Here is a 57671-nt window from a genome sequence, read left to right on the forward strand (position 1 = left end):
CGCCATGGCGGCGGACTTTGGTCCGTATCTCAGGCGCGCCTTGCGTACATCCGTCCGTGACTGCCGGGTCAGCCCCCATCGTCGGCTGCCGGCCTTTTGATGATGTGTGACAGATATGACCCAAGAGCCCCTGTGGCAGCCTAGCGACATACAGAGTGAGGAAGGTGCCGTGAAGGAAGCCGATGGCGACGCCCCGAAGCGCCGTGGCCGTATCCCGCAGTCCGCATGGCCGTCCATCCTGGAACGGTATCGGGCCGGTGCCACGCTGTCGGCCATCGCGCGTGAATTCGACTGCACGCCCAGCGCCATTTCCTACATCGTGCGCAAGGCCGAAACGGCGCAGCCCAGCGAGGGTGGCGACGCGCCGGCCGCCGAGGCCGCACCGGCCCCGAAGGCGGTGAAGGCTCCGAAGGCGGAGGCGCCCGCCGCCGACGTTGCGGACCAGTCCCCCGTCCTGCCGCTGGAACAGCCGACGTTGGCTGAGGCGCCCGTGGCCCCCACCGCCCCCGTGGCCCCCACCTCCCCCGTGGCGATGGCCCCCGCCCCGGAGCAGCCGCACCGCGCGCCGCGCGCCGGTGGCGACCGCCCCGCCCGTGGCGATCGTCATGGTCGCACGCAGGAGGGCCGCTCGCAGGAAGGCCGGTCCTACGAGGGCCGGGAACCCCGCACCGACCGCGAACCCCGCGGTGAGGGGGAGCAACCCCGGAGCGACCGCTTCGGCGACCGTCAGCAGCGCGGCGAGCGCCGCACCCTGACCGGCGCGGCCGTCGCGAACGCCGCGCAGGAACGCAGCCAGCCGCCGGCGGTCAGCCAGGGTCAGCGTCCGTACGGCGACCGTCAGCCGTCCCGCGCCCCGGTCGAGACGGACACCATGGATCAGTTGCTGGATCGCCCCTATGGCGGCGACCGCCCGGTGGGGTCGGAATACCCGTATCGCCAGCAGCAACGTAACGCCGCCCGTCTGGAAGCCGCCGACACGCCCACCGAGCCGGCCGACCAGCGCATGACCGCCGCCGCCCAGCGCAGCGCCGAGGCCTACACCGCCTGGAAGGCCAACCCCGAGGGCGGCATGCAAGGCCTGACCGACGCGCTGCACGAACTGCGCAAGGTGATCGCCCGCATGGAGATCGAGATGTCCGCCAGCCGCAAGGAAGAACATGCGGCCCGGCCCATTCCGATCCCCTACCACCGGGCCCAGCGCCGCTGAGGGATTGGACCTTGGCCCCGCCCCTCACCGCCGAATAAGCGCGAATGTAACAACACCCCGCCCAGGGAAACCCGGGCGGGGTGTTTCGATTAGGCCAACGCCGTTCTTTTAAGGAAGCCCATGCCGGCCGGCGGGTGGTGTCAGCCGCCCATGGCCGCGCCAAGGATCAACACCGCGCCGTAGAGGGTGGCGAACAGGCTGGCCAACGCCAGGAAATCCCGCACCAGCCGGCCGCCGTTGGCGCCGGCGCGCCCCAGCGCGCGGCGGCGCAGCAGGGCTGATTTCGGGGCAAAGCCGACACCGTGCATCGTGTCGTGGACCGCAATGTACGCCATTTACCCCTCCACCGTTTGTCTATCCGGGGCCGGCGCTTTTGCGCGCCCAGCCGTTCATGGGCATAGTGTTGCCAGAACGTTCTGGGAACGACAAGCGGAAATGTTCTTTTCTTGTTCCTTTTTTGGACTCATAAAGAGAACACGCCATCCCTGGGGGCGAGGCGGCATGGCAGCCCCCAGGAATGGAGTCCGCCGAGGTTAGCGCCCGGCGGCGGCGAATGCCTGCTCATACCGTTCCGGCTTGAACCCAGCCATCAACGTGCCGTCGAGGTCCAGAATCGGGCGCTTGATCATGGAGGGCTGGGCCTGCATCAGGGCCACGGCCTTGGCCGCGTCCAGGTCTTGGCGCGCCGCTTCCGGCAGTGCGCGGAAGGTGGTTCCGGCACGGTTCAGCACCGTCTCCCATCCCAGCGCGGCGCACCAGGCCTCCAGCCGGGCCTGGTCGATGCCCGTGGCCTTATAGTCATGGAAGGCAAAGTCGATGTCGCGCTGGGCCAGCCAGTCGCGGGCCTTTTTCATCGTGTCGCAGTTCTTGATGCCATACAGGGTGACGGGCACAGGCGGAGCCTCCTTGTTTCGCGTGATGATGACCTGCGCTTCCTTTAGCCCAACGGAGCCACCTCGCCCAACAGCGGCGTTCCCAGGGTGAACCAGGCGCGGCTGATGCGGCCCGCCACCACCTCATAGATGGCTATCACCTCCACCGTGCCCGGCCCCTCCGGAAACGTACGGGTCACCAGTTCATGGTCGACCACGGTGGCGCCCACCGCCATGCGATGCAGCAGGCGGCCATGCAGGTTGGCTTCCTGGAAGCGCAGGAGATGGCGGGCCCGGATCTCCGCCGCCCCACTGGCCAGCAGGGTGTCGGGATGCTGGTAGATCCGCGCGTCATCCGCCCAGAAGGCCATGAAGGCATCGATGTCCTTGGCATTGTAGGCACGGAGTTGCCCGTCCACCACTTGGGCCGGCGACAGGCTCGGGGAAGACGGGGACAGGGACATGATGGACGATCCTTCAAAGGGGGGCTGGTAACCCCGTTATCGGGCATGCCGCCGCCCATCCGTCGCCCCGATTCGGCATGCCGACTATTCCCAGCGGGGGTGAAAGGCGCGGGCGAAGAAAGGCCGCCCCGCGCATCTGTGAAAGCGAGGACGGCTTCGACCGCGCCGCCTTCCACCAGCGGTTCAACGGCGACGTGGTGGCCTTCTTCCAGAAAACGCTGTGACGGCGGTCAGGAGTGCCAGGGGCCGGTGCGCGCCCAGAACAGGACCGCAAGAAAGGCGGCCGCCGTCAGCAGCACCCACGCCGCACGGCCAAGCCCCCATCGCTTGCTGTTCCTGTCGCGCATTCCACCCTCTATCGTTGCAGTAATGTAGTGGCCAGCCCCCCGCCCAGGCAAGCGCCGCCTGGCCACCGCAAGTCCCGCATGGGCAGGGGCGTCAAGGCGTCTCGTTGAAGTCCAGCGCGCGGCTGAAGAACGGGATGACCTGTTCCTGGATGCGGAAGGCGACATGGCTGGTGTGGGTGCCGGGATAAATCTCGAAGCTGTTGGCGATGCGGTAGCTGTCCAGCGCCTCATGCAATTTACCGGCATCGACCTTCAGGCTGTCCTGGTCGCCGACGTCGATGGCGATGGCCCGGTATTGGCGCAAGGCCCCGACATACTGGTCCAGGAAGGCCAGCGGCGCGTTGGCCGCCCATTTGGCCAGGATGTCCGGACGCGGCTCCCCCTCCTTGACCGGCAGGTCGAGGTAAAGGGGCGGATTGTGGGGGTTGGGGGACCAGGCGGCGGCCGTGGCCAACTGCGCCCGCGCCATGAAAGGCAAGGTAGCGGAGTCGGCCGGGGCCTTCACGCCTTCCAGCAGCGTCCAGGTCTTGGGGTCGATCGGGCCCAGGGCGCGCGGCGACAGGCAGCAGGGGCTGAGCATGTAGAGCGCACCGAAAACGTCGGCATGTTTGATCCCGATGCGGGCGGTGCCATAGCCGCCCATGGAATGGCCGGCCAATCCGCGACTTTCCCGCTTGGGAATGCTGCGGTAATGGCCGTCGATATAGGCGACCAGATCGCGGGAAATGAAGGTCTCGAAATCGCCGGTGGTCACGGAGCTGGAGTACATGGAGCCGTTGTGCACCGTCTTGGCGTCCGGCAGCACCACGATCATCTCCCGCGCGCCTTGGGCGTAGGCCCCCTCCACCGTCTGCGGGACATGGATCTCGGCCATCCATTGAGCGGCGCCGATGGAATAGCCGTGCAGGGCGTAGACCACGGGATAGCGCTTGTGCGGATTGGCGGCGTAGCCGGGGGGCAGTAGAACATAGACGTCACGGTCCACGGCCTCGCCCTCCAGGTTCCCTTCCAAGGTCGGGGCATGCACCAGGATGTGCTCCACCGTCACCGGGCGCGCGCCCGGCACCGCCGCCGGCGCCTCCGTCGCCACCTGCGCCTGGGATGGGCCACCACCCGCCACCAACGCCGCCATCGCCACGACCAGGCCGTAAGCCGCCTTCCTCATTCGTCCCTCCCTGTTTGGAATTGTTCGTCGCCGTCCGCGCCGCCTCGACGGCGGCCGACGTTCATGACCCGAGGCGCCTGCCCCTGGTTCGGAATCCTCCCGTTCTTGCCCCATCACCACGCGAATGGGGGATGCTTGGCGCAATGTGAGCGCTAACAATGATTAATTGTCTGAGTATTGGGTTTGGTGTCAAGATGCGCCAAGGTGATGACGCGGGCGGATGGAACAGGCGCCCACGGCAGACCCACGGCTCCCCGACAGCCTCGTTTGGCCCTGGGCGGCCCTCATCGTCGACGCCATGGGAACAAGGAAGAAAACAAGGAATGGGAAGGAAACAATGCGTTATCGCCCCCTGACGCGCGCGCTGCTGCTCAGCGCCGCCTTCTTCGCCCTAACGCCGCAGGTGCGGGCCGACCAGCCCGCCTCATCGGCCGTCAGCGAGGCTTGGCAAAAGGCGCAAGGCCTGGTCGCCCGCATGACCCTGGATGAGAAGCTGGGCCAGTTGGTCAACGTGGCGCCCGCCATCCCCCGCCTGGACATCCCCGCCTACAATTGGTGGACGGAGTCGCTGCACGGCGCCATCGGTGCCGTCCCCACCACCAACTTCCCCGAGCCCATCGGCCTGGCCGCCACCTTCGACGCGCCCTTGGTGCACGATGTGGCCGGGACGGTCAGCGTGGAGGTGCGCGCCCTGCACACCCTGGGGCGCGCCACCGGCCACCTGGGCCGCATCGGCACCGGGCTGGACACCTGGTCGCCCAACATCAACATCTACCGCGATCCACGCTGGGGCCGGGGCCAGGAAACCTATGGCGAGGATCCCTATCTGACGGCGCGCCTGGCGGTCGCCTTCATCGGCGGCATGCAGGGCCCCAACCCCGACCTGCCCGACGTGGTGGCGACGCCCAAGCATTTCGCCGTGCACAGCGGCCCGGAATCGACCCGCCACGCCGCCAACGTCTACGTGTCACCGCACGACTTGGAGGACACCTACCTGCCCGCCTTCCGCGCCGCCATCGTGGAGGCGCGCGCCGGGTCCATCATGTGCGCCTACAACCGCATCGACGGACAGCCGGCCTGCGCCAGCGACCTTCTGCTGAAGGACCACCTGCGGGGCGCCTGGCACTTCACCGGCTATGTCGTGTCCGACTGCGACGCGGTGAAGGACATCGCCGACAATCACAAATACGCGCCCGACCAAGCCGCCGCGGTGGCCGCCGCCCTGAAGGCCGGGGTGGACAACGAGTGCAACGTCGCCACACTGTTCGGCGCCGGCGGCGGGCTGGCCGCCCGCTACAAGGAGGCGTACACACGCGGTCTGATCGGCACGGCGGACATCGACCTGGCGCTGGTGCGCCTGTTCTCCGCCCGCTACCGCAACGGCGACCTGCCCGGCCTGGACCGTCCCAAGCAGGACGTGCCCGTCCAGGCCATCGGCACGGCGGAGCATCAGCGGCTGGCGCGCAAGGTCGCGGGCGAAAGCATGGTGCTGCTGAAGAACGACGGCGTGCTGCCGCTGAAGCCCGGCGTCAAGGTCGCGGTCATCGGCCCGCACGGCAATTCAACCCGCGTGCTGCGCGGCAATTATTCCTCGGCCCTGTCGGCCCCGCCGGTGTCGGTGCTGGACGGCCTGCGCCAGGGGATGCCGGGCGCCCGCATCACCCACATCCCCTTCCACGAGACCGTCATGGACGGCGACCCGGTGCCCACGTCCGCCCTGGTGACGCCGGACGGCAAGCCCGGCGTAAAGGCGCAGTATTTCAACGCCACCGGCGCGGTGAAGGCGCCGCCGCCGGACGCGCCTTTCGGCTGGATGCCGCCGCTGGAGGTGGCGTCCAAGCCGACGGTGACGCGGGTGGAGGCGCAGGTGGGCGGCAGCGGCCATGACCAGAAGGCGGTGGCGGAGAATTACCGCGTGGTCTGGACGGGCTTCCTGGTGCCGCCGGAAACCGGCACCTACCGCCTGGGCCTGACCGGATACTCCGGCGGTGAATTCGACTTCGACGGCCGCCGCGTGGACCTGGGCACGCCGCTGTGGGGTGACCTGCCCAAGTTGGAAACTGTGACCCTGGAAAAGGGCAAGCGCTATCCCATCCGCGTCGCCACCGACGTGCACGGCATGGGTGGCGTGGAGTTCCTGTGGAAGCGGGTGGCGCCCGCCACCGCCGCTGCCACCCCCACCGCTGCCCCCCCACCGCTGATGGCGACCTGGCCGCGGCCGTGGCCGACGCCGACGTCATCGTCGCCGCCGTGGGCCTGAGCGCCGACCTGGAGGGCGAGGAGATGAAGCGCCAGATCGAGGGCTTCGCCGGCGGCGACAAGACCTCCCTCGACCTGCCGTCGGAGCAGCGCCGCCTGTTGCAGGCGGCCAAGGCCACGGGCAAGCCGGTGGTAGTCGTCCTGCTGAACGGCAGCCCGCTGGATCTGTCCTGGGCCAAGGACAACGCCGCCGCCATCGTGGAGGCCTGGTATCCCGGCCAGGCGGGCGGCCTGGCCGTCGCCGACGTGCTGTCGGGCAAGACCAACCCGGCCGGCCGCCTGCCGCTGACCTTCTACCGCAGCGTGGCCGACCTGCCGCCCTTCGACGATTACGCCATGACCGGCCGCACCTATCGCTATTTCACCGGCCAGGCCGTCTACCCCTTCGGCTTCGGCCTGTCCTACACCCGCTTCGATTACGGCCCGGTGACCGTGCAGCCGACGCACGGCGGCGCGGAGAACGGCGTACGGGTGACGGCCACGGTGACCAACACCGGCGATCGCGCGGGCGACGAGGTGGCGCAGTTGTACCTGACGCCGCCGGCGTTCGAGGGGGCGCCCCGCCTGGCGCTGCGCGGCTTCCAGCGTCTGACGTTGGCGCCAGGCGAAAGCCGCACGGTGTCGTTCGAGCTGTCGCCCCGCGACCTCAGCTTCGTCACCCGCGACGGTGAGCGCCAGGTCATGGCCGGCACCTACCAGGTCAGCGTCGGTTCAGGCCAGCCGGACAGCGGCGTGCCCAGCCAGCAGGGGCAGTTCGCCACCACGGCGGCGCTGGCCATCGAGCGGTGACAGTGCGGGACGCGGCCCGGTCTTTTATGCCTTAAACGATTGGGCCTTGAATGACTGGGCCGTGTCCCGCAGCGCCTCATCGATCAGCCGGCGCATGGCGTCGCGGGCCGCCTGCGCGTCGCGGGCGGCGACGGCCTCCAGGACATGGCGGTGCAGGGGAATGGGCTCGTGCGGCACCACCCCCTCGCGCAGCTTGTGGATGGTGCTCCACCGCACCGCCGCACCGATGCTGACGGCCAGCGACCCGATGAGCGGGTTGCCGCTGGCCTCAAGCAGCGTGTCGTGGAAGTCGGCATCGGCGGCCTGCCCTTCCTCCGTCGCCAGGGTGTGGCGGTCCATGGTGTCCAGGGCCGCCGTCATGCGGGCCAACTGCCTCTCCGTGCGCCGTTCCGCCGCCAGGGCGGCGATGCCCGGCTCCACGATCAGGCGCAGCTCGAACAGGCTATAGATGAAGTCCTTGCCGGGCTCCGCCGCGAAGTGCCAGGCCAGAACGTCGGGATCCAGCAGGTTCCAGCGCGACCGGGCGCAAACTTGGGTGCCGCTCTTGGGCCGGCTTTCCACCAGACCCTTGGCCGCCAGGATGCGCAGCGCCTCACGGTAGGCGGAGCGGGAGACCTTCATCCGCTCGGCATTGACGATCTCGTTGCCCAGCACATCGCCCGGCTGGTAGCGGCCGGTGACGATGTCGATGCCCAACTGCCGGGCCAACGCGCCGTGCAACCGGCCTATGGGGGACCCCCGGCCCAGGCGCGCCAGGCCGGCCATCATTTCATCCATGCGACAGGTTCCGCCCGGCTGGTTCAATCATCGCCCAGTTTTAAAGTATTCGTCTTGGTCGCGCGAGCCTTGGCGACCTTTCAAGGGATGTGTTAGCGCGCACCGCCCCTTCGGGCCCGGCGCCGGACATGTCCGACATGCCCGACACGGTCCTACGCATGTCGAGAGCCGGCCGGGCACGCCCGCAGCCACGGGAACGCAAGGGTAGCGGGTTGGCATGGCCCATGCTGTGTCCGGCGCCGCCCCTCCCAACCAAGCCGGAATCCAGCCCCCCATGAAAATGACGAACGCATTGTGTTTCCACGCCGTCAGCCTGATCGCCGTGGCCATGGCCGCGTCAGTGCCAGCAACGGCCAAGACCGCCACGGCGGCAGAGATCAAGCTGGCGACCGCCAAGGAAGGCTTGGCCATCTGTCGTGCCAACAAGATGGGGAACTGGGACCTGGCCTACATCGCCGGCAAGGACGGCCTGGTGCAATGGGGCCCCGGCTATGATTGCAAGCAGTCCCGGGTGCCAGGTGAGTTCAGCACCATCACCAGCGCCATGCAGGCCGATGGCACGCTGCTGCCCCTGGCCACCTTGGAGGAAGGCCTGCTCGCCTGCCGCGCCAGCAGGATGGGCCAATGGGACCTGGCCTATATCCTGGGCAAGAACGGCCTGGTCCAATGGGGCCCCGGCTACGCCTGCAAGCAGTCCGCGGTGCCGGGTGACTTCAGCGACGTCGACAACGCCCTGGTGAAGTGATCGGGCGCGCGGTGTGCGGCCTCAGGACACCGCATCCGGCGACGGGGTTGCCGGGTCCGCCGCCGCCGGCTTCGCCTTCACCTTCTTGGGCATCGGCATGGGCGGCGTGGTGTTGCCCTCGCCCAAGGGGCGGATCACCTGGACGGAATCCGTCCAGCGGCCGAACTTGTACCCGACGGAGGGCAGGTAGCCAGCGCGCGTGAAGCCGAAGCTTTCATGCATCTGCAGCGACCGCGTGTTCTCCGCGTCGATATAGCCGATCATCTGCCGGTATCCGGCCGCGGCACAGGCGTCGATCAGTACCTGCATCAACTGCCGGCCAATGCCCCGCGACAGATGGTCGGGATGCACGTAGATCGAGTGCTTCACCGTGTAGCGATAGGCCGGGCGCTTGCGGAAGGGCACGGCATAGGCGTAGCCAACCAACACGCCGTCCAGTTCGGCCGCCACATGGGGCAGCCGCTTGTTCAGCATGTTCTTGCGCCGGCGCTTGATGTCGTGCTCGTCCAGAGGCTCGGGCTCGTAATCGCCGATCCCCCGGTTGATGTAATGGGTGTAGATGGCCAACATCGCCTCCACATCCGCCTCGGTCGAGGTGCGGACGATCACGGTGGAGGCGGCGGCTGGGCCGGGGCCGCCGTCGGAAACCGTGGCGGGGTCGCGGTCGGGCATGAAGCTCATGGGCGGCGGCCTTATTCGCGGACGACGTAGGTATAAAAGCGGGTGCGGCCGTCGGGGTCCAGCTTGCGATACACGCCCTGGATCTCGTTATCGAAGCCGGGGAACAGGTTGGTCGCCTGCTCGAACACCTTCAAATATTCGATCATGGGCGCCGCCCGTTCCGTCAGCCGCTCACCCGGCAGCACGGTGGCGATCCCGGGCGGGTAGACCAGCATCAGGGTGGTGGCGATGCGGCCCGGCAACTGGTCCAGGGTGACGAAGTCCACCTTGTTGCGCACCAGCTGCTTGGCGGCGACATGGGGCAGCATGGCCATCTCGGGCAGATGCTCCGGCCGGAACTGGCGGCGCTGCAGGGCGCTGATGTTGTGATCGCGGTAGAAGCTGTGCATGTCGCGGCACAGGTCGCCCAGGCGCACACCGTTGTAGCGCGGCGCGCGGCGGCGGACGAAGTCGGGCATGATCTCATCCAGCAGCGCGTTGTCGTCATGCAGCCGCTTGAAGAAGATCAGCGCGCTCATCAAGCCGCCGGCCTTGCTGCTCTCCACGCCCGGGGTCAGCAGGAACAGCAGGGAGTTCAGGTCGTTCTTCTCCGGCACGATCTGGTTTTCGCGCAGGTATTCCGCCACCACGGGGGCCGGCACGCCCTGTTCCAGATAGGCGCCGGTGCGGCGGTCGAAGCCGGGGGTCAGGATGGTCAGCTTGTTGGGATCCGTCATGGCATAGTTCGGCCCCAGGTGCTTGTACCCATGCCAGGACCGCCCCGGTTCCAGCATCCAATGGCTGGGGTCGCGGGCCAGGTCATCGGTGGGCACGTCCTCCCACCGCACGTCGCGGCCGTCCAGGCGGGTGAGGTCGGGGACGAAGGGGTCGAAGAACCACTGCCGGGAGACGTCGCCCTCCTTCTCGATGAACTCCCGGGCGATGGCGCGCAGCTTTTTGCGGATTTCGATGCCCAGGCGGATGGTGTCGTCCCACAGCACCTCGCCCGACTTGCCCTTCATCATCTGCGCGCCGACATCCAGCGAGGCGAAGATGGGATAGAACGGGCTGGTGGAGGCGTGCTGCAGGAAGGATTCGTTGAAACGGCGGTGTTCCACCCGCCGCTCCTGGTCGCCGATATGCTTGTCCTTCACATGGATCTGCGAGGCCTGGCTGAAGCTGGCCAGCTGCTTATGCGTGGATTGGGTGGTGATGATGCCGGGGCTGTTCGGGCCCAGGTTCTTCACCCCCATGCCATAGCGGCCCTGGTACAGGGGATGGAACTTCATGAAGCCGGCCCAGGCCTCGTCGAACAGGATATAGTCGCAGAGCGGGCCCAGCTTCTCCACCAGCAGGTCGGCGTTGTTGATGGTGCCGTCATAGGAACATTGCTGGATCACCGCCACGCGGAAGGGGCGCGGCTTCTTCCACGCCTCGGGGTCCTTCACCATGGGATGGGTGCGGATCTTCTCGCGGATCGCCGCCTCGTCCAGCGCCTCATAGTCGATGGGACCGATCAGGCCGTGGGCGTTGCGGTCGGTCTCCAGGAAAATGGGCGTGCCCTGGCCCATGAGCAGGGCGCCATGGTGGGCGGCCTTGTGGTTGTTGCGGTCGAACAGGACCAGATCATCCTCCGCCACCAGGGCGCCCAGCACCACCTTGTTGGAGGCGGAGGTGCCGTTCAGCACGAAATAGGTGCGCTCCGCGCCGAAGATCTTGGCCGCTTCCTTCTGCGCGCGCAGCGCCGGCCCCTCGTGCACCAGCAGGTCACCCAGGTCGACCACCGAATTGTCCAGGTCGTCGCGGAAGATGGCCTCGCCCAAATGCTCCACGAAGATGCGGCCGATGGGGCTGCGGCTGTAGAAGATGCCGCCGTTGTGGCCGGGGCAGGTCCACAGCTGGTTGCCTTCCTCGGCATAGTCGACAAGGGCGCCGAAGAAGGGCGTCTTCAGCGTTTCAGCATATTGGCGCAGGCGGCTGATCAGGTTCTTGGCGATGAATTGCGGCGTTTCCTCCGCCAGGAAGACGTAGCCGTCGATCTCCCGCATCACTTCCATCGGGATGTCTTCCAGCCGCTTGCGGCGGACCAGCAGCACGATGGGCATTTCCAGGCCGCGGCTGCGCACCAGGGAGATCAGGGCCGCGGCCTTGCCTTCCGGCCCGCGCTTGCCCCAGTCCAACACCATGCAGCCGATGGCGGCGTCGGTGCGGATGGCCAGTTCCGCGTCCTCGATACGGCGGGCCTTGGTCACCTCGAAGCCCAGCCGCTCCACCTCCACGATGATGTCCTGCAGCCGCGTGCCCTCCAGCTCGTCGGCCTCGAAGGCCGGGGCGCAGACCAGGAAATTGAAGCGGCGGAAAAAGTCCATGGCGATGGCTCCGTAAGGACTGGCCAGGGTGGGGAAACAGGCGTGGGTGGAGAAAGGACCATGTCCCGCCATCCGTCACAAAAGAAATTTCAAAGAAAGTTCACACCGGGGCGCCGACGGCGACAACGTCGGCGGCCGGCACGCCCGCTTGACAGCCCCTGCCCCCCGGCTAATCATCGGATGTGAAACCAATTTCAGACGGCGTCGGGACAGCGCCAGTCTGTTCGACGCATCCGAGGTGCCGTGCCAGCGCCCACCCGCCCCCTGCATTCCATCCCACCTCCCCCACCCATCGACGGGCCCGAACACCGGCCCTTTCCCGCAGTGCTGAAACGGGTGCTGGAACGGCACGAGACGACATCCAGGCCCTGTCCCCCAAGACCGGAACGAACATCCCCATGAACGAACCGCCTGACGATCCCGTCGCCCACGCCCAGCGCCTGGTGGCGCATGACGAGATGGCCCACGCCTATGAGGCGGTGGTGCCGGCCATCGTCCAGACCTCGCTGTTCACCTTCGGCAGTTTCCAGGAGATGGCGGACACCTACGCCGGCCGTCACGCGCGCAATGTCTATTCCCGCACCACCAACCCCACGGTGACGGAGTTCGAGCGCAAGATGGCGGCGCTGGAGGGGACGGAGGACGCCATCGGCTTCCCCAGCGGCATGGCCGCCATCTCCGGCGCCGTGCTGGCCTTCGTGCAGCCGGGTGACCGCATCGTCTGCGTCCGGCATGTCTACCCGGACGCCTACCGCCTGTTCGAAACCCTGCTGAAGAAGTGGGGAATCACCACGACCTACGTCGATGGCGCCGACCTGGCGGCCGTCGACGCCGCTTTGCCCGGCGCCCGCCTGCTGTACCTGGAAAGCCCCAACAGTTGGATGATGGAGGCGCACGACGTGGCGGCCCTGGCGGCGCTGGCCAAGAAGCACGGCGCCGTCAGCCTGATCGACAACTCCTGGGCGACCCCCATCTTCCAGCGGCCGGCGGCGCTGGGGGTGGATTTGGTGCTGCACTCCGCCTCCAAATACATCGGCGGGCACAGCGATACGGTGGCGGGCGTGGTGGCCGGGCGGCTGGAGCTGACCGGCCACATCCGCCGTGCCATCTGCCCCTACATCGGCGCCAAGCTGGGCCCGTTCGAGGCCTGGCTGTTGCTGCGCGGCCTGCGCACCCTGCCCATCCGCATGAAGGCGCATGAGGCATCGGCCCTGACCCTGGCGCGGCGGCTGGCCGAGCATCCCAACGTCACCAAGGTTCACCATCCGGCGCTGATGGCCCCCCTGCCGCCGGGCCTCACCGGCACCTCGGGCCTGTTCTCCTTCACCGTGGATGATGGCATCGACATCCCCGCCCTGTGCGACGCGCTGGACCTGTTCCACCTGGGCGTCAGCTGGGGCGGGCATGAAAGCCTGGTGGTGCCGGCGCTGGTCACCCACGTCCAGGCGGCCGGCCCCAACTCCGCCCTCGACTTCGGCGTGCCAGCGACCATGGTGCGCCTGCATGTCGGGCTGGAGGGGACGGAGGCGCTGTGGGCCGACCTGGACCAGGCTTTGCGGGTGGCCAAACGCTGATGATGCTGAAATGGCTGCTTCTCACCCTGGTTCTCGCGCTGTCCGCGCTTCCGGCCCGCGCCGATGAGTTGCGGCTGGTGGAGGTGCTGAGCAGCCCGGAGCGGACGGAGACGCTGAAGCATCTGGTGGCGGGGTTCGAGGCCCGCCACCCCGGCACCCATGTGGAGATCACCTCCCTGGCCTGGGGATCGGCGTTTGAGAAGCTGGCCACCATGGTGGCGGCCGGCGATATCCCCGACGTGGTGGAGATGCCCGACCGCTGGCTGTCCCTGTATGCCGGCAACGGCCAGTTGGAGAGCCTGGAGCCTTATCTGGCGCGCTGGCCGGAGACCAGGGGCCTGAACGAGCGGGCCCTGACCGTGGCGCGGTCGGTGGCCGACACCGCCTACATGCTGCCTTACGGCTTCTATTTGCGCGCCCTGTACTACAACAAGGCGGTGTTCCGGCAGGCCGGCATCGCCGAACCGCCCAAGACGCTGGAGGAGTTGCGCGCCGACGCCGCCAGGATCGCCCAGTTGCCGGGCAAGTCCGGCTATTGCCTGCGCGGCGGGCCGGGTGGCCTGAACGGCTGGGTCATGTTCGGGGCCAGCATCGCCGGCGGCAACGCCTTCTTCCATGAGGATGGCACCAGCACCCTGAACGATCCCGGCTGGGTGGCCGGCACCAGTTGGCTGATCGACCTGTACCAGAAGGGCCTGGCGCCCAAGGACAGCGTCAACTGGGGCTTCAACGAGGTGGTGGCTGGCTTCTACACCGGCACCTGCGCCATGGTGGACCAGGACCCCGACGCCCTGATCGCGCTGAAGGCCCGCATGAGGGCGGAGGATTTCGGCGTGGCGCCCTGGCCCAAGGGCCCCAACGGCAAGGCCTATCCTACCCTGGGCTTCGCCGGGTGGTCCATCTTCAAGCGGTCCGCGCACAAGGATCTGGCCTGGGATCTGGTGGTGGCCCTGAACGATCCCGCCGGCAACCTGGCCTGGAACCAGCAGACCGGCGCCCTGCCCATCTACACCGCTGCCGCGCACGACCCGCTGTACGCCGGCGCCATCTATCAGGGCTGGTTCGCGGAATTGGCCGACCCGGACGTGGTGCCCACGCTGATGCCCACCTATCTGCCGGGCTTCGCCTATTTCGCCGACAGCCTGGTGGTGCGCAGCAGCCAGCAGGCGCTGCTGGGCCAGATCAGCCCCGCCACCATGAACAAGCAATGGGCCGCCTACCTGACCAAGGCCCGGCGCAAGCAGGCGGAGGGGGTGAAATGACCCGCCGCGCCCTGGCCCTGAAGCTGGAACCCTATTTCTACACCGCCCCGTCGCTGCTGCTGATCGCCGCCATCATGCTGGTGCCCTTGGTCACCGGCCTGTCCTACGCCTTCCATGACCTGATCCTGCTGGATCCCTTGAGCGGCGATTTCGTCGGCCTGGACCATTTCCGGGAGATGCTGGACGACGACGGCTTCTGGACGGCGCTGCGCAACACGGTGGTGTGGACGGCGGTGTCGGTGGCCCTGCAATTCACCTTCGGCCTTATCCTGGCGCTGCTGCTGAACCGGCCCTTCCCCGGGCGCGGGCTGGTGCAGGCCCTGGTCTTCCTGCCCTGGGCGGTGCCGGGCTTCCTCTCGGGCCTTACCTGGGCCTGGCTGTTCAACCCGGTGATCGGCCCCCTGCCCCATTGGCTGCAGGGCCTGGGCCTGCTGGCCACACCGGAGAACATCCTGTCCGACCCGCACCTGGCGCTGTGGGGGCCCATCGCCGCTAATGTGTGGTGGGGCATCCCCTTCTTTGCCATCACCCTGCTGGCGGCCCTGCAATCCATCCCCAAGGATATTTACGAGGCGGCGGCCATGGATGGCGCCGGGCCGCTGCTGCGCTTCCGTCGCGTCACCCTGCCCCTGCTGGCCCCCACCATCGCCATCACCGTGATGCTGCGCACCGTGTGGGTGGCCAATTTCGCCGAGCTGATCGTGGTCATGACCAAGGGCGGACCGGCCGACGCCACCCAGATCCTGTCCAGCTACATCTTCACCCTGGCCTTTCAGCGGCTGGACTTCGGCTACGCCTCCGCCGTGGCCGCCGTGCTGCTGCTGTTGCTGCTGGCCTATGCCGCCGCCGTCATGGTGCTGCGCCACGCGATGACGGAGCGAGCATGAGCAAGACCTTGTCCCGCACCCTCCTGCCCCGCCTGCTGCATGCCCTGGCGCTGGCGGCCTTCGTCGCCTTCGCCCTGTTCCCCCTGTTCTGGCTGCTGAAGGTGTCGCTGACGCCGGACGATTTGATGTATGGCGAGGGCGTGCGGCTGTGGCCCTCCCGCGTGACCCTCGACCATTACGGGGCCGTCCTGCGCCACAGCCAGTTTCCGCTGTTCTTCCGCAACAGCCTGATCGTCTCCACCGCGACCGGCCTGTTGGCCACCGCCGCCGCCTCGGCCGCCGGCTACGCCTTCTCGCGCTTCCGCTTCCCGGGCAAGGCCTGGGTGGTGGGGGTGATGCTGATCAGCCAGATGTTCCCCCTGGTCATCATCGTGGCGCCCATCTTCCGCCTGCTGGCACCCCTGGGCCTGACCAACAGCCTGACCGGCCTGGTGGTGGTCTACACCGCCTTCAACACGCCCTTCGCCGCCTTCCTCATGCAATCCTTCTTCGAGGCCATTCCGAAGGATTTGGAGGAGGCGGCGATGATGGACGGCGCCACCCGCTTCCAGGCCCTGCGGCGGGTCATCCTGCCGCTGACCCTGCCGGGGCTGGCGGCCACCGGTGGCTTCGTCTTCACCGCGGCGTGGAGCGAGCTGCTGTTCAGCCTGATGCTGAACTCGTCGGCCGCCGTCAGCACCTTCCCCGCCGGCCTCTTGGGCTTCGTCTCCAAATTCTCGGTCGATTTCGGGCAGATGATGGCGGCCGGCGTGCTGGCCCTGCTGCCGGTCGGCGCCTTCTTCCTGCTGATCCAACGCTATCTGGTGCAGGGCCTGACGGCCGGCGCCGTGAAAGGCTGACCCGCTGCCATGGCCACCATCACGCTTTCCAACGTCAGCAAGGATTACGGCGGCGGCCCGGTGCTGCGCGGCATTGACCTGGAGATCCGCGAGGGGGAGTTCGTTGCCCTGATGGGTCCATCGGGCTGCGGCAAGTCCACCCTGCTGCGCCTGATCGCCGGACTGGAGGAGCCGGGCGGCGGCCAGATCCGCATCGACGGCCGGCTGGTGAACGACGTGGCGCCCAAGGACCGGGACCTGGCCATGGTGTTCCAGTCCTACGCCCTCTACCCGCACATGACGGTGCGGGAGAACATGAGCTTCGCCCTGAAGCAGCGCCGCCTGCCGCAGGCCGAAATCACCCGGGCGGTGGAGGCCGCCGCCGCCAAGCTGGGCCTCACCACTCTGCTGGAGCGCAAGCCCAAGGCCCTGTCGGGCGGCCAGCGCCAGCGCGTGGCCATGGGCCGCGCCATCGTGCGCCAGCCCAAGGCCTTCCTGTTCGATGAACCGCTGTCCAACCTGGACGCCCGCCTGCGCGAGCAGATGCGCTATGAGATCCGCAAGCTGCACCGCGAGCTGGGCGCCACCAGCGTCTATGTCACCCACGATCAGGTTGAGGCCATGACCATGGCCGACCGCATCGTCGCCCTGAACGACGGCGCCATCCAGCAGGTGGGCGGCCCCCAGGACCTTTACGACACCCCCGCCAACCTGTTCGTGGCCGGCTTCCTGGGCTCCCCACCCATGAATTTCCTGGACGCGACGCTGGCGCCGGACGGCGCCCTGGTGGTGGAGGGCCAGACGCTGGCCCGCGTGCCTCCGCCCGCCGGCCCCCGACCCGCCGGTCTGGTCCCCGGCGCCGCCGTCACCCTGGGCCTGCGGCCGGAACGCCTGGCCCTGACCACACCCACCGACGGCGTGCCGGCCCGGGTGGACCTAGTGGAGCCCACCGGCACCGGCCAGGTAGTCCATCTGGCCCTGGGCGCTCAACGACTGAAGCTGTTCACCATGGGGGGCGCCGCCTGGCGCCGGGCGACGCCGTGGGCCTGACGGTGCCATCCGGCGCGCCACTGCTGTTCGACCCCGGCACCGGAACGCGCATCGGCTGAGCGACCCTGGCCCCCAAAGGAAACGCCGGCCGGGAACGGGTCCCGGCCGGCGCACTCTGTGGATCGATCAGACGGTCACTTCACCCAAGAGGCTCACTTCACGTCGTACATCGCCATCACGTCCTTGCGGAAGGAGGCGCCGCTGTCCGGGCGGGCGTAGAACATGTGGCCGCCCGGGTACATGCGCAGCTTCACCCGCTCCGCCACGCCGAAGGTCGGCATCTGGTCGATCAGCAGGCGGGAACCGAAGTAGGGGCAGGACAGGTCGTTCCAGCCGTGGACGATGGTCACCGCCATCTTGGGATCGTTGGCGATGGCCTTGCGCAGGTCGGTGACGGGGTTGTCGGTGTCGTCCCGGTCCCACAGCTTGTTGACCTCATACGACAGGGCGTTGTACCGCGCCTCCACCTTCCAGCCGACCTGGTTGGTGACGAAGTCCGCCATGGCGGAGGTGGTGGGGGCGATCAGGCCGTCCAGCAGCGGGTCGTTGTAGCGGGCGTCGGCGCTGGAGGGGAACGGGTCGTAGGCGGTGACGTTGCTGTCGTAGACCGAGCCCACCTTGCCGTCGGCGCGGTGGATTTCCCGCAGATAGGTGCCGATGTCCACCCGGCCGTTCATGCGGCGCACCAGCTTGGGGTCCAGGCCGGTCAGGTCAGCCACCTTGGCGGACAGGCGGTCCGTCGCGGCCTTGTCGCGCGGGCCGGCCATCAGGTCCTGCATGAACTCGGTGCGGTCGTACTTCTCGACCGGGCCCATGGTGGTTTCGTTCAGCGGCTTGCCCTGGCGCTCGAAATTGCCGGCGGCCATGGCGGTCAGGTTGATCATCCACGGCAAGGGCGACAGGGCGTCGGCCTCACCAATGGCGGGCGGGTCCAGGTAGGGCGACACCAGGGTCATGCCCGACACGCCGACGCCGATGCGGCTTTGCAGGTAGTACGCCAGGCGCGGCAGGCGATAGCCGCCGTAGCTTTCGCCCACCAGGTACTTCTTGCTGGTCAGGCGATTGTTGGTCAGCAGCCAGTCATAGATGATGCGGCTCAGGTAATGGATGTCGGAATCGGCGGTGTAAAACGCCTTCTTGGTCTGTTCCTCATCCACCCGGGTGCGGGAGAAGCCGGTGCCGATGGGGTCGATGAACACCAGGTCGGTGAAGTCCAGCCAGCTGTTGGCGTTGTCCTTCAGGATGGCCGGATCGGACGGGCTGTCGCCGGCCTTGCCGAAGGCCACCTGCTTCGGCCCGATGGCGCCCAGGTTCAGATAAACGGACGAGGCGCCGGGGCCACCGTTGAAGGCGAAGGTCACGGGGCGTGACGCGGCACCGGAACCGGCCACGGTGTAGGCGGTGTACACCACCTCGCCAATGGTCTTGCCCTTCTCATCCTTCACCGGCAGGGAGCCGACGGTGGCCGTGTATTCCACCCGCTTGCCGGCGATGGTGGCCGTCTGCTTGACCGACTTCGGCGCCGGGAACGGCGCCAGGTCGCCATCATCCTTGGACGCCGCCTGGGCTGGCTTGTCGGACGGTTTGTCGGCGGCGTAGGTGGGGGCGCCCATGGCCATGAGCAGGGCGAAGCACGAGACGAACGTGGTGATGCGCATGAAGGATGGTCCCCTGATCGGTCGGCATCTCTAGTGCCTGATGGCGACTTTTAGACCATGGGCGGCGGCGCCCCGCAAGGGTGGGACGCCAACCGCTGCACCAGGGGGCCATTTGGCCCGGACCCAAGGTTGATGAATGGCCCCAAGGGGCCCTCCAGCGCAACCGACGGGGGATATCGTATCCAAAAATCGCCCCTTGAGTCGCGGGGAAGGGATCAGAATCCGCGGGGGTAAGGCAGGGTGCGCAGCCAATCGCGGATGGTGGCCAGCTCATCCGGCCTGGCATAGCGCCGCGCGGTGGCGGGGCTGAGCGGCGGCATGACAGGGTCACTGCCGTCGGTGCCTGGCGACAGCTTGTTCACCAACGTGCACTTCTGGGTGATGTCAGCATCACTCATGGTGGCATAGGGCAGATCAGGGATCAGGGGGATGTCCCCTCTCCCGTAGGGATTGGCGATGGAGGCCAGCAGTTCCCGCTCGCTTTCCCAGCTGTAGCGGCCCTGGGCATCATGGCGGCCGTAGATTTCGATCCGCTCCTGGATGTCGTCCTGTGAAGCGGTGATGGTGAACAGGATGGTCTGCACATCGGCGAAGGTCGGTGGGTTGGCCATGGGGCTTTCCTTTAAAAGGGGCGGGGTGGGCGCGCCCACCCCGCCAGAAGAGAGCAGGAGGGGTCAGCCGGCGGCGAGGTCCAGCATGCGCCGGGCGGTCGCGCGCGCCGCTTGTTCCGCCGACGACTTGGCCGACAGCACGTCCAACAGGTGGACCAGGCGCGCCCGTTCGTCCGCCGGCAGTTTGCGGCCCTTGTCCACCACATAGGCGCCGATGGCGGCGATGGCCTGGGCCTTCAGATCGTCGGGGGTTCCTGGCTTCAAATCCAGGCCGCGCACTGTCGCCTCGAACAGACGTTCATCGAGGCGCCGCAAACTGTTGACCGCCGCCGCCCGGGCATCAACCCGGGCGTTGCTGTCCAGGGCCAGCGCCGCGACCGGGGCCGCATCCGCCGCCACCTTGCCGCCGCCCAGCACCGTGGCGGCCATGGCCTTGGTCTTCCACCAGTCGACGCCCACACTGGTCGGCGTCGCGGCACTGGTCTTCAGGATGCGGCGCATGGTGTCCAGCGTCGTCTCCTTGACGAAGGGCGTCTCGCAATTGTCGGCGTTCTCGCCATGCTCGTGCTGGCTGTTGGCTGCCTTCACCGCCTCCAACAGGTTGGTGGAGGCGATGAAAGCCGCCGCATCCTGCGGGAACATGCGCACGGCGTCGGTCGGCTTCGCCAGGAAATGCTGCAACTCCTCCGTCAGGCTGCCCACGACGCATTGATTGTTGGTGGGAACGTCGCTCCGGGCCTTGCTGTACAGGTTCTTGTCCAGCACCGACACCGTCTTGGGCACCGCCGGGACGGCCAGCGCCGGCGCTTCCACCGGCCGGTTGGCGAACATGCTCATGGCGCGCACCCGCTCCACCGTATGAGCCAGGGTGGGGCTCTTGGCGTCGCCCTCGACCTTGTAGGCGGTCTCCACCGCGGTCGCGGTGTCGACGCGGGCCAGAATATCCAGGGCCACCGCGCGCACCTCAGGATCCTCGCCCGTCGCCAGCGCGACGCCTGCGACGGCGGTCTCGGCGTCCAAGGCCGCGGCCAAGTCGACCTGGCCGCCCTGCTCCACCCGTTCCGCCGCCGGGCGGTCCTTGGCCAGGAAGACGGCCAGCGCGGCCGGCGCGGGGGCGACGTCGCCCTGGAAGGGCTGGGCCTGCTGTTTGGGCGACCAGGGCAGGTTGTCATAGCCGACGCCGCTGTCGGTATCGGGCGTGACATAACCGGCGTAGTCGATGAACACACCCGGCGTGGGCTTGGCCGAGGTCTGCGGCCACAGACCCGGCACGCCCGAGGCCGCGAACGGGCCCCCCACAGTCTGCGGCGGGCGGCGGGCGCTGAAGGGCTCTACCGGCGTGGGCTGTTTCTCCCCGTTCCACGGCCACATGGTGTCGCGCAGATGATGGCCCAGCGGATTGGTCTTGTTGCTGGGGTTGCCGTCGGCATAGGCGTCGTTAGGCCAATATTGGGCAGGATCGGCGCCATCGGACCGGAAACGGTCGTAATGCTGCTGCCAAGCGGCCCAAACCCAGTCGAAGTAGGTGTGGAACGGCCAGAACATGGGATCGCTGGGGGAGATCATGCAGTTCGACATCCACACACCGGACCAGCCATGGCCGACATTATGCGGATTGGCCTCCACCGATCCCGCCATGAAGGAATAGTTGGACTTCAGCCCCGCCTTGGATTTGTCCAGCAGCATGCCGGGCGTGTTGAACTGCTTGACGTTGTTGCGATCCTGGCGCCAGCGCATCAGCGGCCCCCGGCCCGGTATGGTCCACCCGTACAGGGGGTTGCCGGCGTCGAAGCGGATGAGATCCGTCGCCATGAAATCCGGGTCATTGGCCACGGTGTTGGCGCCGGTGAAGTCGGCGTGGAACACCGTCGCCCCGTCCTTCCCTGGGGAGTAGTACATGGGCCAGTAGGGCAGCGTCACCGCCGGGTCGACCTTCTGCAGCGCGCGCTCCATCTCCAGCAGGAAGGCGCGATGCCAGGCCACGAAGGCGGCCGCCTTATGTTCCTGGTCGGGATAGCCCTTGGCCGCCAGCTGCAACTCCGGCTCCATGATGCCCCGCGCGCCGATGTCGTGCATCTCGACCAGGAAGGTATAGGTGTCGTCCCACCGCGGGTCCGGCGACTTCTGGAAGCGCAACGCTACCAGCGCCCACAGGAAGCGGCTGCGCTCCTCCGCGCTCAGCGTTTCTTCATTACGGCGCACCCGCACCATCACCGTGGCGCCACCCACCTCCGGCCCGGCGGCGGTGCCCAGGTGCGCGACGATGGGCGTGTCCTTGTCGTTCCGGCTGAAATGCGGGAAATCACCCGCCACGATAATGGGCTGCGGGGTGCCGTCGGCCTTCAGTGTCAGGGTGATCTGGTCCTTGGCGCCGCCACCCTCCACCGCCTTCTTATACTCGTCCGCCGTCAGGGCGAAGTTGACATGGCCCTTGCCGTCGGCCGGGGCGGCGCCGTTGGTCAGCACGACGGTGACGGTGGCGTCCGGCGCCAAACCGGAACCGGGGCGCACCCGCACCAGGGTCGGGCTGGGTGCCCAGGTGACATAGTCGAAGTGCGTGCCCGTCCGCGCATCGCCATGGACCAGGATTTCCACCTGCGGGTCGGCGGCCGCCGCCCCCGCCGCGAGCCCACCCCCCAGCGCCACGGCCGCGCACATTCCCCACCGGCGCGCCATCGCCGTCATTGATCGCCGCATTCCATCCCCCATCAAGGCGTCAGACGCATCACCCGCCATGAACGCATTAATATAAACTAAAACAACTTGGAGTATGGACGCGCCCGCATCGTGCGCCAAGACGTATTAGGTTACGAGTTGTGACAAGATCAACGCACAACCAATAGGGATAATCTTCGAGATCAGCCTTCCCGGCCCTAAATTGATTCAGCGGGCGGCGACAGGTGATCTTGGGGCAGGATGCGATCATCCCTGACCGCATCCTGCCCCGGAACTCACATACCGACGATGCCCGGAACCGTAAGCGGCCTCTCCTTCTCATTGGCACACAGCCAGAAGGCTGTGGGACGCTTCAGGAACGGGTCCAGGGCGGAATTGACATAACCGGCGGGCGCCCCGGAACTGACGGTGCTGTCCCACTTCCCCTGGCCGTTTGAATAGAGCGTCACGGTCTTCCCCGAGGTGTCCTTGGCCGTCAACGTCACCGTGCCGGGGGTGTAGGCAGGCTGCGTCAGCTTGCTACCGGCATGCAGCGTCACCTCTGGACAGCCGGTGTCCATGGTGAAGGTGGTGTCCAGCGCAGGCGGGTTGGATTCGTTTTGAACAGACACCGTGCCGGCGATCTGCTGTTCGGTGGCAACGACGAAATTGGTCTGCGCCGCGGACGTCCCGGTCGGGGAATAGAAGGTGCCGCCGGGATTGGGCAGGATGGGGAAAATGTGCTGGAACCCCTCCATCAGGGTGGCAGAACCGCCGATGATCAGGCGCCCGACACCGGTGACGCTGTTGGCCGCATCGCCGGCGGGCGTGGGCGGATTTCCACCCCACACCGTATCGGCATCGGTGTTGGCCAGGTCGACAATGAAAAACGGGTTGGAGGTGTTGGGCTGGAACTGCGACAGCGCCCCCAAGATGGAATATTCGTTGTAGCCGTTAAGGCTGGGTACGGAACTTGGCAGTGGGTGATTGAGAACAACCGGCTGCTGTTTGGCGGGGACGATAGCCGTCGCCGCCAGCGATACACCGAAGTCCCCGTAAAAATAATCATAGATGGGGAACTGGCTCTCCGTTTCGAATTTCTGCTCTTCCTCTTGATTCAATTCCGTCAAGAGCACAGGCTTCAACTCATAAAGGTCACTGACCAACCCCACGACAACATCAGCGCTTTTGGCCGATGGGCCGCCAAGGCCGGGGGCCGCGTTCAACGTCACCGTCAGCGGGACCGCCTGGCCCAGATAAGTAATGCCGCTGGTATACTGGGTGACGATGGAGCCCAGGCTGTTCTCGGTGGCCGCGCCCAAGCCGTCACCCGACGCCCAGAAGCCCTTACCCCCGGTGTCAAATTCATAGAGCCTGGTGACCGAATGGGACGGGTCGGTGGGAACCGTCAAGGTGACCTCGATGCCGACTTTGCGCGTCCCGCTGCAATCCATCAGGTACAGCGGCACGATCAGGGCGCCAGCCTCAGCCGCCGTCTTGTTGCTGATGTAATTCCCCTTGGTGGCAACCGCCTTATCAATCGTCATAGCGCTTCCTCTTGGGTTTCACGGTTCGGGCATCCAGTCTTTCGGAGTGCGGCTGGAGCGACATCCACCCCTCCCGCCAAGTGGCGCTGACGCAGGGTCAGCCTATCGATCGGATTACCCTTTATTGGATAGGTGGAACAGCCATCCTTCTAGCATCACGCGCAACATGCCGCCTCCCTTTTTGCGCACAGAGAATGTGATCAATTTCACCCAGGAGTTATATTTGGTCAGAAATAAACATCTGTTGATACGCCCGTCATTTGTTGAATAAAATGGCGCCCATCTAGCCGTCACCAGCCCCCATGCGCCCTCAAGACAACAGCCCCAGCGACCAGGAACGTGCCGTCCTGGACTGCATCACCGCCAACCCCTTCGTCAGCCAGCAGGACATGGCGGACGCCCTGGGTTTGGCCCGCTCCACCATCGCCGCTCATGTGGCCAGCCTGACGCAGAAGGGCCTGCTGCTGGGCCGGGGCTATATCCTGCCGGCGGGCCGGCGGGTGGTGTGCCTGGGGGGCGCCGTGCTGGACCGCAAGTACCAGGCGCTGGCCCCCCTGGTCCCGGCCACCTCCAACCCCGTGACCGGGGTGCGCAGCCCGGGCGGTGTCGCCCGCAACGTGGCGGAGAACCTGGCCCGCCTGGCCGTGCCGACCGCCCTGGTCTCCATCGTGGGGGAGGATGAGGCCGGCCGCGAAATCCTGGGCCACCTGCGCGGCATCGGCGTGGACGTCAGCCAGGCGGTAGCCACTGGCGAGGCCCCCACCGCCGAATACGCCGCCATCCTGGGGCCGGACGGCGACCTGGCCCTGGCCGCCGCCGACATGCGCATCTTCGACCTGTTCACACCCGCCTTGCTGGACCGCGCCTGGCCGCACCTGGCGGCGGCCAACTGGGCCTTCGCCGATTGCAACCTGCCCGCCGAAACGCTGGCGGCCCTGGCGACGCGACGGCGGGGCGCCCGCTTCAACCTCGCCATCGACGCCGTCTCCATCCCCAAGCTGGCGCGTCTGCCCCGGGACCTGACGGGCATCGATCTGCTGTTCATGAACCTGGACGAGGCCAACGCCCTGCTGGGCGGCCATCATGCCGGCCCCGAGGGCGCGGCGGCGGCGGCCCTGGCGCTTAAGGCGCGGGGCGCGGGCGGGGCGGTGGTCACGTTGGGGGCGCGGGGCACGGCCATCGCCGGCGACGGTGTCGCCGGCCACATCCCCGCCGTTCCCGCCCAACCCCTGGACACCACCGGCGCCGGCGACGCCATGATCGCCGGCACCCTGTACCGCCTGGTGGCCGGTGACGACCTGGCGACCGCCGCCAGGATGGGCGCCCTGGTGGGGGCGCTGACCACCGAAAGCGAAGCCAGCGTCCACCCCGGCCTGTCGCCGCAGTTGCTGGCCGCCAATCTGCACCGCCTGACCTGATTAAGTTAAGGAACGCCCCCATGTCCCTGCTGAAACCCGTCCTCAGCCCCGAGGTCGCCGACGCGCTGGCCGCCGGCCGGCCGGTGGTGGCGCTGGAATCCACCATCATCACCCATGGCATGCCCTACCCCGCCAACCTGGAGACGGCGCTGGCGGTGGAGGACGTGGTGCGGGCCAACGGCGCCGTGCCCGCGACCATCGCCGTGGTGCGGGGGGTGGCGCGCGCCGGCCTGACCGGGGCGGAGCTTGAGGACCTGGCCCAGGCCAAGGGTGTCGTGAAGGCCTCCAGCCGAGATCTCGCCGCCGTCATGGTGCGACGGGGCAGCGCCGGCACCACCGTGTCCGCCACCATGCGCCTCGCCGACCTGGCCGGCATCCCCCTGTTCGCCACCGGCGGCGTGGGCGGCGTGCACCGGGGGGCGGAGACCACCTTCGACATCTCCGCCGACCTGACGGAGTTGGGCCGCACGCCCACCACCGTGGTCTGCGCCGGGGTGAAGTCCATCCTGGACATCCCCAAGACGCTGGAGTTCCTGGAGACGCAGCGCGTGCCCGTCATCGCCTACGGCACTGACGACTTCCCCGCCTTCTTCACCCGCAGCAGCGGCCACAAGGCCGACCATCGCCTGGACAGTGCCGAGGAGATCGCCGCCGCCATGCGCCTGCACCGGGATCTGGGCTGCGGCACCGGCATCATGATCGCCAACCCCATCCCCGAGGCCGACGCCCTGGACGCCGCCTTCATCGACGGCACCATCGCCGACGCCGTGGCGGAAGCGGACTCCCGGGGTATCGGCCGCAAGGACCTGACCCCCTTCCTGCTGGCCCGCATCAACGAGCTGTCGGGCGGCCGCAGCCTGACGGCCAACATCGCCCTGGTGAAGAACAACGCCGCCCTGGCCGCCCACATCGCCGTGGCCTACGCGGCCGGCTGAGGCCGGCTTGACAGCGGGACGGTCGCCGGCTGACCCTCATGGCGATAGGTCTGATCAGCCAGAAGGAAAGCCATGCTCCGTCCCCTGTTGCCGCAGCGCATACGGACGGCGTTCCTGCGCCGGGCGGACTGGCTGCCGGCCGTGCGGCGGGTGGCGCTCTATGGTCTGGCGCTGGCCGCCGGCACCATGGCGCTGCAATGGCTGGACTATCAGCGTCTGGCCCGCGCCCATTCAGACGACATCACCCTGTTCCTGATCGCGGCCGGCTTCCTCGCCCTGGGGGTCGCGGTGGGCATGCGGCTCATGCGACCCGCCCCGCCGCTGACGGAGGAGGGGAATGTCCAGGCCCAGGCCGGCCTGGGCATCAGCGCCCGCGAACTGACCGTGCTGCGCGAACTGGCGGCCGGCCGGTCCAACAAGGAAATCGCCCTGGTGTTGGACATCTCCCCCAACACGGTCAAGACGCACCTGGCCCGGGTGTTCGAGAAGCTGGGCGCCCAGCGCCGCACCGACGCCGTCAACCGCGCCCGCGAGCTGGGCCTGGTGCCCTGAAGGGCACGTGGGGCCGAGCGCCCTGAATTTCGGGTGATTCCGTCGAAATCACCCGTTCGGGCGATTGCCCGTGATCGGATTTGCAGGCCAGTGAGGGGGCGTAATCACACCGAGACAAGGGGGCGTTCGCATGCTGCGCAAAATCCTGACCTACGGCCTGGCCGCCGGCCTCATCTCCGGCCTGGCCATGGCGGTGCTGACCACGGTCCCGCACGGCCACCTGCCCATGGCCGTCGAAATGGCCCTGGGCTACGCCACCATGCTGGTGGGGCTCAGCACCATTTTCCTGGCGGTGAAGCGGCACCGCGACACCACCTTGGGCGGCGTCATCCGCTTCTGGCCCGCCCTGTTCCTGGGCCTGGGCATCAGCGTCGTCGGCGGGGTGATCTACGCCCTGGCGTGGGAGGCGACGCAGGCCCTGCATCACATGGACTATGTCAACGACTACGCCCAGGCCATGATCAGCCAGGAGAAGGCCAAGGGCGCCTCGGAGGAGGCCCTGGCCGCCCTGACGGCGGAGATGGACAAGATGAAGGCCAAGTACGCCAACCCCTTCTATCGCCTGTCCATGACCTTCAACGAGATCTTCCCCGTCGGCGTGCTGGTGTCGCTGGTCTCCGCCGGCCTGCTGCGCGACAGCCGCTTCTGGCCCGCCCGGCGCGCGCCGGTCCCGGCCTGATCAAAAGGCGCAGACGTCCGGGTGCAGCAGCGGCCCGGCCTTCAGCCAGATGCGGGCCCCCTGCCCGCCGGTGTGGGCCACCAGGTCCTGGCCGGCGGGCAGGCGCAGCCAGGATTGGGGGCTGAACGTCTCGCCACCTTCGGAGAAGCCGCCGGAGAGCACCAGCAGCTCCAGGCCCTGCGGGTTGGCCACGCGCACCTCGGCATCCGGCCGCCAGTCTTCCAGCCGCACGTCTTCATGCCCATCACCGAACAGGCGCAGGGCCCGCCCGACACCGGGGCGGAGAGGCAGCGCCTCCCCCTCCCCCGGCTGGCGCACGACGCGCTCGGCATCCGCCGCCCGGAACTGCCACAGCTTCACGAAGATGACGCAGCCGGGTGCGGAGCCCGGGGCGTGGCCGCTGCCGGGCGGATTGCGGACATAGGTGCCGGCGGGGAAATCACCCGTCTCATCCTGGAACACGCCGTCCAGCACCAGGAACTCCTCCCCACCCGGATGGCCGTGGGTGGGGAAGCGGCTGCCGGCGGCATAGCGGACGATGGAGGTGGCGCGCGCCTTCTCATCGCCGATGCGCGACAGCATGCGGCGATCCACGCCCGCCGACGGGCTGGGCACCCACTCCATGCCACCGGCGTGCACCACCGTGCGCACCGTCAGGTCATCGTTCAGCCGCATCATGGCATTTCCCCTTCGTCAACAGGCGGACCCGCGCAGGCCCGCCCGTCATATGGGTGGGCGGAGCTTTTGCGGAAAGCCTGGCCGCTCAGGGCAGATCCATCCAGTCGCTTTCCCCACCGATGGGATCGCCGGGCGGTACGTCCACCGACCGGGAGCGGTCGGCCAGCAGCCGGTCCGCCTGCTGCGGGTCCAGCAGTTGGCGGGCCAGGCTGAGGCCCCAGGCGCGTTCCTCGGCGTCACCCCGGCCGCGGGCCAGCGCCTCCGCCACCTCATGCACCCTCTGGTCCAGCAGGGCCGCCACCTCCGGTGTCGTGCCGGGGCGGCGGGCCACCTGGGCCATGGTGACGATGGCGCGATAGGCGACGCGGCGGCTGACGGCGTCGGTCTTGTCGGGCAGGACCGTGGACACCAGCCGCTCCAGCACCTCATTCACCCCCAGGGCCTGGGGGTCGGCGGCATGCTGCACCGCCAGCCGCGCCAGCCGGCTGGGCGCCAACAGCGTGTTGAGGGTGACGGAGGCCGCGACATCCGCCGCCACCAGCGGGTCGAACACCGGGCCGCCCGCGGTAGCGAACAGCTCGATATCGAACTGGCGGTTGTCGCTGCCGTTGCGCGCGGCGGACAGCAGGGGCAGCAGGGCGGCAGGCACGCGCAACTGGTCGGCCGACAGGGTGGAGAGCAGGGCGGACAGGGCGGCGCGCTGGGTGTCGGCCGCCACGGGCACCGACGCTTCCCGCCCATCGCCCTTCACCGCATAGGCGAAGGTGACGCCGCCCACCGACTTGGCGGCCGCGTTCACCTGATAGCGGTGCAGCAGCCAGATGGGCACGAAGCGGCGGCGCAGTTCGGCCACCGCCTCCCCCGGCGCCAGGGCCTTCAGGCCGAACTGGTCGATGGCGGCGCGGCGCACGGCCATCAGGCGGGTCAACTCCGCCACCGGGTCGGCGCCATCATCCCACAGGCCGCCCCAGGGCTGGGCCGTGTCCGGCCGGCGGGCGTTGTCGTCCTGGACATAGCGCAGGCCGGCCGCCACCGCCGCCGCGGCTTTGGCGTCGGCCGCCGCCTGGTCGTCCTGGCCGGCATTCCCGATTCCGGCCGGCGCGGTCCCGTACAGCCAATCCACCGTCGCCCTGTCCCAGGCGCCCACGCCGGTGCCGTAGGCGTCCGACAGGTCGGGATGGCCATCGATCAGGCCGATGCGCGGGGCGGGATAATCCATGACGGAGGCGCGGCCCTGGGTGCTGGCGGCGAAGTTGTGGGCGAAGCCCAGGGCGTGCCCCACCTCGTGCGCGCCCAGTTGGCGCAAACGGGCCAGCGCCACCTGGACCGGGTCGTTGGGCCCGCCGGTACCCACCTTGTCCGCCCCCACCAGGCCTTCGAAGATCAGGATGTCCTGCCGCACCCGTTCGGATCCCAGGACCACCATGCCCTTCACGATCTCCCCCGTGCGCGGGTCCACGATCTCCTGCCCGTAGGACCAGCCACGGGTGGCGCGATCGACCCAGTTGACGATGTTGTAGCGCACGTCCATGGGGTCCACGCCCTCGGGCAGCGGCTCCGCCTTGAAGGCGTCGATGTAGCCGGCGGCGTCGAATGCCTGGGCCCACCAGTTGATGCCCTCCAGCAGGGCGGTGCGCATCGGCTCCGGCACCGTGCGGTCGAGGTAGAAGATGATGGGCTTCTTCACGCGGGAGCGCGCGGCGGCCGGGTCCACCTTTTCCAGGCGGAAGCGGTTGGCCACGTCGTGCACCACGTCCTGGCCCAGGGGCCGGCCGTAATCCACCGCCTGGGTGGAGAAACCGCCCATGCGGGGGTCGAAGGCGCGCGGGGTGAAGCCGGGGCCCGGCAGGCGCACGAAGCTGTGATGAACGGTAAAGCTGACCTGCCGGGCGTCGGGGGCGATGTTCTCCACCTCCGCCCCCGGATGGTCGGAGGTGTAGGTCTGGATGGCGTCGACCTCCAGGTTGTCGGGGAACAGCTTGAGCGAGGCGGGATCAACGGCGCTCAAGCCCCCGTCCAGCCTGAAGCCCTTGCCCGCCCCCTGCGGCGCGCCACCGGTGCCGATGGCGTCGCCCTCCTGCCCCAGCGACTTGGCGATGCCCAGCATGTCGGCCGTCAGGAACTTGGCGATGTCCACCGCCACCCGTCCGTCAGGCAGCGGCACGGCATCGCCCATCCAGACGATGGAGGTGGCGAAGTCCGCACTGGCCCCGGGCGCTGTAGGGTTGCGGAAGCGCGGGTTTTCGAACTGGAGGGCGACCTTGGCACCCAACAGGCGGAAGGCCAGCACCTGCGTCTGCCCGATGCGTCCCCGGTCCAGGAAGGTGGGCGCGGAGCCCAGGCCCGTCCTCAGCGCCGGCGTGTAGAGATAGCGGGCCAGGACGCCATCCGTGCCCGGTGCCGGCAGGGTCAGGAAGATCTTGCCCTGGGCCTTGTCGACCCGGACCGGCATGAGGCCATCCTGGACGGGAAGGCCCTGCAGGGCGGGCGGGATTGCGGCGACAGGCGCGCCGGGTGCGGCAGCGGGTGCCGCAGCCGCGATGTTCGTGACCAATGTCCCATTCGCGACCAGGGTCAGGGCCAGGATGGCCACCAGGGAAGTGCGCAACGGATGCCCCCATGTTCCTTTGTTGGGAAAAACGATGGGTCAAAACACCAGTGCGGCACAAGGGTCCGCGAGAGCAAGATATTGAAAAGCCCCCCGACATCGAGTGACCGAGCCCGATTGACTGACCAGAAGATAGCGTGTTGGTAGCAAGCGATGGATGTTAAGACACTTTTCACATGCTATGATTTCCCGCAATGCATTACGGATGGGCGGCAGTATCTTGAGCGTGGCGCGGGTAGGCGGTTCCATCATAGGCGGTATCCGGCTGTGCGGCGTCGCTCTGCTGTTGGCCGTTGCCAGTCTTAACCCCCATGCCTGGGCCGCCGGGATGGAGCGGTGGTCCGGCCTGGCGGAAACCGTGTTCCAGAATTATGGCCGCGACCAGGGGCTGCCCCATCCGGTGCCCACCGCCATCGTGCAGGACCATGACGGCTTCATCTGGGTGGGGACTCAGGGCGGCCTGTCGCGCTGGGACGGCTATCGCTTCAAGAGCTATATCGCCGACCTGGCCGTGCCCGGCAGCCTGCCCAGCGACTTCGTCAAAAGCCTGTTCGTCGACGCCGATGGCCGCCTCTGGGTGGGCACCAACAGCCTGGCGCTGTACGACGCCGCCAGCGACCGGTTCGAGACCATTCCCCTGGGCGCCATCAACGGCCGGCCGGATATCGGCGCCATCACCGGCGATGGCGATCACGGCCTATGGGTCGGAACCGAGGACGGCCTGCGCCACCTGGACATCGCCAGCAAGGCCGTGACCGTGCTGCGCGCCGGCACGCCGGAGGCGGGCGGCATGCCTGGCGGCCGGGTGCAGGCGGTGTTGCGCGATAATGCCGGCGGCCTATGGGTGGGCACGGCGCAGGGCGTGGCGTATCGCGCGCCGGGCGCGCCCGCGTTCACGGCCCTGCCGCTGCCCGAAGCCACAGGCGCCGACACGCCGCGCGCGAACGTCTCGGTCCTGTTCCAGGATGAAGAGGGGCGCGTCTGGATCGGGACCATCCGCCAAGGCCTGTTCGTCATCGACGGGCCGGGTGCCTCCCCCCGCGCGGTGAACCCCGCCGCGACCGAGCTGACGGGCTGGATCTCCGCCATCTCCGCCGCGGGGCCCCATGAGATCTGGGTGGGACTGCGCAACCGCAGCATCGTCGCCATCGACACCCACACGGGCGTGATGCGCCCCATCCGCCATGACCGCACCCAGCCCAACAGCCTGGCCCACGACGACATCTGGGCGCTGATGCGTGACAGCGCGGGATCGCTGTGGGTCGGCGGCACCGGCGGCCTCAGCTACCATCCCCACGACAGCGGCCTGATCGTCACCGTGTTCGGCGGCAGCCGGCCGGAAGGCCTGAGCGCCAGCGACGTGTTCGCCGTCATGTCAGCCCGCGATGGGAAGGCTTGGCTGGGCTATTTTGATGGCGGCGTCGACGTGGTCGACCCGTTGGCGGGGCGGGTGGCGGCCTTGCGGCCCGATCCCCGCCGCCCTGAGGATGCGCTGCCCACGGACATCGTCTACTCCATGGCCCAGGATGGGGAGGGCCGGGTCTATATCGCCACGCGGCGGGGTGTCTACCGTGCCGACCCGGCGGCGGCGTCCGTGCGCCGCGTGGCCCTGCCCGGCCGCGACGCCGCCGCCCCGACCATGACGACCGTCATTCGCGATGGCGTGTTATGGGTGGGCGGTGAGGAGGACGGGCTGCACGCCTACGCCCTGGACGGACCGGACGGCACGCCGGCCGGCCTGGTGTTCGGCAATGCCCCTGGCGACCAGGACCGGCTTTCCGACCGGACCATACGGACGCTGCTGGCCGGACCGGGAAAGAGTATCTGGGTCGGCACCCGCAATGGCCTGAACCGCGTCGACCTGGACACCGGCAAGATCGAGCGGATCCCCCCGCCCCCGCGGACCCCGAGGGCCTGCCCGACCCCTACATCTCCAGCCTGTTGTTCGACCGCCAGGGGCGCCTTTGGGTGGGCACCTTCGGCGGGGGCCTGGCGCTGATGACCGGGCGCGACGCGGATGGAAAGGCGCGCTTCCGGCACTTCGGCGTCGCCCAGGGCATGCCCCACGCCAATGTGTGCAGCCTGCAGATGGATGGGGAGGGCGTCATCTGGGCCGGCACCGACGACGGCCTGGCGCGCATCGATCCGCAGACGCTGGAAATCCGGGCGGTGCGCCGGGCCGACGGGTCCGCCTTGGTGGACTATTTCGTGGGCGCCAGCGCCGCCACCTCGGCCGGTGAGGCGCTGTTCGGCTCCAAGGGCGGGTTGACCGTGGTGCGTCCCGGCACCCTGCCCGCCTGGCGCTTCGCGGCCCCCGTCGTCATCACCGACCTGCGGGTGGGCGGCCAGCCCTATCCCGTCGGGCGCCTGCGGCAGGACGCGCCCCTGGTCCTGACCCCCGAGACGGACAGCCTGGCGGTGGAGTTCGCCGCCTTGGACTACACGTCGCCAGGCCGCAACCTCTACGCCTACCAGCTGGAGGGCTATGAGTCCGGCTGGGTGAAGGCCGACGTGACCCGCCGCCTGGCGCTGTATTCCAACCTGCCGCCGGGCAACTACACCCTGCGCCTGCGGGGCAGCAACCGCGACGGCCTCTGGACGGAACGCGAGCTGGCCCTGCCGCTGCGCGTGACGCCCGCCTGGTATCAGCGCCTGTGGGTGCGGTTGCTGGCCACCGGGCTGTTGGTGCTGGCGGTGGTGGTGGTGGTGCGGTGGCGCACCCGTTACCTGCGGCGGCGGCAAGCGGAACTGGAACACCAGATCGCCGACCGCACCGCCGACTTGCGCGCCGCCAACGACCGCCTGCTGCACCTGGCCACCACCGATCCGCTGACCGCCTGCGCCAACCGCCGCCATTTCATGGAGCGCGCCCAGGACATGGTGGCGCTGGCCAACCGCCATGGCACCCCCCTGACGCTGGCCATCCTGGACCTGGACGACTTCAAGCGCGTGAACGACACCCACGGCCATCCCGGTGGCGACGCCGTGCTGGCCGCCGCCGGCCGGATGATCGCCAGCCATGTGCGCGGTACCGACCTAGTGGGACGCATTGGCGGGGAGGAATTCGCCCTGGTGATGCCCCATACGGCGGCCCAGGGTGCCCGCCTGCTGGCCGACCGCGTGCGCCAGGCCATTGGCGACAACTGCGTGCCGATCGAGGGCGGCGGCGCCATCCGCATCACCGCCAGCCTGGGCCTGGCCGAACTGCGCCACGGCGAGGGGCTGGACGACCTCTACGCCCGCGCCGACGCCGCCCTGTACCGCGCCAAGGAGGCCGGCCGCAACCGGGTGGAAATGATCCAATCGGCGGGGTAGGCGCCAGACGCCCCCGATAGTCCCGGCGGTTGCCCCGCGCGGCGTTTATGTTACCGTTATCAGGAAGGCCGCCGGCTCCCATGCCGGGATCGAGCCCATAAATGAAACGGGAGGATAAGCGTGCCCCTACCCCTCAACCGCCGCGCCATGCTGCGCGCCGGTGCGGCCCTGGTGACCGCCCCCTATTTCTGGGTTCCGGCCCGCGCCGACGACGGCATCTGGTTCACCCGGACGACGGAGCCATTCGTGGAGATTGAAACCACGGCGGGCCGCGTGCGGGGTGGACACGACCGGGGCGCGCTGGCATTCAAGGGCATTCCCTACGCCGGTCCCGTCTCAGGCAGGAACCGTTTCAAGGCCCCGCCCAAGGTGGCGCCGTGGACAGGGGTGCGGGACGCGACACGCCTCGGCCCGCCGGCCCTGCAAGGGCCGGGCACCACCTATGGGGAACGGGAACCCGCCTACAGCGAAGACTGCCTGGTGCTGAACGTCTGGACCCCGGCGGTGAACGACGGCGCCAGGCGGCCGGTGATGGTCTATTGCCACGGCGGCGGCTTCACCACCGGCAGCGGCGGCCAGCGCATCCAGGACGGCGCCCGCCTGGCCGCGACCTACGATGTCGTGGTGGTGGCCACCAACCACCGGCTGGGTCTGCTAGGTTATCTTTACCTGGGGGACCTGGGGGGTGCGGACTACGCCACCTCCGGCAACCAGGGCATCCTCGACATCATCGCGGCATTGGGCTGGGTTAAGGACAACATCGCCACCTTTGGCGGCGACCCCGGCAACGTCATGGTGTTCGGCGAGTCCGGCGGCAGTGCCAAGACCTGCGCCGTCATGGCCATGCCGTCGTCACAAGGGCTGTACCACAAGGCGGGGCTGCAAAGCGGCCATCTGCTGCGCGGACTGCCGAAGGAGGTGGCGGCGGAAACGACCCGGCGGGTACTGGCCGCGCTGGACATCGCGCCCAAGGATTTCGCCAGGCTGCACGACGTGCCGGCCGACAGGCTGCTGGCCCTGCAACTGGCCGCCGAAAAGGGCCAGGGCCCCCTGACCGTGCCGACGCCCCAGTGGCAGGCCAGCCATCCGGCCGCCCGGCCCAGCCTGGCGGCCCTTCGTGCCGCCCAGCCGGGTGGGTGGGGCCCGGTGGTGGACGGAACAGTCCTGCCCCATGATCCTTTCGATCCGGCGGCACCCGCCATCGCGGCCGGCATACCGCTGTTGATCGGCACCATGCGGGATGAGGCCACGTTCTTTGAGCGTCAGCATCCGGCGTTTTTCCACATGGACGCCGCCGGTCTGGACGTCCATATGCGGGGCGCCCTGGGCGACGACGCGGATCGCGTCCTGGCCACCTACCGCCGGACCCGGCCCGACGCCACGCCGGTGGAACAGGGCATCGCCATCGAGACCGCCATCAGCATGGGCAACGGTGCCGTCGCCATCGCCGACCGCAAGGCCGCGCAACCGGCCCCCGTTTATCGCTATCGCAACGACTTCCCGTCCAACATCGCCATCAAGGGCACGGACTGGACCTTGCGCGCCGGCCACGCCACCGACATCTCCGTCACCTTCCTGAACACGGAAATGCCGGACCTGCAGGGCGACGGCCCCGGCTTGGTGGAGACATCCAAGGCAGTCAGCGGCTATTTCACCAGCTTCGCCCGCAGCGGCGTGCCAACCGCCGCCGGCCAGCCCACGTGGCCCCGGTACGACATCAAGGATCGCGCCGTCATGCTGTTGAACAGCCAGTGCCAGGTGGCCCTGGACCCCGACGGTCCGGAACGGGAGATGTGGCAGGCGATGGGGGTGTGACGCCCCCAGGCGCGACTGTCAGGCCGCCCCCAGATCCGCCCGTTCGTACAACGGCCGAATTTCGATCTCGCTGGGGCCCATCATGGGGTTGGGGCAGCGCCTGACCCAGGCGACCGCCTCCTCCATATCCTTGACGTCCCATAGCCAGAAGCCGGCGACCAATTCACGCGGATGGGGAAAGGGGCCGTCGATCACCGTGCGATGGGGCCCATCGAAAGCGACGCGCTTGCCCTGCGCGCTGGGCTTGAGGCCGTCGGCCATGACCAGGATGCCGGCCTCACGCAGCTCATCGTTGAAGCGGCCCATCGCCGCCATCATCGCGTCCATCCACTCCTGGGGCGGCAGCCCCTTCTCGCTGTCCTCGGTCGCCTTCACCAGCACCATCACGCGCATGGCCAGTCTCCTTGTTGGGCCAGTCTCATTGAGCCAACCTCATTGAGATTGAGCCGGGCCGACGGCCTGGCACCGGAACGACGAACGGGGCAGCGGCAAACCGACGCGCTCGAGCAATTTTTCACTGGACCGGCCGTCGGCATCCCCGTGCCACCGGTTAAAATGAAAACCAACATGAACCCCACCGGGACCACCGTTTGGAGGGGGCAGCGCCGTGCCTGGCCATGGCGACGCGCTGGCGCAAATGGTCTGGACCCATATCCATCTGGTGGACAAATCATTGGAACGCCCCCCCAGATGCCCGCCGATGCGCCAAAATCCCGAAATCGTCCGGCAACGGTCCCAAGGGGGGCTTTCCTGGGAGCCCCTGGCTCAGCCCGGTCACGGTGGACGGAAAACGGGCAACCAATAAAATGGTGAGGTTTTACGTGAAAAGCAGGCTTCCGCGCACACCCAACCGGCTGGACCCCATTCCGGGTAGCCGCAGCCTTGACGAGCAGACGCTGGCGATGATCGTATCGCTGGCGTCGGAGGTGACCGTCCTGCGCGCGCGGCTGGACACTTGTGAGCGCCTGCTGGTGGCGGCCCGGGTCCTGGCGCCGGGCGCCGTGGACACCTTCTCACCCGACGCGGCGGCCCAGATCGAACGGGACGCCCTGCGCCAGCACACCCTGAACAAGGTTTTCCGGCCCCTGCAAGAGGCGGCGCTGGCCGACGTGGCGGCAGCGTCCCACACGATCGCTGGCAAGGAGATGCAGGCATGAGCGGTATCGCCAAATCCCGCGCCACCCTGGCGCATCCCATGATCGCGGTTCCCACCCACGATGAGCTGGTGGAACAGCTGTTCATCCGCGACCTGAAGCTGTTCGTGGGCCAGACGCTGGAACCGGCGCAGCAGAAGATCGCGGCGCAGATCGTGCCCACCATCGCGGGCAGCGGCAGCAACAGCCCGGTGGATGACCTGCGCCACCGCATGCAGTCCTTCGAAAGCTTCACGACCTGGCTCAGCCTGAAGCGCGAGTCCCAGCGCCAGCTATGGGCCGCGGTGGAGAACTGCGTGGAACGGCAGGCCGACGAGCTGGAGGCCCTGGCCGCGGTGGATGCGCCCAAGGGCACCCTGACGCTGAATCCGGACTTCGTGGCGCCCGAGTACGTCACGCGGGGCGACATCCACCTGATGCCCGGCGGCAACGCGCATGACGATGGGTCGGTGCTGCAGGGCGCGGTGATGGACCGGGGCGGGGCGGTCTACATGCTGGGCCGCAACGGCGGCATGCTGAACGACCTGCGCGGCCATACCGCCATGGCCCACCTGCTGACCGTCGCGCCGGACATCCGCCCCGGCCGCATCCTGGACATGGGCTGCGGCATCGGCACGAGTACCGTTCCGGCGGCGACCTGCTTCCCCGAGGCGGAGGTGCACGGCATCGACGTCGGCGCCTCCATGCTGCGCTATGCCCACGCCCGGGCCGAGCATCTGGGCGCCGCCGTCCACTTCTCGCAGCAGAGCGCCGAACGAACCTCCTTCCCCGACGCCTCCTTCGACGTGGTCTACAGTTGCGTCGTGCTGCACGAGACCTCACCGGAAGCCGCCATCAACATCCTGGCGGAAAGCCGCCGCCTGTTGCGGCCGGGCGGGATCGCCATCCATCTGGAGGTGCCGCTGCTGCACACCCTGGGCGACATCTGGCAGGAGCTGTCCTCGGAACTGGAGGCCCAGTTCAACAACGAACCCAACTGGCGCGGCGCCCTGACCGCCGACTATGGCCAGTTGATGCGGGCCGCCGGCTTCACCGACATCCGCACGGGCTATCAGGCGACAGCCTTCAACGGCCGCAACGCGCCCCGGAAATTCGGCGACACGTCGGAGGGCGTCTTCCGCTCCTGGTTCGTCGCGTCGGGACGGGCATGATGGCCAGGGACGTCATGATCAAGGGGGACGTCACGATCAAGGGCAAGACCCGCCGGCGCGCGGCGCTGCTGCTGGCGGCGGCGTGGCTGGCCGGTGCCGGCCCCGCCCTGGCGGCGGAGGCCCCGGCGCCCCAGCGGATGTCCCTGGCGGAGTTGCGCCAGCGGGTGGGCGCCCCCGGCGACCATTACGCCGATTTGGGCGGCGTGGAGGTACGCTACCGCGATGAGGGCAAGGGGCCGGTGCTGCTGCTGCTGCACGGGTCCAACGGCACGCTCAACGCCTGGGACGGCGTGGTCGCCCGGCTCAAGGACCGCTACCGCATCATCCGCTTCGACCAGCCGCCGGGCGGCCTGTCGGGCCCGGTCAGCGACGATGCGGCCCGCACGGTGGGCACGCCCGAGGCCCTGGTGGCGAGGCTGCTGGACAAGGTGGGCGTGGACAAGGCTGCCGTGTTCGGCACCTCCAGCGGCGGCACGCTGGCCTATTATTTCGCGGGGACCTATCCGCAGCGGGTGACGGCCCTGATCCTGGCCAACACCCCGGCGGACTCCGTGGCGGAGGCCAAGATACAGACGACACCGGCGCTGGACGTCGAAATCGCCCGGGCCAAGGCCATCGGCTATCGCGACCTGCAATACTGGCAAGTCTACATGTCCTACCTGTGGGGTGAGCCCAAGCGCCTGACGCGGGAAACGGTGGAATATTCCTACACCACCGGCCTGCGGGCGCCGGAGCCCAACCCTTTCGTCCTGTTCGCCCTGACCGCCAACAAGCAACTGACCATGGACCATCTCAGCGCCGTGCGGGCGCCGGTCCTGATCCTGTGGGGGCGGCGCGATCCGGTGCTGCCCCCCGCGGCGGAAACCTCCCTTTACAACTACCTGACCGGCGCGGAAAGCCGGTCGGTGGTCTGGCTGGACACCGCCGGCCACTTCCCGGCGCAAGAGGTGCCGGAGCGCGTGGCCGACCTTGTGGACGCCTACCTCCGGCGGGACCAATAGGCCGCCGGCGGCGATAGAGCGCAAAAATAAAAACGGCCTTGTGCAGACAAATTACCGTTTGAAACCAAAGGACAGGGCGCCGTGAGATTTGGCAGGATTGGGGGGGTGGCCGGCGCTTGCGTCGGTCTGTCCCTGGCATTGTTCCTCGCATGGTTCGTTCCAGCCAAGCTGGGCTGGTTCGCCACCGATCGCGCGACGGCGATCGCGCGATACGCGCAGGCGCCGGCGTCCCGGTTCATCACCGTGGACGGCGTGCCCCTGCATGTCCGGGTGGAGGGCAAGGGGCCACCCGTGCTGCTGCTGCACGGCAGCGGCGTCAACCTGCACGAATGGGACCCGCTGGTGGAACGCCTGTCGGACCGCTACACCCTGATCCGGGTGGATTGGCCGCCGTACGGCCTCAGCGGCCCCAACCCCCGGGGCTACACCACCGCCGAGGCCGCCCGGCTGGTGGGCCTGATGCTGGACCAGTTGGGAATTGGCCCCCTGGCGGTGGTGGCGACATCCAACGGCTGCAATGTGGCGCTGCAGTTGAATGCCGATAACCCCGACCGCATCCGGGCCATGGCCTTTTCCATGCTGCCACTGGAGCGCCCCAGCCAGACCCGCCAGGTCGACTGGCGGATCCGCTGGATGCTGGCGTTCCACAACGCGGTGCTGCCCGACTACCATCCGCGGTTCTTCTACACCCTGGTGCTGCAGGACACCTCCCACCCCGGCTGGACGGTGCCGCCCTACCTGGCGAGCATCATGTACGACATGGCCAACCTTCCCGGGGCCATCGCCAACCAGCAGGCCTACCTGAAGTCCAATGTGGTCCTGTTCCGCACCACGGACGTGGGCGCCAGTGCCGGCCTGGTCCGGGCACCCGTCCTGCTGCAATGGTCGGATGAGGACACGGTGATCTCGCAAGGCGCCGACGCGTCGGTGCGGCGGTTCACCGGAACCCAGGTTAAGCTGATCCACTACCCCGGCATCGGCCACTGGCCGATGTGGGAAACGCCGGACCGGTTCGCCGCCGACCTGGGCGATTTCCTGGACGCGCTACCGCCGCCAGCGGCGGCACCTTGATGGCCGGCCCCGCCCATCGTTCGGGCCCGGCACGTGAAGAGGCGAGGCACCCCGCCGGGGTGCCCGCCGCAGTGGGAGACATGCGGTGACGACGATGATTTCCGAAGAGTCCCTGGCCCCCGTCCCCGCCGCCGCCACCGGCCAGGCGGATTATCCCAGCCGGCGCACGGCGTGGTGGACCGTCACCGTCCTGTTCCTGGCGGCCATCGTGTCCATCATCGATCGCGGTATCATCAACATCGTCGTGGACCCGGTCCGCCATGACCTGGGCCTGGCCGATTTCCAGATCGGCCTGTTGCAGGGCCTGGCCTTCGGCCTGTTCTACGCCACGGTGGGCATCCCCCTGGGCCTGATCGCCGACCGCGTGTCCCGGCGCCTGCTGGTCACCGTCGGCGTGCTGGTGTGGAGCTTGGCCACCATCGGCGGCGGCCTGGCGGCGACCTTCGGCGAACTGTTCGCCTCCCGCCTGCTGGTGGGCCTGGGGGAGGCGGCGCTGGGTCCGGCGGCGGTATCGCTGATCGCCGACCTGTTCCCGCCCCATCGCCGGGGCAAGCCGCTCAGCCTGTTCCTCACCGGCCAGGCCGTCGCCAACGGCATGGCCATCTCGCTGACCAGCTTCATCATGGCCGCCGCGGCCAACGGCCGCTTCGCCGGCATTCCCCTGTTGCAGGATGCCGCGCCCTGGCGCGTGGCCTTCATCGGCTGCGGCACCCTGGGCCTGGTGGTGGTCGCCATGATGCTGATGACCCGGGAGCCGCCCCGCCGTGGCGTCCAGGGGGCGGCGGACCCCACCTCGCTGGCCGACAAGCTGTCCTTCCTGAAGCGCAACGGCGCCGTCTTCGCCCCGCTATATCTGGGTTTCGCCCTGTGCTTCATGGCGGCCTATGCCGCCGCCGCCTGGTCGCCCGCCATGCTGACACGGGCCTTCGGGCTGGGACCGGCGATGATCGGCGCCTGGCTCGGGCCGTTCTCCATGACCTTTTCCTTCCTCGGACCCTTGGTGGGGGGCCTGTTGATCGACCACTTCGCCCGCCGGTCTCTCGCCATGGCCAAGTTCGGCATCCTGATGGTCGGCCCCTTGCTGGCCATTCCATCGGCGCTGGCCGTGTTCGTGCCCGGCCCCGTCCTCGCCATGTTCCTGGTGGCCAGCAGCAGCGCCATCTTCGCCGTGCTAGGGGCCACCACCTTCGCCACCCTTCAGTCCATCGTGCCGCCTACCATGCGCGGCAGCGCCATCGCCTTGAGCGGGCTGGTCAACACCATCATCGGCGCCACCCTGGGCCCGCTGCTGGTGGCGACGCTGACCGACCACCTGTTCCGGAACCCGACCATGGTCGGCTACTCCATCGCCATCGTCGTCGTCCCGGCGTTGCTGGGCGGCAGCGCCCTGTTCGTGCTGGCCCGGCGCGGCATGGTCCGCCAGCGCCAGACGGGCGGTGAGGCCACCACCATGCTGTTGGCCTCGGAGGGCCAGAGGGTGGGCCCGTACCGCTGAAGGCCGGCACGACCGGCGTTCCCCCACCAAGGCATCCACGCCGCCTTCCCCGTGAACGAGGTAGCCTCAATGACCCAAGCCGCCACCGCCCCCGCTGGCGTCGTCACCCTGACCGTCGAGCCCGCCACGCCGCAGGCCCTGGCCGCGTTCGGCCGCGTCCTGGGCCGCACCGCCGATGTGAAGCCCGTCCCGATCGATTTCTACAAGGGCCGGGTGCTGATGCGCTATCCGGTGGAATTCGCCTGCGAACACCCGGTGGACCTCAGCCTGGCGACCGTGGACATCCGCCCGTCGGAGGTGCGCTTCATGGAACGCCACTTCCAGCACACCCAGACCTTCATCCCCCTGGCCGGGAAGCCCTTCGTTGTCGTGATGGCGCCGCCGTCCGACGGCGACATGCCGGACCTGGCGCAGGCCCGCGCCTTCCTGTTCGATGGCAGCGCCGGGTTCACCCTGCACCTGGGCACCTGGCATGAGTTCCCGTTCGCGGTGGAGGACGCGACCGACGTGGTCGTCATCCTATCCAGCCAAACCGGCTACGACCTGCACCAGCGGAACGCGGTGACGGAGGAGGCCTTCGGGCCCGACCTGGACAAGAAGGACATCCTGGCCCGCACGGGCACGTTGATCCGCTTCGTCCAGCCGGCGGCGGCACGGGCCTGACAACGGCCCTTTGGGGCTCTCACAATCCGAGAAAAAGGAACAGGGATGATGGAACGCAAGAACCAGGAAAGGGTCAGGCGCGCCCAAGGCAGCCAGCCGACCATATTCAAGGACGCCACTACCGACGCGCTGGGCGCCATGGTGATGGCGCTGTTGGGCGAGGTGATGGTGCTGCGCGACCGGCTGGACGCCCACGAACGCCTGGCCGGCGGCTACGGACCCGCGGACGTCGACGCCTTCCGCCCCGATCCGGCGGCGCGCGCCTATCGTGCCGCGTACCGGCAGTTGGCCTATGACCGTGTCCTGGGCGTGGCCCGGGACAAGCTGCTGCCGGACAGCCTGAGGGAACAGCGCGACTATGAGACCGTGCTGGACGACGTGACGACGAACTGACCCTTTCCTGGAAGGATGCATCATGACCGACCATTTCGGACACGCCGTCATGCCGCAGGCGACGCATGACGAACAGGCGATGGAAGACCACTTCCTGGCCATGCGCCTGTGGACCATTCAGAACATGGACCCGCTGGACAAGCGGCTGGTGAACGAGGTGATCGTTCCCGAGATCGAGGCGAAGACAGGCGCGCGCCCCAAGTCCAGCGCCCAGATGCGGGCGACGCTGGAAGACCACCCCTTCCACCAGTACTGGCTGTCCCTGAGCTTCTTCTATCAGGACCAGATTTGGCGCACCCTGGGCGCCAGCGTGGATCGGCAGTACGACACCCTGGCCCGCGCCGTGACCGAACAGACGGCGGCGCCGCGCGGCTCCCTGACGCTGGACCCGGACTTGGCGATTCCCCGCTACATCGCGGCGTTCGACCACCACCGCATGCCCGGCAGCTACCATGTGGACACGTCGGACGCGGATTTCCGGGCGGGTGCCCTGTATGACCGCTTCGCCTCGACCTATCTGCGCAACCTGAACGGCGGGTGGAAGAACGACGGGCGCGGCCAGACCCTGGTGGCCCACCTGCGCGACTTCTATCCCGACCTGAAGCCCCGCCGTATCCTGGATCTCGGCTGCTCCGTCGGGCACAGCACCGTGGCCATCGCCGCCGCCTTCCCCGATGCGGAGGTGCATGCCATAGACGTGGGCGCGCCCATGCTGCGCTATGGCCACGCCCGCGCCGAAGCCATGGGCCAGGCCATCCATTTCAGCCAGCAGAACGCGGAGCGCACCCGGTTCGAGGATGGCAGCTTCGACCTCATCACCTCCTCCGCCCTGCTGCACGAAACCTCGGCCGCCGCCATGCGCAACATCTTCGCGGAATGCCATCGCCTGCTGCGGCCGGGCGGGGTGATGGCCCATGTCGAGGTGCCACCGCGCCATGAGCACCTGGGGCTCTGGGAGCAGATGCGCTGTGACTTTGAATCGCACTACAATAACGAGCCGTTCATGGCGGCGCTGAGCCGCGTGGACTATGTCGCCACCAGCGTCGGCGCCGGTTTCAAGGGCGAGGACGTCATCGTCGGCTATCGCAAGGGCGTCGCGGAGGCCCGTGCCAACCGGGATGATTTCTTCACCCAGGGCGATCCCCAGGGCCGCACCCTGCTGGGCAGCTGGTACGTCTGTTCCGCAGTCAAGAGCACCAGGTTGAACTGACAGCGGCGTTCCGGTCCCGATGATGACAGGAGGCCGCGGCATCGTCCCGGCCTCCCTTTTTTTTCAAGTCACGACCACGTCCCCGCCGCGACTTGTCCGAACAAGCGAACTGAGCATCCATCTAGCGGTCAGCGGCATCCTCGGCATTGCTTTGCCCGGCCTCACAATTAATCCTCAAACACAATTCCGGCGCAAGACCGAGGAAAATGGGAAATCTGGCAGTTTTCCCAACAGGAGCGTTTCACCCGCTGTTTGTGATTCAGTGAATTACGCGGCGGCACTAATAAGAATTAGCAGCCTGAAGAGAGTACTCAAAAAACTGGGAGACTTCCGTGGTCAACAAAACGAAGCGCAACGCGCTGATCGGCGCCTCTTTATTCAGCATTTCCACTGCTTCCGGCCTCACCATCGCCGCACCGATGGCCTATGCTGCCGCCGAAGCCGCCGCCCCGGCGGAGGACTTGGGGGAACTGCAGGAAATCGTCGTCACTGCGCGCAAGCGGTCGGAAGACGTGCTCAAGACCCCCGTCGCCGTCAGCGTGCTGACCAGTGACGCCATTGCGCAGCGGGGCGTCGTCTCGGTCAACGACATCGCCGACCAGACCCCCGGCATGAACGTCACCAACAACGCCGCCGGGCGCAGCGACCGCTCCTTCCAGCAGATGGTCATCCGCGGCTTCGCCCCGGCCATCGTCGACATCACCACGGTCGCGACCTTCATCGACGGCGTGCCCGTCAGCTCCGCTTCCGCGCTGACCACCATTTCGGATCCGGAACGCGTCGAAGTGCTGAAGGGGCCGCAAAGCGCCTACTTCGGCCGCAACACCTTCGCCGGCGCCTTCAACGTGGTGAACAAGGTTCCCACCGATGAATTCCACGGCAGCGCCAGCGTCATGGTGGGCACCCGTGACAACTACCGCATGAGCGCGGCCCTGGAAGGGCCCATCGTCGGCGACAAGCTGACCTTCCGTGTCACCGGCGACCGCTTCTCCAAGAGCGGCTCCTATGAGAACGCCTCCAACCCCAGCCAGACCCTGGGCGACCAGTCCACCACCAGCGGCACCCTGATGCTGGTGTTCAAGCCCATCGAGGGCCTGACGATCAAGGCCTTCGGCCTGCTGTCGAAGGATGACGACGGCCCCTCCGCCCAGGGCCTGATCTCCGCCTACACGGTCACGAACGCCGCGGGCAAAGTCGTGGTCCCGGGTCAGTCCAACTGCAAGCTGAACGGCAACCCCACCTTCTGCGGCACCGCGCCGTCGCTGGCCTCCGGGACGCCCTCGGCCTCCACCCTGACCGATGGCTACATCAAGAATTTCCTGTCCCTGCCCAACGGACGCTTCCTGTCGCCTTCCGATGGCACGCAGGGCTACGGCTTGGTGCGCCATTTCTACCACGGCCACCTCGCGGCGGATTACGAGATCCCCGACACCGACCTGACCGTCAGCTATCTGCTGGGCGTGAACAGCGAGACCTACAGCGCCCTGGTCGACCTGGACAATTACGGCGACACCTCGATCCCGAACAACGGCTTCGGCTCCATCCCGGCCGGCGCCCGCAGCTACTTCGACTATCCCTACCTGGTCGAGCGCAAGACGGACGACTATTCCCAGGAACTGCGCCTGGCCTATGACAGCGGCCCCCTGCGTGTCACCAGCGGCGTGAACTTCATCGACGCCTGGTCGCAGTCCGGCAACGGCGGCGGCAACGGCGCCCTGGGCAAGACCGCCTTCTTCAGCGCCAACGGCGAGACGCGGTCGCGCACCTCCAGCGCCTTCTACGGCATCACCTACCAGGTGACCGACGCCCTGAGCCTCAGCGCCGAGGGCCGCTACCAGATCGACAAGCTGTTCGCCTATGCGCCGCTCACCGGCTACACCGCGACCAACAGCGCCTTCGTGCCGGCCGGCTACTATCCCGGCGGCTCGCTGATGCTGAGCAAGTCCTATGAAAACTTCATGCCCCGCTTCATCGCGCAGTACCAGCTGAACGATGACCTGATGACCTACGCGTCCTACGCGAAGGGTGTGAACCCAGGCCGCTTCAACACCAGCTTCATCTCCTCCTCCGCCGCCACCCAGCGCGCGGCGGCGGCGGCCGGCCTGAAGGTGCAGGTCGACCCGGAAGAAGTGACCAATTATGAGATCGGCCTTAAGGGCCGGCTGTTCGATGGTCGCCTGCGCTTCACCCTGGACGGCTACTATGCCCAGTGGCGCAACCAGATCAATTCGCTGAACCTGTCCGGCATCGATCCCGTCTCCAACTCCGCCTTCTCCATCACCAGTTACGACAACACCGGCAACGTGGACCTGAAGGGCATCGAGTTCGACGGCACCTACGCGCTGACGAAGCGGATCGCCCTGAACCTGGGCGCGGCCCTGGTCGACACCGACATCCAGTCGTACCGGTCGACCGCCATCACCAAGCTGACCGGAATCACCGACTTCAGCGGCAAGGAGATGCCCAACACCTCCAAGTACTCCGCCAACGCCGGCCTTCAGTACAACGGTGACCTGAAGGGCTGGACGGACGGCACGTGGTTCGCCCGCGCCGACTACATCTACAAGTCCGGTGTGTGGTCCAACGCCGCCGACATCGTGAAGACCCCGGATCGCCACACGGTGAACGTCCGCCTGGGCGCCACCCAGGGCGACATCTCCGCCGACGTGTTCGTCAACAACCTGTTCGACAACACGACCCCCACGTCGATCAGCGACCAGTTCATCTTCACCAACAATTTCGCCTACACCAGCACCCTGTCCGCGCTGGTGGTCGGCCTGCCCGAGCGCCGCACGTTCGGCCTCCAGGTCCGCTACAAGTTCTGATCCCCGACACCCGGCGGACGGCTGCCAAGGCGCCGTCCGCCCTTTTCTTCCCCGGCCCCGCCGGGGTCGGCATCGGAGCGCCTTTTCCATGAGCGTCGCCATCACCCGCGGCTATACGCATGGCCGGTACGGCCAGGTCCACTACCGCGTCGCCCGTCCGGCGGGCCCGGCGGTCGGCCGCCCCCTGATCCTGTTCCACCAGAACCCGTCGTCCTCCTTCGAATACGAACCGCTGATCGCCGAGATGGCCACGGACCGCGTGGTGCTGGCGTTGGACACGCCGGGCTACGGCATGTCCGATCGCCCGCCGGCGCCGCTCACCATCGCCGGCTACGCCACGGCGATGATGGAGGTCTTGCCGGACCTGGGCGTGACGGCCGCCGAAGGCTGTGACGTCTACGGCTTCCACACCGGCGCCCTCCTGTCCATCGAGGCGGCGCTGGCCCGGCCCGACCTGGTGCGCCGCGTCGCCGTCACCGGCATGCCGATGCGCACGGCGGAGGAAGCCGCCGCCCTGCTGGAGGTCGCCCATACCGCCCCGCCCCTGGATGAGGCGGGTGAGGTGGCGCTGGGCATGGCCAAGCGCCTTTGGGACTATGTGGTCACCGCGCGTGCGGCCGGGGTTCCCCTGCGCCGTGCCGCCGACAACTGGGTCGACAAGCTGCGCGTCCTGGACCGCAGCCAGTGGGCCTATGTCGCGGTGTGGAGCTACCAATACCAGCCCCGCCTGCCGCTGGTGACGCAGCCCGTGCTCGTCCTCCAGCCCAACGAGGACATCCGCGACCTCTCCCTGGCCGCGGCCGCCCTGCTACCCGACCACCGCGTCGTCGAGATGCCGGAATGGAACCGGGATATCTTCGACCTTCCGGCCGCCGTCACCCGCATGGGTGTCGAGCTGCGCCGGTTCCTTGACCAGCCTTGATCCCTGATTGTTAGGAGTTGCCAATGACCGCCCTCGCCGCCGTGCCGCCGCAGAGCGCCCTGCCCATGGCCAAGATCTCCCACTCGGTCATGGAGCCGGACTTCCTGGCCGCGGAAGTGGCCCGGCGCTACGCGATCGCCGGTCCCGTCAACGCCTTCCTGCTGTACCGGGGCATGAACGACGTCTACCTGGTCCAGGGGGCGGAGGAGCGCTACGCCCTGCGTGTCTGGCGCAAGACCTACCGCGGCGTGGATGAGGTGGCGACGGAGCTGAACTTCCTGGACTATCTGCGCCAGCAGGGATTCCCCGCCTCCGCCGGCGTGCGCACCCGGGATGGGGAGCTGTACTTCAAGCTGGACTCGCCCGAGGGGCCCCGCGCCATCGCCCTCTACGACTGGGCGCCGGGCAAGAAGTTCACCGAGCGCCTGGACATCGCCAATGCCGAGCGCATCGGCGCCCTGTTCGCCCAGATGCATCTGCACGGCATCGCCTACAATGGCGGCCGCCCCTTCCCCACCGACAACCTGGTGCGCTTCAAGGTCACCGTTCCGGCGCTGCTGAACTTCGTCTACGACCGGCCGGACGACCTGCGGGACTACGCCATCATCAGCGAGCGCCTGGCGCAGCGCCTGATCGACATCCGGTCCGACGACGTGCCCATGGGCATATGCCACTGCGACTTCCACTCCAGCAACGTCCACGTCGCCGATGACGGGCGCATCACCTTCCTGGATTTCGACGGGACGGGTGAGGATTACCTGATGCAGGACGTGAAGAACTTCGTCTGGGGCAATCTGTTCTACGGCTTCTCCGAAAGCTATGGCGAAGCGTTCGAGCGGGGCTATGAGACCGTCCGCCCGTTCACCAAGGCGGAGAAGGAGCATGGCGAGCTGTTCCTCATGACCAAGGCCTTCCGCCTGGTCGCCGGCATGGCGGAATCCTCCGCCGCCGTGGGCCGCGGCACCCTGCGGTTCCGCAACCTGGATTGGCTGGGCGACTACATCAAGACCCGCGCCCGGCCCCTGGGCCTGCTGTGACGGATGCCGCGGGCCGGACGGGGGCTTGTTCCCCGCCGGCCTGCGCCGCCGGCCCCCGGAGCTTTTCCCCCAAGGTGTTCCATGGATGACTTGAGTGCCCAGATCGCCGCCCTCATGGCGGACGACGACGCCCTGTTGCAGGGGCTGCAACGCGGCGGTCCCATGAACCTGCCCCGGGCTTATGAGATCATGGAGCGGTTCGGGGTCGACGGCCTGGTGCTGGGCGATCCCCTGAATGTCTTCCACGCGCTGGGCTATTGGCCGCAGATCGGGACCACCCGGCAAGGCCAGCCGCCCACGACCTTCGCCATCCTGACCCGCGACCCGCGCCAGGCGCCGGCCATCGTCACCTCTCATTTCATCTACTATTACACCTTCGTCGACGGCGGCCCGCGCGAGGGCGTCGCCGCCTACCTGTTCCAGGACGCGGGCGATGAGGGGCCCGGTGGCCTGGGCCCTGATGGCACGCGACTGGAGCGCACGGCCAGCCCCTGGCCCGGTCTGTTCGCCGACAAGGGTGCTGCCCCCCTGACCGAGGTCGAGGAACGGCGGCGCGACCGCACCGACGCCGCCCTGCGTGACCGTCCCTTGCTGGCGGACAGTGGCGGCGCCCTGGTTCGGGCCTTGCGCGACCTGGGCCTGTGGTCCGGCCGGCTGGGCTATGACCATGACGTCGTCCGCATGGTGTGCGAGCGGCATGAACGGCCGGGCGACCTGGTGCCGGCGGACAATCTGATGCGCTGGATCCGGGTGGTGAAGTCGCCCCTGGAACTGGCGCTGATGCGGCGCGGCGCCCAGGCCAACGCGGCGGCGGTGGACGCCGTCATCACCCAGGTGCGCGCCGGCGCCAACTACCGCGACCTGCGCCGGCTGTTCGCCGTGGAAAGCGCCCGGCGCGGCAACCGCGCCGTCTTCATGACCATCGACCGCGTCTCCTCCGACCTGCCCACGTCGGACACGGTGCGTGATGGCCAGTCGCTGTTCTTCGACGGCGTCGGCCACTTCCAGAACTACCACGGCGACTATGCCCGCACCGTGTTCGTGGGCGAGCCGGCGGCGGCGGCGGTCCGCGCGGCCGACGCGGCGCAGGCCGGCTGGAAGGCCATCCGCGAACAGCTGCGCCCCGGCCTGCGCCTTTCCGAGGTCAGCCGCATCGGCCTGGAAACCCTGCGCAAGTCCGGCGCGGGCGACCTCGTGACCTTCGGGCCCCACAGCGTCGGCCTGATGCACACGGACGAGCCGGGCGAGGTGCGCGGCGGCTTCTACGGCAAGAACGACCTCGTCCTGGAAGAGAACATGATCCTGAGCGTCGACTGCCCCTCGCTGGACACCGGCATCGGGGGATCGGTGCACATCGAGGATTTGGTGGTGATCACGCGGGACGGCGCGGAACCCATCCATCCCCTCGGCAAACACGTCATCACGATTTGAGGCTTGCGCCATGTACCTATCGATCAGCATCGACGTCTCGCCCCGGGACGGGGCGGCCTTCGCCCAGCTGGCCCAACAGGCCGACCGTATCGAGCAGGCGGGGGCCGACTTCGTCCTGCTGGCCCACGAGACCGGGGCCGGCACGCTGGAGCCGGGCCGGCTGGAGGCGGTGGTCACCCTGCCCTGGATCGCCCGGCGCCTGGCCACGCCCGTGGTCGTCGCGGCCTTGCCGGCCGTGCATTCCGTCCCCTTCCATATCGCCCGCGCCCTGTCCGCGGCGGACTTCCTGACCGCGGGCCGCGTCGGCTGGCTGCCCCTGCTCCAGGGGGGCGCCCGCTTCGACGCCGCCTATGGCGACGCCTACCACCTGCCGCCCGGCGACCGGGTGGCCAAGCATGACGACTTCATCCGCGCCACCCGCGCCCTGTGGGACAGCTGGGACCAGGACGCGCTGATCCTGAACAAGGACAGCGGCGCCTACCTGGACAGCGCCAAGGTCCGCCGCGTGGATTACCGCGGCCCCTTCTTCGCCACCATGGGTCCGCTGAACGCCGCCCGGCCGCCGCAGGGCCACCCCCTGCTGGTGCGCGACCTGGATGATGTGGCTGGGGATGACGGCGCCGGCAGCGCCATACCGGCGGACGTGGTGCTGGGCGGCGCCGACCGGCTGGCGGGCGTCGAGGCCCGGGGCACCGTGCGCCTGCTGAAGGTCACCGCCGCCACGCTGGAACAGGGCGAGGCCCTGGTGCGGGACGGCAAGGCCGACGGCCTGCACGTCGCGGGGCCGGACGCCATCGAACGGGTTGAGGCGCTGCGCCGGCGCCACACCCGGCGGCCCGTCACCGGCGCCACGGCACGCGCCCGCCTGGGCCTGGCCATGCCCGCCAACCCCTACTCGAAAAAGGTCCCCGCCTGATGTCACGCGAGAACGGTAGACTGCACCTCTGGGCCTTCCTTCAGGGCATCGGCTTCTTCCCCGGCGGCTGGCGGGAGGAAAAGGCCACCCCCGACGCTGTGTTCCAGCGCAGCTATTATGAACGCATCGCCCGCCTGGTGGAGGACGCGCGCTTCGACGCCATCGTCTTCGGCGACCAGTTGCAGGGGCGCGACGCCGCCGGTCGCACGCCCGGCCGGCTCGCCATCCCCACGCTGGACCCCTTCACCCTGCTGGCGGTCATGGCCGGCGTGACCAGCCGCGTCGGCCTGGTCGCCACGGTATCCACCACCTACAACGAGCCGGCGGAGGTGGCGGCCAAGTTCGCGGCCCTGAACTTCGTCAGCCAGGGCCGGGCCGGCTGGAACATCGTCACCACCGTGCACCCCAACAGCCCCTGGAACTTCGGTGAGCCGGAACTGCTGGAGAAGTCGGCGCGTTATGCCCGCGCCCAGGCCTTCGTCGACGCCGCGGATGCCTTCTGGCGGCAGGCGGCCGGCCTGCCGGCGGCCAACGCCGCCGATGCGCTGAGGAACCAGTGGTTCGACATCGCCGGCACCCTGGACTTCCCGACCTCCCCCCAATACCGGCCCGTGCTGGTGCAGGCGGGACAGTCACCGGACGGACGGAACTTCGCCGCCCAGTCGGCGGAAGCCATCTTCTGCCCCGCCCCGACCATCGACGCCGGCCGCGCCTATCGCGACGACATCCATGAGCGGGCGCGCGCCCTGGGCCGCGACCCCTCCAAGATGCTGATCATGCCGGGGCTGGCCTTCATCCTGGCCGATACGGAGGAGGAGGCGCAGCGCAAGCACCGCCATGTGCTGGAATTGGCCGACGACCAGCTGTGCATCGAGTACCTCAGTGAGTCCATCGGCTATGACCTGACGCGGCTGCCGGCCAACCAGCCCTTCCCGCTGGACGAAATCTGCGCCGCGTGCGAGTTCCCGGCGGAGGATGTGCGCCGCATGCTGACGCCGGCGGTGGAGGCCGGCCTGTCCATCGCCGACGCCTGCCGCGACTACGCCCGCAAGCCGCGCGGCCATGCCATCTTCGTCGGCACGCCGGAACAGATGGCCGATCGCATGGAAACCTGGATCGACGCCGGCGCCTGCGACGGCTTCACCTTGCAGCCGGGCTACATGCCCAGCGAGCTGGAGCTGTTCTGCGCCCACGTCACCCCCTTGCTGCAGCGGCGTGGCCTGCTGCGGCGGGAGTACCAGGGGCCGACCCTGCGTGACCACCTTGCCGCTGGGTCCCCGGCATGATGGACGTCGAACGCGCCTTCGTTCGCATCCGCGAGGGCCAGGTCCATCTGCGGCGCATCGTGAACCCGGCGGCGACCCAGCCGCCGGTGTTCCTGCTGCACGCCTCGCCCACCTCCTCCCGCTGGCTGGAAGGCCTGATGGTGGAGATCGCGCGGTCCGGCCGCACGGTGGTGGCACCCGACACCCTGGGCAACGGTGACTCACCGGCCCCGGCCGTGCCGTCCCCGGACATCGCCTATTTCGCCGACAGCGTGCTGCGCCTGGCCGACGCCATGGACATCGGCGCCTTCGACGTCTACGGCACCCACACCGGCGCCCGCACGGCCTGCGAGCTGGCGGTCATGGCGGGCGGCGCCGCCGAAGGGGGCGGTCGCGTGCGCCATGCCGTGCTGGATGGCATCAAGGAGTATGACGACGCCACCCGCGCCGCCGTCCTGGAGCACTACGCCCCGCGCAAGGAGCCGGACGAGCATGGCGCGCACCTGGTCTGGGCCTTTCATTTCGTGCGCGACCAGGCGCTGTATTTCCCGCACTTCATGCGCGACCCTGAGCACCGCCTGCCCGGCCACATGCCCAGCAACCGGGTGCTGCACGACGCCGCCCTGGATGTGCTGAAGGCCCTCGACACCTACGCCCTACCGTATCTCGCCGCCTTCCGCTACCGGCCGCTGGAACGCCTGCCCCTCATCCATTGCCCTGTGCTGCTGCTGAAGGCGCAGGGGGAGCTGGCGGCCCTGAACGCCGCCATCGAGGAGGCTGCCGGCCTGCTGCGGCATGGCCGGGTGGCCCCGGTCGCCGCCGACCCCGCGGCCAAGGCGCGGGCCATCGTCGCCTTCCTGGATGGAGACCGCCTATGACCAACCCGCCCGCCGGCACCGGCGCAACCACCCGCCTCAGCCTGGGCGTCTGCATCGGCTTTGGTGTCGGCACCGTCGGCGTCTCCATCATGCTGAACACGGTGACGGCCTATTTCCCAGCCTTCATGTCCACCGTGCTGGGCAAAAACACGGAACTGGCGGGCTATCTGCTGATGGCGTCGAAGCTGTACGACGCCATCGCCGATCTGGTCATCGGCATGCTCAGCGACCGCACGCGCAGCCGCTGGGGCCGGCGCCGCCCCTTCCTGCTGGCCGGCGGCTTCGTGTCCGCCGCCTCGTTCCTGATGATCTTCTGCGCACCGGACATGGGCGACACCGCCCTGATCCTTTACATGCTGTTGGCGCTGATCATCTATTCCACCGGCTATTCCCTGTTCAACGTGCCCTACATGGCGATGCCGTCGGAGATGACGTCGTCGCGCTATGAACGGTCGCGCCTGCTGTCCTTCCGCACGCTTTTCGTCTCGCTGGGCCAGATCCTGGCCATGGCGGGCACCGCCGTCGTCATCTCCCACGGGGGCGGCGGGGCCCGGGGCTACGCCATCATGGGCTGGACCATGGCGTTGATCATCGCCACCGCGATGGCGCTGTCCTTCTTCGGCACGGCCAAGGCGCCGGTGCTGGCGGACGCGCCCACCCCGGCGGAAAAGGCCGCCGGCGGCTCCTGGGTGACCGTGTTCCGCAACCGGCCCTTCTGCCTGCTGATGGCGGCAAAGGTCTGCCAGTTCCTGGCCTTCGCCAGCCTGGCCACCACCAGCCTGCTGTTCATGCTGAACGTCCTGCACCTGGGCTATGAGGGCCAGATGCAACTGGCCCTGGCCCAGAACATCGCCTCTGGGCTGTCCATGCCCGCCTGGCTGTGGCTGGAGCGGCGGACGGGCAAGCGCAACGCCTATCTGGTCGGCATGGCCGTCATGGCCCTGGCGGCGGCCAGCTGGCTGTTCGTCGGCAAGGACGGGGTCGGCACCGTCGAACTCTTGATCCGGGGCGTGGCCAGTGGCGTCGGCGCCGGCGGCATGATCCTGCTGTCGATCTCCATGCTGGCGGACACCCTGGCCTATGACCGGGAACTGACCGGCCTGCGGCGCGAGGGCCTGCTGTCCAGCATCATGGCCGTGATCGAAAAGGGCACCTTCGCCCTGGGCGTGGCCCTGCTCGGCATCATGCTGAACTTGGCCCACTACATACCGACCAAGAACGGCCAGTTGGTGGAACAGCCGCGATCCGCCATCCTGGCGCTCTACGCCGGCTACGTCGTCATTCCCCTGCTGCTGTTCATCTGCAACGCCGTCTGCATCAGCTTCTACAAGCTGGGCGCGCGCAGTCCCGAATTCGCCCCACCGGTGATGGAGGCTGAACACGCCCCGGAACACGCCCCGAAACACGCGACGAATTGATCCCGTGACCCGGAAATCGCAGCAGCAGCCCGGCCGCCCGCCGCCGGGCTGCCGCTGCCCTGAAAGCGCTTTCCCCACTTGCGAATCAACGCCAGACAGGGAAACCCAGCACCGCCCCCACTTCCACCGACAGACGCAGGCCGAAGGCCAGGATATCTTTGGATTGGTGAACGGCGCTCGGTCTCAGGATGTTATCGGGGTTCACGACGTACTGGATGTTGGGGCTGATTTTGATGCCGCGCGCGACCTTGTAGCCGTAGTTGATTTCAAAGATGCTTTCGGCGTCGTGCACGGGATCGGTGCCGCCGGCAGCCGCACGCGAGGCCCGCAGGAAATCAACCTCGCGCGGGCCCAACTGAATATAGCTGCCGACGATGCCGAAGGTGTCATCCGGGCGGCTCTCGAACGGCCCCGTCAACACAAAGCCCAGCAAAGTCTGCCTCTTGAATTGGGTATAGTCCGCCGGCGACCCGATCACGCCGCCGAACAATGTCAGATTGCGCTGACGATCCTCGCTGAAGCGGGCCACGACCATGTCCCCCATGGCGTACCATCCGGTTTGGCCTTCGTCATGAACAAGCGCCGCCCCTTTGTAGGTGATGCGCGACACGCCGCGGCTGTTGAGGAAGGGGTCGGAAACCGGGGAGGTGTTGCGGAAGCCGCCCAGGCGCACATGGTAGGCATGGTCCTCCAGGGGTGATGCGGACTGGAAACCCATCTCACCGGCGGTTTGCACGCCCGTCGCCCCCTTGGTCGACCAGTCGAACCCGTTGGTGGGGATCAGGGAGGTGTTGGCCTCGAACGCGCCCGCCTGGACATAGAAGGTCTTGGATAGGTTGGCCTTCACCCGCCCACCCCAGGTGCCGTAGGGAAAGAACGACAGGGCCTTGTTTTGGATCGGCAGGACGGCGGGGTTGAAGCAGACGGAATTATTCTGGAAATTGCAGTAGATGGTCGAGGCGTTGAAGAAGGTCAGCGCCGAGACGCGCCCACCGGTGATGTTGATCTTGCCGTCGAACAAGTCCTGGTCCAGCGACAAGGCGGACAGGCGCATGTTGTGGTAAGTCTTGAAGCGCGTCTGAAAGCTGACGGCATTCAAGGTGTGCTCCGCCGCCAGGGAGGTGCCGATCGATTCATTGACCGACATATGGAACGTCGCCCCCGTCCAGCCGGCCATTTTATCAAGGTCCAGGTCGGTGCCGAAGGGGGTGGCCAGCGAATTGGCGCTGCCCCGTCCCTGGCCGCCCGTGGTGTTGGCCGCGAACTCGTCCACGACCAGGGCGCGCAGATAAATGCCCCGGTCGGCCAAGGCCTGGCCCACGTCGCTGAACGGGCCATCCGGCGGTGGGGGCGTGAAGCCGCTTCCTGGAGGCGGCAGGATATGAAGTTGCGGGATCACCCGGGCGCGATCGGTTTGGGCGGTCGGGTCCGTTTTCCCCTCAGCCGTGGCCGCCGGTTGCCCTTGAATGGTGTCCGCTAGGCAGGGGGCACACCCAAGACGATGCACCCTGCCAGCGCCGCCAGCATTTTCATGGATAAAGCCTCCCCTTTCGGACTTCGTCTCGTGCGAAGTTCCGTTGGAATTCTTGGAATGCGTCGGATGTGTCGCCCGATGTCAGGGCGACAGGATTTCCAGGGACTTGCCGGTTGTTTCCGGCGCACGCAGCCAGACGACCAGGCCTGTCAGGGCCGACATGGCGGCGAAGACGAGAAAAACGGGCGCCACCGGACCTTGCGAGACGACCATGCCGATGACCCAAGGTCCCGCCATGGACCCTGCCCGCAACCAGGCGCTGCCCAGGCCGGCCCCCAAGGAGCGCAGGCGCGTCGGGTAGAGTTCACCCGAATAAAGGTAGAGGGAATAGGTGACGGTCTGGATGGCGGCAAAGGCGGGCGTGGCGAGCAACAACACCGCGAGCGCGCTGCTCGCCCCTTCCAGGTAGAGAGCCGCCAGCGGGAAAACGGCGAAGGCCAGGGCACCGATATACCAGCGGCGCCGGCCCACCCGATCGATGACCAGGGCGCAGATGAAAGAGGCCACCAAGGCGGCGCCGGTGGTGATGAAGCCATAAGCGATGGCCTGCCCGACCGGCATATTGAAGACCGTCTTGTACAGGGTCGGCAACCAGGTGACCAAACCGTTGTTGATCATGTAGGCGCCGAACCACATGACCCACAGCAGCAGCGTGCGTGGGCCATAGAGCGGTCCGAACAACTCCTTCACCGAGCCCTGGGCCTTTGGGGCGGTCACCGTCGTCGGCTTGGCCGGTTCCGGCAGAACCTTGCCGCTGCGGATCGCGCTCGCCTCAAGGCGGGCCACGATGGCCTCCGCGCGCGCCAGCCGCCCTTTGCTGATCAGCCAGCGCGGGCTTTCCGACAGGAAGAAGCGCAGGGGGACGACCAGGGCCACCGGCACCATGCCCACGATGAACATGGCCTTCCAGCCGGCTTCAGGAACCAGCACCAAGCCGATGGCGCCGGCGGACGTGAGGCCCACCAGGAACAGAAGTTCGTACAGCAGGAAGAAACGTCCCCGCTTCTTGGCGCCCGACAACTCATTGACATAGGCGCTGGCCACAGGCACTTCGCCGCCTGTCCCTATCCCCTGGAGGAAGCGGAACAGCATGAGGGAATGCGCGTCCCAGGCGAAGATGCAGGCGCAGCTCATGACGGCGAAGATGGCGATGGCGATGGCCAGGACAGGCAGGCGTCCCAGGCGTTCCGCCAGCCAGCCGAAGATCACCGCACCGATCAACTGGCCGAAATATCCGGATGAGATGATGGCGGCGGTGGCCGCCGGCGTCAGCGCCCATTCCTTCGATAGGATGGGCATGGCGTAAGCGATGGCGATCGTCGTGTAACCATCGAAGAAGGTGGCCATGCCGACGCATCCGCGCGCCCACATGACGGGCTTGGTTACCGGCAGGCGCTCCAGCCGCGCAATGAGGCGTGCGCCTTCGGTCATGGACGCGGCGCTCTGACGCTTCACGTCGTCCATCACGATCATATCCATTTGACCCTCCCACTGGACGCACACCTTGGGGCCCGGCGTACCGGTGCGCGGCGTGTCTTATTCTCTTATACGGGGGTCAAGGCACCCCAGCGGACCTGGGGTGCCTTGCAGT

At 68.1% G+C, this 57671-nt stretch carries 47 protein-coding genes and 1 pseudogene; 32 read left to right on the top strand and 16 right to left on the bottom strand.

Features of this window, described 5'->3' with window-relative positions:
• Positions 1-169 precede the first annotated feature (169 nt).
• A complete protein-coding gene (locus ULB03_RS13915) occupies positions 170-1207 on the top strand; it encodes a hypothetical protein (RefSeq protein ID WP_322483677.1) in 1038 nt (345 codons plus the stop codon).
• A 140-nt stretch (positions 1208-1347) separates the two neighbouring features.
• On the opposite strand, the gene ULB03_RS13920 is transcribed toward ULB03_RS13915, so the two are convergent.
• The 4 genes from ULB03_RS13920 to ULB03_RS13935 form a co-directional block, all read right to left on the bottom strand.
• Positions 1348-1542: a hypothetical protein gene (locus ULB03_RS13920; protein WP_322483678.1), complete on the bottom strand. Its 195-nt coding sequence runs from the start codon at positions 1540-1542 to the stop codon at positions 1348-1350.
• A gap of 198 nt (positions 1543-1740) precedes the next feature.
• On the bottom strand, positions 1741-2100 hold the full coding sequence (locus ULB03_RS13925; RefSeq protein ID WP_322483679.1) for an ArsC family reductase: 360 nt from the start codon (positions 2098-2100) through the stop codon (positions 1741-1743).
• A 44-nt stretch (positions 2101-2144) separates the two neighbouring features.
• Positions 2145-2543: a nuclear transport factor 2 family protein gene (locus ULB03_RS13930; protein ID WP_322483680.1), complete on the bottom strand. Its 399-nt coding sequence runs from the start codon at positions 2541-2543 to the stop codon at positions 2145-2147.
• Positions 2544-2981: 438 nt separating this feature from the next.
• Positions 2982-4055 carry an alpha/beta hydrolase gene (locus tag ULB03_RS13935; protein WP_322483681.1) on the bottom strand — a complete coding sequence of 358 codons (1074 nt, stop codon included), beginning with the start codon at positions 4053-4055 and terminating at the stop codon, positions 2982-2984.
• Positions 4056-4392: 337 nt separating this feature from the next.
• On the opposite strand from ULB03_RS13935, the gene ULB03_RS13940 reads away from it, so the two are divergent.
• Together ULB03_RS13940 and ULB03_RS13945 are read left to right on the top strand one after the other, a co-directional pair.
• The gene (locus tag ULB03_RS13940) at positions 4393-6315 is read left to right on the top strand and encodes a glycoside hydrolase family 3 N-terminal domain-containing protein (protein ID WP_322483682.1); all 1923 of its coding nucleotides are present in this window, start codon (positions 4393-4395) and stop codon (positions 6313-6315) included.
• Entirely contained in the window at positions 6276-7103 is an 828-nt protein-coding gene (locus ULB03_RS13945) for a glycoside hydrolase family 3 C-terminal domain-containing protein (RefSeq protein WP_322483683.1), read from the top strand. The genes ULB03_RS13940 and ULB03_RS13945 overlap by 40 nt, the downstream gene beginning before the upstream one ends.
• Positions 7104-7127: 24 nt before the next feature.
• Here the strand turns inward: ULB03_RS13945 and ULB03_RS13950 are convergent, their stop codons facing one another.
• Positions 7128-7880, bottom strand: a complete 753-nt coding sequence (locus tag ULB03_RS13950) for a FadR/GntR family transcriptional regulator (protein WP_322483684.1) — start codon at positions 7878-7880, stop codon at positions 7128-7130.
• A gap of 274 nt (positions 7881-8154) precedes the next feature.
• On the opposite strand from ULB03_RS13950, the gene ULB03_RS13955 reads away from it, so the two are divergent.
• Positions 8155-8625, top strand: coding sequence for a hypothetical protein (locus ULB03_RS13955; RefSeq protein ID WP_322483685.1), 471 nt, complete (start codon positions 8155-8157; stop codon positions 8623-8625).
• Positions 8626-8646: 21 nt separating this feature from the next.
• Here ULB03_RS13955 and ULB03_RS13960 read toward each other — a convergent pair whose 3' ends face one another.
• Positions 8647-9306, bottom strand: coding sequence for a GNAT family N-acetyltransferase (locus ULB03_RS13960; RefSeq protein WP_322483686.1), 660 nt, complete (start codon positions 9304-9306; stop codon positions 8647-8649).
• Positions 9307-9317: 11 nt separating this feature from the next.
• Complete coding sequence (locus ULB03_RS13965) at positions 9318-11654, bottom strand: Orn/Lys/Arg family decarboxylase (RefSeq protein ID WP_322483687.1); 2337 nt, start codon at positions 11652-11654, stop codon at positions 9318-9320.
• A gap of 398 nt (positions 11655-12052) precedes the next feature.
• Between ULB03_RS13965 and ULB03_RS13970 the strand changes: the two genes are divergently transcribed.
• The 5 genes from ULB03_RS13970 to ULB03_RS13990 are packed head-to-tail and all read left to right on the top strand — an operon-like array spanning position 12053 to position 17245.
• Positions 12053-13228, top strand: a complete 1176-nt coding sequence (locus ULB03_RS13970) for a PLP-dependent transferase (protein WP_322483688.1) — start codon at positions 12053-12055, stop codon at positions 13226-13228.
• A complete protein-coding gene (locus ULB03_RS13975) occupies positions 13228-14490 on the top strand; it encodes an ABC transporter substrate-binding protein (protein WP_322483689.1) in 1263 nt (420 codons plus the stop codon). Before ULB03_RS13970 ends, ULB03_RS13975 begins: the two co-directional genes overlap by 1 nt.
• A complete protein-coding gene (locus ULB03_RS13980) occupies positions 14487-15377 on the top strand; it encodes a carbohydrate ABC transporter permease (RefSeq protein WP_322483690.1) in 891 nt (296 codons plus the stop codon). Before ULB03_RS13975 ends, ULB03_RS13980 begins: the two co-directional genes overlap by 4 nt.
• Positions 15374-16216 carry a carbohydrate ABC transporter permease gene (locus ULB03_RS13985; RefSeq protein ID WP_322483691.1) on the top strand — a complete coding sequence of 281 codons (843 nt, stop codon included), beginning with the start codon at positions 15374-15376 and terminating at the stop codon, positions 16214-16216. Before ULB03_RS13980 ends, ULB03_RS13985 begins: the two co-directional genes overlap by 4 nt.
• 9 nt (positions 16217-16225) lie before the next feature.
• Positions 16226-17245: an ABC transporter ATP-binding protein gene (locus ULB03_RS13990; RefSeq protein WP_322483692.1), complete on the top strand. Its 1020-nt coding sequence runs from the start codon at positions 16226-16228 to the stop codon at positions 17243-17245.
• A 152-nt stretch (positions 17246-17397) separates the two neighbouring features.
• Here ULB03_RS13990 and ULB03_RS13995 read toward each other — a convergent pair whose 3' ends face one another.
• The 4 genes from ULB03_RS13995 to ULB03_RS14010 form a co-directional block, all read right to left on the bottom strand.
• On the bottom strand, positions 17398-18903 hold the full coding sequence (locus tag ULB03_RS13995) for a S10 family peptidase (protein WP_322483693.1): 1506 nt from the start codon (positions 18901-18903) through the stop codon (positions 17398-17400).
• A gap of 215 nt (positions 18904-19118) precedes the next feature.
• Complete coding sequence (locus tag ULB03_RS14000; protein WP_322483694.1) at positions 19119-19514, bottom strand: hypothetical protein; 396 nt, start codon at positions 19512-19514, stop codon at positions 19119-19121.
• Between the two features lie 63 nt (positions 19515-19577).
• Entirely contained in the window at positions 19578-22160 is a 2583-nt protein-coding gene (locus ULB03_RS14005; protein WP_322483695.1) for a tyrosinase family protein, read from the bottom strand.
• Positions 22161-22465: 305 nt separating this feature from the next.
• Positions 22466-23716, bottom strand: coding sequence for a hypothetical protein (locus ULB03_RS14010; protein ID WP_322483696.1), 1251 nt, complete (start codon positions 23714-23716; stop codon positions 22466-22468).
• A 302-nt stretch (positions 23717-24018) separates the two neighbouring features.
• Here ULB03_RS14010 and ULB03_RS14015 point away from each other — a divergent pair, with 302 nt between their 5' ends.
• From ULB03_RS14015 to ULB03_RS14030, 4 genes are all read left to right on the top strand, one after another.
• Positions 24019-25134: a carbohydrate kinase gene (locus ULB03_RS14015; RefSeq protein WP_322483697.1), complete on the top strand. Its 1116-nt coding sequence runs from the start codon at positions 24019-24021 to the stop codon at positions 25132-25134.
• A 20-nt stretch (positions 25135-25154) separates the two neighbouring features.
• The gene (locus ULB03_RS14020; RefSeq protein WP_322483698.1) at positions 25155-26069 is read left to right on the top strand and encodes a pseudouridine-5'-phosphate glycosidase; all 915 of its coding nucleotides are present in this window, start codon (positions 25155-25157) and stop codon (positions 26067-26069) included.
• Positions 26070-26141: 72 nt separating this feature from the next.
• Positions 26142-26621, top strand: coding sequence for a LuxR C-terminal-related transcriptional regulator (locus ULB03_RS14025; RefSeq protein WP_322483699.1), 480 nt, complete (start codon positions 26142-26144; stop codon positions 26619-26621).
• Positions 26622-26751: 130 nt separating this feature from the next.
• Positions 26752-27300: a DUF4199 domain-containing protein gene (locus ULB03_RS14030; protein WP_322483700.1), complete on the top strand. Its 549-nt coding sequence runs from the start codon at positions 26752-26754 to the stop codon at positions 27298-27300.
• On the opposite strand, the gene ULB03_RS14035 is transcribed toward ULB03_RS14030, so the two are convergent.
• Together ULB03_RS14035 and ULB03_RS14040 are read right to left on the bottom strand one after the other, a co-directional pair.
• Positions 27301-27978 (bottom strand): cupin domain-containing protein, encoded by a 678-nt coding sequence (locus tag ULB03_RS14035; RefSeq protein WP_322483701.1) that lies wholly within the window; start codon positions 27976-27978, stop codon positions 27301-27303. It lies immediately after the preceding gene.
• A gap of 85 nt (positions 27979-28063) precedes the next feature.
• Positions 28064-30586, bottom strand: a complete 2523-nt coding sequence (locus ULB03_RS14040; RefSeq protein WP_322483702.1) for a zinc-dependent metalloprotease — start codon at positions 30584-30586, stop codon at positions 28064-28066.
• A gap of 205 nt (positions 30587-30791) precedes the next feature.
• Between ULB03_RS14040 and ULB03_RS14045 the strand changes: the two genes are divergently transcribed.
• The 3 genes from ULB03_RS14045 (at position 30792) to ULB03_RS14055 (ending at position 35716) form a co-directional block, all read left to right on the top strand.
• Positions 30792-32585, top strand: coding sequence for a ligand-binding sensor domain-containing protein (locus ULB03_RS14045; protein ID WP_322483703.1), 1794 nt, complete (start codon positions 30792-30794; stop codon positions 32583-32585).
• Positions 32528-33901 (top strand): GGDEF domain-containing protein, encoded by a 1374-nt coding sequence (locus ULB03_RS14050; RefSeq protein WP_416211133.1) that lies wholly within the window; start codon positions 32528-32530, stop codon positions 33899-33901. The genes ULB03_RS14045 and ULB03_RS14050 overlap by 58 nt, the downstream gene beginning before the upstream one ends.
• A gap of 120 nt (positions 33902-34021) precedes the next feature.
• Positions 34022-35716: a carboxylesterase/lipase family protein gene (locus ULB03_RS14055; RefSeq protein ID WP_322483705.1), complete on the top strand. Its 1695-nt coding sequence runs from the start codon at positions 34022-34024 to the stop codon at positions 35714-35716.
• 18 nt (positions 35717-35734) lie between these two features.
• Here the strand turns inward: ULB03_RS14055 and ULB03_RS14060 are convergent, their stop codons facing one another.
• Complete coding sequence (locus ULB03_RS14060; protein ID WP_322483706.1) at positions 35735-36109, bottom strand: YciI family protein; 375 nt, start codon at positions 36107-36109, stop codon at positions 35735-35737.
• A 428-nt stretch (positions 36110-36537) separates the two neighbouring features.
• Between ULB03_RS14060 and ULB03_RS14065 the strand changes: the two genes are divergently transcribed.
• The 16 genes and pseudogenes from ULB03_RS14065 (at position 36538) to ULB03_RS14140 (ending at position 54546) form a co-directional block, all read left to right on the top strand.
• A complete protein-coding gene (locus tag ULB03_RS14065; protein WP_322483707.1) occupies positions 36538-36873 on the top strand; it encodes a hypothetical protein in 336 nt (111 codons plus the stop codon).
• A complete protein-coding gene (locus ULB03_RS14070) occupies positions 36870-38021 on the top strand; it encodes a class I SAM-dependent methyltransferase (protein WP_322483708.1) in 1152 nt (383 codons plus the stop codon). The genes ULB03_RS14065 and ULB03_RS14070 overlap by 4 nt, the downstream gene beginning before the upstream one ends.
• On the top strand, positions 38018-39022 hold the full coding sequence (locus ULB03_RS14075) for an alpha/beta fold hydrolase (protein WP_322483709.1): 1005 nt from the start codon (positions 38018-38020) through the stop codon (positions 39020-39022). Before ULB03_RS14070 ends, ULB03_RS14075 begins: the two co-directional genes overlap by 4 nt.
• 105 nt (positions 39023-39127) lie before the next feature.
• Positions 39128-40093, top strand: a complete 966-nt coding sequence (locus tag ULB03_RS14080; protein WP_322483710.1) for an alpha/beta fold hydrolase — start codon at positions 39128-39130, stop codon at positions 40091-40093.
• A 94-nt stretch (positions 40094-40187) separates the two neighbouring features.
• On the top strand, positions 40188-41588 hold the full coding sequence (locus ULB03_RS14085; RefSeq protein WP_322483826.1) for an MFS transporter: 1401 nt from the start codon (positions 40188-40190) through the stop codon (positions 41586-41588).
• 69 nt (positions 41589-41657) lie between these two features.
• Positions 41658-42251: an ureidoglycolate lyase gene (locus ULB03_RS14090; RefSeq protein ID WP_322483711.1), complete on the top strand. Its 594-nt coding sequence runs from the start codon at positions 41658-41660 to the stop codon at positions 42249-42251.
• Positions 42252-42296: 45 nt separating this feature from the next.
• On the top strand, positions 42297-42644 hold the full coding sequence (locus ULB03_RS14095; RefSeq protein WP_322483712.1) for a hypothetical protein: 348 nt from the start codon (positions 42297-42299) through the stop codon (positions 42642-42644).
• 22 nt (positions 42645-42666) lie between these two features.
• Positions 42667-43854, top strand: coding sequence for a class I SAM-dependent methyltransferase (locus ULB03_RS14100; RefSeq protein WP_322483713.1), 1188 nt, complete (start codon positions 42667-42669; stop codon positions 43852-43854).
• Positions 43855-44186: 332 nt separating this feature from the next.
• Complete coding sequence (locus tag ULB03_RS14105) at positions 44187-46679, top strand: TonB-dependent receptor (protein ID WP_322483714.1); 2493 nt, start codon at positions 44187-44189, stop codon at positions 46677-46679.
• An 88-nt stretch (positions 46680-46767) separates the two neighbouring features.
• On the top strand, positions 46768-47601 hold the full coding sequence (locus ULB03_RS14110; protein ID WP_322483715.1) for an alpha/beta fold hydrolase: 834 nt from the start codon (positions 46768-46770) through the stop codon (positions 47599-47601).
• 23 nt (positions 47602-47624) lie between these two features.
• Positions 47625-48638 (top strand): phosphotransferase enzyme family protein, encoded by a 1014-nt coding sequence (locus ULB03_RS14115; protein ID WP_322483716.1) that lies wholly within the window; start codon positions 47625-47627, stop codon positions 48636-48638.
• Between the two features lie 81 nt (positions 48639-48719).
• Positions 48720-50069 (top strand): M24 family metallopeptidase, encoded by a 1350-nt coding sequence (locus ULB03_RS14120; protein ID WP_322483717.1) that lies wholly within the window; start codon positions 48720-48722, stop codon positions 50067-50069.
• Positions 50070-50079: 10 nt separating this feature from the next.
• Positions 50080-50985 (top strand): LLM class flavin-dependent oxidoreductase, encoded by a 906-nt coding sequence (locus ULB03_RS14125; protein ID WP_322483718.1) that lies wholly within the window; start codon positions 50080-50082, stop codon positions 50983-50985.
• Positions 50985-52271, top strand: a complete 1287-nt coding sequence (locus ULB03_RS14130; protein WP_322483719.1) for an NtaA/DmoA family FMN-dependent monooxygenase — start codon at positions 50985-50987, stop codon at positions 52269-52271. Before ULB03_RS14125 ends, ULB03_RS14130 begins: the two co-directional genes overlap by 1 nt.
• Positions 52271-52687 (top strand): annotated as a pseudogene (locus ULB03_RS27445) (alpha/beta fold hydrolase); the annotation flags it as partial. The gene ULB03_RS14130 and the pseudogene ULB03_RS27445, both read left to right, overlap by 1 nt.
• 275 nt (positions 52688-52962) lie before the next feature.
• Positions 52963-54546: an MFS transporter gene (locus ULB03_RS14140; protein ID WP_416211134.1), complete on the top strand. Its 1584-nt coding sequence runs from the start codon at positions 52963-52965 to the stop codon at positions 54544-54546.
• Positions 54547-54631: 85 nt separating this feature from the next.
• Here ULB03_RS14140 and ULB03_RS14145 read toward each other — a convergent pair whose 3' ends face one another.
• A complete protein-coding gene (locus ULB03_RS14145) occupies positions 54632-55945 on the bottom strand; it encodes a carbohydrate porin (RefSeq protein WP_322483722.1) in 1314 nt (437 codons plus the stop codon).
• A gap of 216 nt (positions 55946-56161) precedes the next feature.
• Positions 56162-57559, bottom strand: coding sequence for an MFS transporter (locus ULB03_RS14150; RefSeq protein WP_322483723.1), 1398 nt, complete (start codon positions 57557-57559; stop codon positions 56162-56164).
• Between the last annotated feature and the right edge of the window lie 112 nt (positions 57560-57671).

The organism is Nitrospirillum goiasense (genome assembly GCF_034427435.1).
Taxonomy (GTDB): domain Bacteria; phylum Pseudomonadota; class Alphaproteobacteria; order Azospirillales; family Azospirillaceae; genus Nitrospirillum.

What these genes read in the sequence shown, in the direction of transcription:
- ULB03_RS13920 (WP_322483678.1), bottom strand. Translation starts at nt 1,542, where the DNA reads ATGGCGTACATTGCGGTCCACGACACGATGCACGGTGTCGGCTTTGCC.
- ULB03_RS13930 (WP_322483680.1), bottom strand. Translation starts at nt 2,543, where the DNA reads ATGTCCCTGTCCCCGTCTTCCCCGAGCCTGTCGCCGGCCCAAGTGGTG.
- ULB03_RS13935 (WP_322483681.1), bottom strand. Translation starts at nt 4,055, where the DNA reads ATGAGGAAGGCGGCTTACGGCCTGGTCGTGGCGATGGCGGCGTTGGTG.
- ULB03_RS13940 (WP_322483682.1), top strand. Translation starts at nt 4,393, where the DNA reads ATGCGTTATCGCCCCCTGACGCGCGCGCTGCTGCTCAGCGCCGCCTTC.
- ULB03_RS13950 (WP_322483684.1), bottom strand. Translation starts at nt 7,880, where the DNA reads ATGGATGAAATGATGGCCGGCCTGGCGCGCCTGGGCCGGGGGTCCCCC.
- ULB03_RS13955 (WP_322483685.1), top strand. Translation starts at nt 8,155, where the DNA reads ATGAAAATGACGAACGCATTGTGTTTCCACGCCGTCAGCCTGATCGCC.
- ULB03_RS13960 (WP_322483686.1), bottom strand. Translation starts at nt 9,306, where the DNA reads ATGAGCTTCATGCCCGACCGCGACCCCGCCACGGTTTCCGACGGCGGC.
- ULB03_RS13965 (WP_322483687.1), bottom strand. Translation starts at nt 11,654, where the DNA reads ATGGACTTTTTCCGCCGCTTCAATTTCCTGGTCTGCGCCCCGGCCTTC.
- ULB03_RS13970 (WP_322483688.1), top strand. Translation starts at nt 12,053, where the DNA reads ATGAACGAACCGCCTGACGATCCCGTCGCCCACGCCCAGCGCCTGGTG.
- ULB03_RS13975 (WP_322483689.1), top strand. Translation starts at nt 13,228, where the DNA reads ATGATGCTGAAATGGCTGCTTCTCACCCTGGTTCTCGCGCTGTCCGCG.
- ULB03_RS13980 (WP_322483690.1), top strand. Translation starts at nt 14,487, where the DNA reads ATGACCCGCCGCGCCCTGGCCCTGAAGCTGGAACCCTATTTCTACACC.
- ULB03_RS13985 (WP_322483691.1), top strand. Translation starts at nt 15,374, where the DNA reads ATGAGCAAGACCTTGTCCCGCACCCTCCTGCCCCGCCTGCTGCATGCC.
- ULB03_RS13990 (WP_322483692.1), top strand. Translation starts at nt 16,226, where the DNA reads ATGGCCACCATCACGCTTTCCAACGTCAGCAAGGATTACGGCGGCGGC.
- ULB03_RS13995 (WP_322483693.1), bottom strand. Translation starts at nt 18,903, where the DNA reads ATGCGCATCACCACGTTCGTCTCGTGCTTCGCCCTGCTCATGGCCATG.
- ULB03_RS14000 (WP_322483694.1), bottom strand. Translation starts at nt 19,514, where the DNA reads ATGGCCAACCCACCGACCTTCGCCGATGTGCAGACCATCCTGTTCACC.
- ULB03_RS14010 (WP_322483696.1), bottom strand. Translation starts at nt 23,716, where the DNA reads ATGACGATTGATAAGGCGGTTGCCACCAAGGGGAATTACATCAGCAAC.
- ULB03_RS14015 (WP_322483697.1), top strand. Translation starts at nt 24,019, where the DNA reads ATGCGCCCTCAAGACAACAGCCCCAGCGACCAGGAACGTGCCGTCCTG.
- ULB03_RS14020 (WP_322483698.1), top strand. Translation starts at nt 25,155, where the DNA reads ATGTCCCTGCTGAAACCCGTCCTCAGCCCCGAGGTCGCCGACGCGCTG.
- ULB03_RS14025 (WP_322483699.1), top strand. Translation starts at nt 26,142, where the DNA reads ATGCTCCGTCCCCTGTTGCCGCAGCGCATACGGACGGCGTTCCTGCGC.
- ULB03_RS14030 (WP_322483700.1), top strand. Translation starts at nt 26,752, where the DNA reads ATGCTGCGCAAAATCCTGACCTACGGCCTGGCCGCCGGCCTCATCTCC.
- ULB03_RS14035 (WP_322483701.1), bottom strand. Translation starts at nt 27,978, where the DNA reads ATGATGCGGCTGAACGATGACCTGACGGTGCGCACGGTGGTGCACGCC.
- ULB03_RS14045 (WP_322483703.1), top strand. Translation starts at nt 30,792, where the DNA reads ATGGGCGGCAGTATCTTGAGCGTGGCGCGGGTAGGCGGTTCCATCATA.
- ULB03_RS14060 (WP_322483706.1), bottom strand. Translation starts at nt 36,109, where the DNA reads ATGCGCGTGATGGTGCTGGTGAAGGCGACCGAGGACAGCGAGAAGGGG.
- ULB03_RS14070 (WP_322483708.1), top strand. Translation starts at nt 36,870, where the DNA reads ATGAGCGGTATCGCCAAATCCCGCGCCACCCTGGCGCATCCCATGATC.
- ULB03_RS14075 (WP_322483709.1), top strand. Translation starts at nt 38,018, where the DNA reads ATGATGGCCAGGGACGTCATGATCAAGGGGGACGTCACGATCAAGGGC.
- ULB03_RS14085 (WP_322483826.1), top strand. Translation starts at nt 40,188, where the DNA reads ATGATTTCCGAAGAGTCCCTGGCCCCCGTCCCCGCCGCCGCCACCGGC.
- ULB03_RS14090 (WP_322483711.1), top strand. Translation starts at nt 41,658, where the DNA reads ATGACCCAAGCCGCCACCGCCCCCGCTGGCGTCGTCACCCTGACCGTC.
- ULB03_RS14095 (WP_322483712.1), top strand. Translation starts at nt 42,297, where the DNA reads ATGATGGAACGCAAGAACCAGGAAAGGGTCAGGCGCGCCCAAGGCAGC.
- ULB03_RS14100 (WP_322483713.1), top strand. Translation starts at nt 42,667, where the DNA reads ATGACCGACCATTTCGGACACGCCGTCATGCCGCAGGCGACGCATGAC.
- ULB03_RS14110 (WP_322483715.1), top strand. Translation starts at nt 46,768, where the DNA reads ATGAGCGTCGCCATCACCCGCGGCTATACGCATGGCCGGTACGGCCAG.
- ULB03_RS14115 (WP_322483716.1), top strand. Translation starts at nt 47,625, where the DNA reads ATGACCGCCCTCGCCGCCGTGCCGCCGCAGAGCGCCCTGCCCATGGCC.
- ULB03_RS14120 (WP_322483717.1), top strand. Translation starts at nt 48,720, where the DNA reads ATGGATGACTTGAGTGCCCAGATCGCCGCCCTCATGGCGGACGACGAC.
- ULB03_RS14125 (WP_322483718.1), top strand. Translation starts at nt 50,080, where the DNA reads ATGTACCTATCGATCAGCATCGACGTCTCGCCCCGGGACGGGGCGGCC.
- ULB03_RS14130 (WP_322483719.1), top strand. Translation starts at nt 50,985, where the DNA reads ATGTCACGCGAGAACGGTAGACTGCACCTCTGGGCCTTCCTTCAGGGC.
- ULB03_RS14150 (WP_322483723.1), bottom strand. Translation starts at nt 57,559, where the DNA reads ATGGATATGATCGTGATGGACGACGTGAAGCGTCAGAGCGCCGCGTCC.